This window comes from Streptomyces sp. BRA346 (assembly GCF_052851135.1).
In genome coordinates this window covers 1-56005 of record NZ_JAIWIH010000012.1, presented here as the reverse complement: position 1 = coordinate 56005, position 56005 = coordinate 1, and the positions used below count along the sequence as shown (strand labels likewise).

The window sequence follows — 56005 nt, the reverse complement described above, 5'->3', positions numbered from 1 at the left end:
CTCCCCGGCACCCGTCCTCGTACTGACCTCGGACCGCGACGACTGGTCGAAACTGTGTGGCGACGGAGTACAGATCAAGGATGTCTGACCTCGGCGTTCACTCAGCTTGAATCCACCTGCTGATTGTGACTGGATCACGACATCTGGACGACGACCCTGCCCTTGGCGTGACCCTCTTCCAAGGTAGGCAAAGGCGTTGGCGGTCTGCTCGAAGGGGAAGACGCGGTCAGCGACGGTCTTGAGGGTGCCCTTGTCGACGAGGCCGGCCAGTAGTCGGCCAGGTTGTCCGCCAGCCCGTCCGCGTCGGCCAGCAGGTTCGCGAACGAGTAGTTGGAGGTGTTGTAGAAGGTCCGTCCTGTGGCCTTCTTGACCTCGACCTTGAGCCGGTTCGGGTTCTCGAACTTCGATGCCAGCTCCCGTACCACCTCACGATCCGGCTCGAGCACGCAGTCGATCCGCCGCAGGATCGTGAACGGGAGGACCACCGTCCCGTACTGGTTGGGGCGATAGGGGCCCCGAAGCTGGTCAGCGATTGACCAAATGAAGCTCCCGAGCGTGCTCACAAGTTCCTCACGAGAATCGTCTAGGGGTGCCGACCACTTTGCCAGAGCCAGCAGCCACGGTCCCTGCGGTTCGGCCAGTCACCGGAGTGGAACCCAGCACCGGCAGCGAATCCACGTCCCAGCACAATCCCAGCACGGGACGGATGACCAGGGATGACGACAGGTGACGAGGGGTCAGCTATCCCAGCACCATCCCGGCACGGGAAAAACCAAGGGCCCGACCCCGAAGAGCCGGACCCTCTCTGACCTGCACGTTTGCCAGATAAGCGAACTGGTGCTAAGTCACCCGCTACACGTTGAAGCGGAACTCCACCACGTCGCCGTCGCGCATCACGTAGTCCTTGCCCTCCATGCGCGCCTTGCCCGCCGAGCGGGCGTCGGCGACGGAGCCCGTCTCGACCAGGTCGTCGAAGGAGATGACCTCGGCCTTGATGAAGCCCTTCTGGAAGTCGGTGTGGATGACACCGGCCGCCTCGGGGGCCGTGGCGCCCTTCTTGATGGTCCAGGCGCGGGACTCCTTGGGACCGGCCGTGAGGTAGGTCTGGAGGCCGAGGGTGTTGAAGCCGACGTGGGCGAGGGTGGCGAGGCCGGGTTCGGTCTGGCCGACGGACTGGAGGAGTTCGAGGGCCTCCTCGTCGTCCAGCTCGGCGAGGTCGGCCTCGAGCTTGGCGTTGAGGAAGATCGCCTCGGCCGGGGCGACGAGGGAGCGCTGCTCGGCCTTGAAGTCCTCGTCGGTCAGCTCGTCCTCGTCGACGTTGAAGACGTAGAGGAACGGCTTGGTGGTGAGCAGGTGCAGGTCGTGGAGGAGGGCGGCGCGCTCGCTGCCCTGGACGATGCCCGCGGAGAAGAGGGTGCGGCCCTCGTCGAGGATGGCCTTGGCCTCCTCGACGGCCTTGACCTGGGCCTGCTTGTCCTTCTGGATCCGGGACTCCTTGACCAGGCGGGGCAGCACCTTATCGATGGTCTGGAGGTCGGCCAGGATCAGCTCGGTGTTGATCGTCTCGATGTCGCTCTTGGGCGAGATCTTCCCGTCGACGTGGACGACGTTCTCGTCCTTGAAGGCGCGGATGACCTGGCAGATGGCGTCGGACTCGCGGATGTTCGCCAGGAACTTGTTGCCCAGGCCCTCGCCCTCCGAGGCGCCCTTGACGATCCCGGCGATGTCGACGAAGTCGACGGTGGCGGGGAGCTTGCGGGCCGAGCCGAACAACTCGACGAGCTTGTCGAGGCGGGGGTCGGGGACGCCGACGACACCGACGTTGGGCTCGATGGTGGCGAACGGGTAGTTGGCCGCCAGCACGTCGTTCTTGGTCAGGGCGTTGAACAGGGTCGACTTGCCGACATTCGGCAGACCGACGATTCCGATCGTGAGCGACACGTTGGCGACTTCCCGTAGCTTCCCGTAGCGGGATCGAATGCAAGGACAGGGACCGGCCCCCGCGGGGGCCGGTCCACCAGTCTACGGGGCCGCCTCCGGTCACCCGCCCGGGCGGACCGTCACCCTCCCGGGCTGACAATCAGTCGAACAGACTGCCAAGGTCCCGCGAAGGGCGTGTCCCAGTCCGGATTCCAGCCCTCCGCCCACCTACGTTGGTCTGGTGGAGCACTACAGGACACGTACGCCCCGTCGGGCCGCCGCCCCCTCGCCCCGGCCGGCGGCGGACGACACGTACCCGGGCAGGGGCCAAGGGGGGCGGCAGAGCCCGGGCGGCGCGGCGCGCGGCGCGCGGCCGACGCCACGGGGCGGCGGCCGGGGCGGACTGCTGGGCGCGGCCGCCACGCTGCGCGACCGGCCGGTCACCCTGCCCAGCGCCCGGCTCACCGCCTTAGGCGCGGGACTGCTGACCGCGCTGGCGATGCTGGCCTTCGGCTGCCTGGACGCGCTGCTGTTCTCCGGGTCGCCCACCGCGTACGGGGTGTTCTTCCTGCTGGCGTGCGCGGGCTGCGGGATGTGGGTACGGCAAGCCGACCTGTTCCCGGGGGCGATCGGGGTGCCGATCGCCTTCACGGCCGGGCTGCTGCCGATCAACGACGGCGGCGCGGGGTTCGCGGGCCAGGCGCTGGGCGTGTTCACCGCGCTCTCGCTGAACGCGGGCTGGCTCTACGCCGGGACGCTGCTGACCACGCTGATCGTCCTCGTCCGCAAGATCGCCCTCATGGGGCGGCAGCGACGGCGCCGTCAGCAGCGGCAGCCGCGGCCATCGCGGCGCCCACGATCCCCGCATTGTTCTGGAGCTGAGCCGGGACGATCTCGGCCCTGATGTCCTCGATCAGCGGCAGGAACTTGTGGGCCTTCCGGCTCACCCCGCCGCCGATCACGAACAGCTCGGGCGAGAACAGCATCTCCAGGTGCGCCAGGTACTTCTGCACCCGGTGCGCCCAGTGCGGCCAGCTCAGGTCGTGGTCCTCCCGGACCTTGGTGGAGGCGCGCTTCTCCGCCTCGTGGCCGTCCAGCTCCAGATGGCCCAGCTCGGTGTTGGGCACCAGCCGACCGCCGGTGAAGACCGCGCTGCCGATGCCGGTGCCCAGGGTGAGCACGATCACGGTGCCCCGGCGGCCGCGGCCCGCGCCGAAGGTCATCTCGGCGACCCCGGCCGCGTCCGCGTCGTTCAGCACGGTGACCGGGGCGCCCAGCCGCTCGCCGAGCAGACCGGCCAGGTCGGTGCCGATCCAGCTCTTGTCGACGTTCGCGGCGGTACGGGTCGTCCCGTCCGTCACCACGCCCGGGAAGGTCACCCCGACCGGGCGCCCGGACCAGCCGAAGTGCGCGGCGACCTCCACCACACCGTCCACGACCGCCTCGGGCGTGGACGGGTGCGGGGTGAGCACCTTGTGGCGCTCCTCGGCCAGGTCGCCGCGGTCCAGATCCACCGGCGCGCCCTTGATCCCGGACCCGCCGATGTCCACGCCGAACACCCGGGCGGCCCGGCCGCCGCCGTTCGCGTCGGTCACCGCTCCGCGCCGTCCGTGCCGGTGGCGGCCGCCCCGGCGGCCGCCGCAGCCTCGGCGCGCAGGTCCCGGCGCAGCTCCTTGGGCAGCGAGAAGGTCATGGTCTCCTGCATGGGCTGCACGACCTCCACGTCCCCGTAGCCGCGCTCGGCCAGCCAGTCCAGGACGCCCTCGACCAGCACGTCCGGCACCGAGGCGCCCGAGGTCACGCCGACCGTCGTCACGCCCTCCAGCCAGGCCTCGTCGATCTCGCTCGCGTAATCGACCAGGTGGCCGTCCTTGGCGCCGGCGCCGATGGCGACCTCGACCAGCCGCACCGAGTTGGAGGAGTTCTTGGAGCCGACGACGATGACCAGGTCCGATTCGGCGGCGACCTGCTTGATCGCGGTCTGGCGGTTCTGGGTGGCGTAGCAGATGTCGTCGCTGGGCGGGCTGATGAGCTGCGGGAAGCGCTCCTGGAGCGCGTCCACGGTCTCCATCGTCTCGTCGACCGAGAGGGTGGTCTGGGACAGCCAGACGACCTTGGACTCGTCGCGCACCTCGACGTTCTTCACATCGCCCGGGCCGTCGACCAGGGTGACGTGGTCCGGCGCCTCGCCGCTGGTGCCGATGACCTCTTCATGGCCCTCGTGACCGATCAGGAGGATGTCGTAGTCCTCCTTGGCGAACCGGACGGCCTCCTTGTGGACCTTGGTGACCAGCGGGCAGGTCGCGTCGATGGTGGCCAGCTTGCGCTGCGCGGCCTCCTCGTGGACGACCGGGGCGACGCCGTGCGCCGAGAAGATCACGATGGAGCCCTCGGGCACCTCCTCCGTCTCGTCGACGAAGATCGCGCCCTTTTTCTCCAGGGTCTGGACGACGTACTTGTTGTGGACGATCTCCTTGCGCACATAAATCGGCGCGCCGTACTGCTCCAGGGCCTTTTCGACGGCGATCACGGCACGGTCGACGCCCGCGCAGTAGCCACGCGGGGCAGCGAGCAGGACCCGGCGGGCGGAGGTTGCAGTCATGCCCCCATCGTAGGGGCGATGACGACGGGCTCTGTCGGTGGTGGCCGATACCCTCGCGGTCATGGCTGTCAACACGTCCGCGGAAGCGCCGATCCCGGTCGGCGAGGTGTCCCGGCTGATCGGAGGGTGGATCGACCGGCTCGGGGCGGTGTGGGTCGAGGGGCAGATCACCCAGCTGTCCCGGCGGCCGGGCGCCGGGGTGGTCTTCCTGACTCTGCGCGACCCCAGCTACGACATCTCGCTGACCGTCACCTGCTTCCGCGCCGTCTTCGACAAGATCGCGGACACGGTCTCGGAGGGCGCCCGCGTCGTCGTGCACGCCAAGCCGGAGTGGTACGCGCCACGCGGCCAGCTGTCCCTGCGGGCCGCCGAGATCCGGCCGGTGGGCGTCGGGGAACTGCTGGCGCGGCTGGAGCAGTTGAAGAAGGCGCTGGCGGCCGAGGGGCTGTTCGCCGCCGAGCGCAAGAAGCCGCTGCCGTTCCTGCCGCAGCTGATAGGGCTGGTCTGCGGCCGCGCCTCGGCCGCCGAGCGCGACGTCCTGGAGAACGCGCGGCTGCGCTGGCCCGCCGTCCGCTTCGAGGTGCGCAACGTCGCGGTGCAGGGAACGCACGCGGTGCCGCAGGTGATCGAGGCGGTCAAGGAGCTGGACGCGCTGCCCGCGGTGGACGTGATCGTGGTCGCGCGGGGCGGCGGCAGCGTGGAGGACCTGCTGCCGTTCTCGGACGAGCAGCTGGTACGGACGGTCGCCGCGTGCCGTACGCCGGTGGTGTCCGCGATCGGCCACGAACCGGATTCGCCCCTGCTGGATCTGGTCGCGGATCTGCGCGCCTCCACCCCGACGGACGCGGCGAAGAAGACCGTGCCGGACGTGGGCGAGGAGCTGGTGCGCATCCAGCACCTGCGCGAGCGCGCGCTGCGCAGCGTCAATGGGCTGCTTGACCGCGAGGAGCGGGGGCTGGAGTCCGCGCTCGCCCGGCCGTGCATGCGGCAGCCGCACCGGATGGTGGACGAGCGCGAGGAGCAGATCGCGTCGGTGCTCGACCGCGCCCGGCGCTGCTTGGGGCATCTGCTCGACCGGGCGGACTCGGAGCTGGCCCACACCCAGGCCCGGGTGGTAGCCCTCTCCCCCGCCGCGACGCTGCGGCGCGGCTATGCGGTGCTCCAGCACGCCGACGGGTCGGTGGTGCGGGCGGCGGACGAGGTGACGGCGGACGAGGAGCTGCGGGCGCGGGTCGCGGAGGGGGAGTTCACGGTGCGGGCCGTTGGCGGTTCCGCCGGAGTCGTCGAGCCTGCCGAGGCTGTCGGACCCACTGAATAGGCTGAGGGGCATGGCGAAGACGGACGAGAAGGCCGACGGGAAGAGCGGGTCGGCGGAGACGACGCTCGGGTACGAGCAGGCGCGGGACGAGCTGGTCGAGGTCGTGCGGCGGCTGGAGGCGGGCGGCACGAGCCTGGAGGAGTCGTTGGCCCTGTGGGAGCGGGGCGAGGAGCTGGCCACGGTGTGCCGCCGGTGGCTGGAGGGGGCGCGGGCGCGGTTGGATGCGGCGCTGGCGGAGTCCGGCGACGGGGGCGGGGACGGCGGCGCGGGCGGCGACGGCGAGGGCTGACGGGGCGGCTCCCGGCCGGGGGCGCCTGCGGCGGGCTCCTTCCCCACCCCGCCCCTTCCCGGCCCCTGTCGATCTGCGGCTCCGCCGCATGAGGGTCTCCGCCCTGGACCCCGCTCCTCAAGCGCCGGAGAGGCTGGGAGGGGTTGTGATTCGGGGCACCATGGTCCGGGTTTAGTTGAACATTAACCTAAGCCTCGTACAGTGGGGGCAGCGCATATCGCATAGCACCGCTGTGATCAGGAGGTTTTTTCCATGACGCTCGCACTCGACCCCGCCGCCCAGGACCTGCTCTTCCGCGAGGCCCACACCGCCAACGCCTTCACCGACGAGCCGGTCTCCGAGGAGCAGGTACAGGCGATCTACGACCTGGTGAAGTACGCCCCCACGGCCTTCAACCAGTCGCCGCTGCGCATCGTCCTGGTCCGCTCCGCGGAGGCGCGAGAGCGTCTGGTGCCGCACATGGCCGAGGGCAACCAGCCCAAGACGGCCTCCGCGCCGCTGGTCGCGATTCTTGCCGCGGACAACGAGTTCCACGAGGAGCTGCCCGCGCTCTTCCCGCATGCCCCGCAGATCAAGGACGTCTTCTTCAGCGAGCGCGGCACCCGTGAGCAGGCCGCCGGGTTCAATGCCTCGCTCCAGGCCGGTTACTTCATCGTGGGCATCCGCGCCGCCGGTCTGGCCGCCGGTCCGATGACCGGTTTCGACCCGGCCGGGGTCCAGAAGGAATTCCTGGACGACGACCACACCCCGCTGGTGATCATCAACATCGGCAAGCCGGGCGAGGACGCCTGGAAGCCGCGCAGCCCGCGCCTGGACTTCGACCAGGTCGTCACGACGGTGTGAGGGATCGGACAGCGGCGCGCCCCTTCGGCACAGGTGCCGAAGGGGCGCGTTGGCGTCCGAGGCGTCTGATCAGCCCTTCTCGGCCTTGAGCGCCGCGGCCATCTTCGCGAGCTGCCCGTACGAGGCGGTACCGGTGACGACCGTGGTCACGCCCGGTTCGCGGCGCACCAGGGCGTCGTACTTGTCGCCCTCGTAGCGGACCCACTCCTGGCCGCCGATCTTCTGCTTGACCTTGGTCTCCCGCGCCTGCTGGGTGACGTCCTCGATGAACGGGACCGGCCTGCCGTCGCTCTGCTCGATCGCGATGTACTCCTCGTTCTGGGCGAGGAAGCCCAGATGCCAGGCCGCGCCCTTGTCCGCGGTGGTCCTGGGCTGGTACGTCACCGAGGTCGCGCGCCAGCCCTTGGGGAGGCTGCCCTTCTCGGGGGCGGCGACCGGGTACGGCGCCGCGCGCCGGGCGGTGTCCACCTCCACCCGGTAGTCGACCGTCTGGACGCCCCTGCCCTTGTCGCTGTCGTCGTGCGGAATGCCGAAGACGTAGATGGCCGCCGCGACGACACCAATCACCGTCAGCGACAGGACCATGTCCCGCACCGTCTCTTTGCCACGCATACCTGCCACGCCCCTATCGTCCCTCATCGCCTCGCGACACCCGGCACCCAGGGCCGCAACAGAGGCGCGCTCATGCGTGGGGTCCACTGCTCACTTTCACAATGAGCGGATAAGGTCATGAGCACCCTCACTTTTTCCGGTTCGTCGCCGTACAGAAAGGTGCGCTCCGATGACCGAGCATCATCTGCCGTCCCAGCTCGAGGTCAGTCCCGCGGCTCCCGACCGCAACCTCGCCCTCGAACTGGTCAGGGTCACCGAGGCGGGCGCCATGGCCTCCGGCCGCTGGGTGGGCCGCGGCGACAAGAACGGCGCGGATGGCGCCGCCGTGAAAGCCATGCGTTCCCTCGTCCACACGGTGTCCATGAACGGTGTCGTGGTCATCGGCGAAGGCGAGAAGGACGAGGCGCCGATGCTCTTCAACGGAGAGCGCGTCGGTGACGGGACCGGCCCGGAGTGCGACGTGGCCGTGGACCCGGTGGACGGCACCACGCTGACCGCCAAGGGCATGGCGAACGCCGTCTCCGTCCTCGCCGTCGCCGAGCGGGGCACCATGTTCGACCCGTCGGCCGTCTTCTACATGGACAAGCTGGTCACGGGCCCCGAAGCCGCCGAGTTCGTGGACATCACCGCGCCGCCCGGGGTGAACATCCGGCGGATCGCGAAGGCCAAGAAGTCCAGCCCCGAGGACGTCACCGTGGTGGTGCTGGACCGCCCTCGCCACGAGGGGCTGGTCCAGGAGATCCGGGAGGCGGGCGCCCGGATCAAGTTCATCTCCGACGGCGACGTGGCCGGTGCGATCATGGCGGTGCGCGAGGGCACCGGCGCGGATCTGCTGCTGGGCGTCGGCGGCACCCCGGAGGGCATCATCGCGGCCTGCGCGATCAAGTGCCTCGGCGGCACGATCCAGACCAAGCTGTGGCCGAAGGACGACGAGGAGCGGCAGCGCGCCATCGACGCGGGCCACGACCTCGACCAGGTGCTCCAGACCGACGACCTGGTCAGCGGCGACAATGTGTTCTTCGTCGCCACCGGCATCACCGACGGTGATCTGCTGCGCGGGGTGCGGTACCGCGCGGAGACCGCCACCACCCAGTCGCTGGTGATGCGGTCCAAGTCCGGGACGATCCGGCAGATCGACTCCACCCACCGGCTGTCCAAGCTGCGCGCCTACGCCTCGGTCGACTTCGAGCGCCCGCGCTAGAGCCCACGCGTAGACGTACGACACGGGCCGGACTCCGCCACCCGGCGGGGCCCGGCCCGTGACGCGAAGAATTCACCCGGCGGCGGCGACGCGCACGGCGCGCTGGAGCTCCGCCTCGCGGCGCCGGCGGCGGGCCAGCACCACCCGGCGCTCGGCCGCGGTCAGCCCGCCCCACACCCCGTACGGCTCGGGCTGGAGCAGCGCGTGCTCCCGGCACTCGACCATGACCGGGCAGCGCGCACAGACGCGCTTGGCGGCCTCTTCCCGCGACAGCCTGGCAGCCGTGGGCTCCTTGGAGGGGGCGAAGAACAGCCCTGCCTCGTCCCGGCGGCACACCGCCTCCGAGTGCCAGGGTCCGGCCTGATCCCGAGCGGGGGTGCGCTGCGGGGGCACGGCGGCGTCCAGCAGGGGCTGATGCGGTTGCAGCACGGTCTACTCCTGACGACGGCTCCGGTGTTCACCCTTGCCCGCCTCCCGCCGTACGGCCCCCATGTGCACCCCCATCAGCCGTACGAGAGACGATGCACCAAGCCTTACCCGCTGTGCGCACGCTTATGCACACGGTTGTCCCGCCCGGAAATTCCGTATGCACAGCGGCTGTTCAGCCCTTATGACCTCAGGTTCTTCACACGTTTCCCGCGCTTCGGCTTGGCCTCGACCCCGCCGAAGAGCGCGAATCCGCTGACCCGGATCACCGGCGCGTCGGGGTCCGGGGCCTCGTGCTCCGCGACGTCCACGCCGCCGAACACGCCGGAGCCCGAACCGTGCAGCGTGACGTTCTCCGGGACCCGGATCTCCACCCCGCCGAACACCGCCCACGCCTGGATGACGATCTCCCGCTGCTCGAAGACCGCCTCGGTGAGGTCGATCTCGACGCCGCCGAAGACGGCGAAGGCGTGCGTACGGCGGCGGGGCCGCCAGCGGCCCTTGCGCACGGCGCCGCCGAAGACCGCGACCAGGTTCTCCGGATCACCGGCCGGGCCGGACGCCGCGTCGGACGGCAGGCCCGCCGCGGCGCGGGCCGGACCCGCGGGCACGTCCCGGACCAGGGGCTCCAGCTCGCCGCGGGTCTTGGCGCGGTAGACCGCGTCGATCCGCTCGGCGTGCTCCTCGGGGTCGAGCCGCCCCTCGGCGAGGGCCTCCCGCAGGATGTCCGCGATCCGGTCGCGATCCGCGTCGGACGCGCGGATCTCCGCCTCCGCGACGGGCGCCGCGACGGGCGCCGGTGCGGGCGCCGGAGCGGGGGCGGTCTTGGTCAGGGGGACCGGCTGCTGCGCCTGCTGCTCATCCACGCCCGACAGAGTACCCAGTCGCGATAGATCGCGACTAGTGGTGTGCGGCACGCGATATACGGCGGGCACCACTGAGCCCTACCTCACAGGCCCCGGCTCCCCCGCCCCGTTCTACGCTTGTGCACGCGCTGTCGACGAAGTCAGCCGTAGCCCCCGTCGAGTAAGGAATGGCCGCGATGCCCGCCGCTTCCCACCCAGCCCACCCGGCGTTTGCCTATTCGGACCTGCTGCCCCTGGGAGAAGACCGGACTCCGTACCGTCTGGTGACCTCCGAGGGCGTGAGCACCTTCGAGGCCGACGGGCGCACCTTCCTCAAGGTCGAGCCGGAGGCGCTGCGCACGCTCGCGGCCGAGGCGATGCACGACATTTCGCACTATCTGCGCCCCGACCACCTCGCCCAGCTGCGCCGCATCCTCGACGACCCCGAGGCCAGCGCGAACGACCGCTTCGTGGCGCTGGACCTGCTGAAGAACGCCAACATCGCGGCGGCCGGGGTGCTGCCGATGTGTCAGGACACCGGCACCGCCATCGTCATGGGCAAGCGCGGCCAGAACGTGCTGACGGAAGGCGGCGACGAGGAGGCCCTGTCGCGCGGCGTCTACGACGCGTACACCAAGCTCAACCTGCGCTACTCCCAGATGGCCCCGCTGACCATGTGGGACGAGAAGAACACCGGCTCCAACCTGCCCGCGCAGATCGAGCTGTACGCGACCGACGGCGGCGCCTACAAGTTCCTCTTCATGGCCAAGGGCGGCGGCTCGGCGAACAAGTCCTTCCTCTACCAGGAGACGAAGGCGGTGCTGAACGAGGCATCGATGATGAAGTTCCTGGAGGAGAAGATCCGCTCGCTGGGCACCTCCGCCTGCCCGCCGTACCACCTGGCGATCGTCGTCGGCGGCACCAGCGCCGAGTACGCGCTGAAGACCGCGAAGTACGCCTCCGCGCACTACCTGGACGAGCTGCCCGCCGAAGGCTCCCCGACCGGGCACGGCTTCCGGGACCAGGAGCTGGAGGAGAAGGTCTTCGAGCTGACGCAGAAGATCGGGATCGGCGCGCAGTTCGGCGGCAAGTACTTCTGCCACGACGTACGGGTCGTCCGGCTGCCGCGGCACGGCGCGTCCTGCCCGGTCGCGATCGCCGTCTCCTGCTCGGCCGACCGCCAGGCGCTCGCGAAGATCACGCCGGAGGGCGTCTTCCTGGAGCAGCTGGAGACCGACCCGGCGCGCTTCCTCCCGGACACCACCGAGGAGGAGCTGACCAAGGGCGCGGGCCCGGACCTGGACGCGGTCGCCGTCGACCTGAACCGGCCCATGGACGAGGTCCTGGCCGAGCTGACCAAGCACCCGGTCAAGACCCGGCTCTCGCTGACCGGCACGCTGGTCGTCGCCCGTGACATCGCGCACGCGAAGATCAAGGAGCGGCTGGACGCGGGCGAGGAGATGCCGGAGTACCTGAAGAACCACCCGGTGTACTACGCGGGCCCGGCCAAGACCCCCGAGGGGTACGCCTCCGGTTCGTTCGGCCCGACCACGGCGGGCCGGATGGACGCGTACGTCGAGCAGTTCCAGGCGGCCGGGGGCTCGAAGGTCATGCTGGCCAAGGGCAACCGCTCCCAGCAGGTGACGGACGCGTGTGCCGCGCACGGCGGCTTCTACCTGGGCTCGATCGGCGGCCCGGCGGCGCGGCTGGCGCAGGACTGCATCAAGAAGGTCGAGGTCCTGGAGTACGAGGAGCTCGGCATGGAGGCGGTCTGGAAGATCGAGGTCGAGGACTTCCCGGCGTTCATCGTGGTGGACGACAAGGGGAACGACTTCTTCACCGACCCCGGTCCGGCCCAGCCGTTCGTGAGCACCATCCCGGTCCGGCCCGGCGCCTGACGCACCAGCTCGGCCGGAGGCCGGGTGCGGCTCCCGGTCCGACGGACGGAGTCCGGCGCAGGCGCTCGAAGCTTGGGAGGCCCCCCGGGGCCGAGCCGTGCGAGGGCGGCCATCGAGGAGGTCCGACGGCCCCGGCCGCGCCCCGTTCACCACGGGGACGCGGCCGGGGCCGTCGGAGTGTCGGGCGGGCTCAGCCGGACAGGGCCGCCTCGAAGGCGCCGGGGCGCTGGGGGACGCCGCTGCACGAGGTGCTGGGGGCGGTGGCGGGGCGCTCGGGGGCCGCGTCGCCGGTGTCGTCGCTGGTGTCGTCGCCGGTGTCGCCGCCGTTCTCTGCGCCCGTGTCCTCGGGCGTGCACGGGCGGTCCCGTTCCGCGGACCACATCGACAGCCGCCCGATGCCCTTGGTGGCCGCGAAGCGGGCGAGTCCGGCCGCGTCCTCCAGCGTGAAGACCTCGCCGGTCACGTCGTTGACCCCGATCATCGGCGTGACGGCGAGGGTCTTCCACGCGGCGGCGTCGGTCAGCCCGAGCACCCGGCGGACCTTCGCGTGGGCCGCGGTGGCCGCCTGGATGGCGTAGCGGCCCATGTCGCCCGTGTGGTCGCCGCTGTAGTTCATGGCCATGACGTTGACCGACGAGACCGTGACGCCCTCCTGCCGGGCCGCGGCCAGCTGGGCGAGGGCGCCGGGGGTCAGCCCGTTCGGCATGGCGGGCAGGGTGAAGGAGACGTTGAGTCCCTCGTGGGCGCGCTGGACCAGGGCGATGGCCCGGGCCCGGCGGGCGGTGGCGTCGGCGTCGGCGAGCGCGTCGCCCTCGACGTCGAAGTCGGCCCGGATGATCCCGTAACGCTCGATCACCTCGGTGTACGCGGCGGCGAGCTGAGAGGCGTCGTCGCAGGCCGTGGCCAGCTCCGTGCCGTCGGCGCCGCCGAAGGAGATCCGTACGTCGCCACCGGCCCGCCGGGTGGCCTCGATACGGGCCGTCAGCGCCGGGTCGTCGAACGGGATGCCGCTGTCCCACGCCGGGGCGCAGCCGTCACCCGATACGACGAAGCCCAGGGTGAACTCCTTGACGCCGCGCGACGCCGCGGCGGCCATGTCGTAGCGCGAGCCGGCCCAGGCGCTGACGTACGGCACGAAGTCGGCGGGGGGCGGCGCCGGGCGGGGGGCGGCGTGCGAGGCCGCGTGGTGCGACTCGGACGACTTCTCGCTGCCCGCCCAGACGGCGATGGTGGCGCAGAGCACGGCTCCGGCCATGGCGATGCCGCTCATGCGGGGGCTGGCCCTGAATCGCACGCGCGCTTCCTTCCGCTCCGGAGTGAGGGGGTGAGGCCGCCAAGGGGCCGGGGCTGGTCCCCGGCCCGGCCTCTCCGCCAACCTCGCATATCGGATCAAAAGTGACGAACTATGACACACCGCATGTTTGACACATAGGTTGTATGTCGTATTTTCTGGACTAGCCTCTGACGCATGGATCCTCAGTCAGATGTGGCCGAGCGTGCGCCCTCGCGTCCCGTCCGCTCCGAGGTGGCCAGGAAGGGGCCCGTGTTCGTGGACCTCTCCGGGCGCCGCGGCCGGCTGGTACGGCACGCGGGCGCGCTCGCGGGGGCCGTCTGCTTCGGCTATTCGGCGGTCCTCGGAATGGGTTTCGCGGGCGGTACGGCCATCGCCCCCGAGACGCTGATCCCGGGACACCCCGTCACCACGGAGGCGCTCGGCCGCGAGCCCAGGAGCGCCCCGGAGGGGCATTACGGCCGGCGTCCCGCGACACATGAGCACCCGTCGGAAGACCGGTACGACCGCTACGCCCCGTACGGCCAGGACGGCCCGGACCGCCCCCGGCCGCACTCCCCCGCGGAGGCACGCCCCGCGGGCGCCCGGAAGCCCACCGCGCTCGCCCGCCCCGCGCCGCCCCGGTCGCACCGCGCGCCCGAGGCACGCGACGCGCGGCCGCGGCGCGGGGGGCACTCCGCTCGCCCCGGCCGCCGCCCGGCCGCGCACCACGCCCCGCGGCACCGGCGGTCCGCGGCCCACCGGCCGGACCAGGCGCCGCAGCACGCGCGGCCCCACAAGCCCGCCGCGTCGCCTGCGCGTCCGGCTCCCCACAAGCCGCCCCGGAAGCCGGTGGATCCGGCGCCCGATCCGGTGAAGAAGCCCCCGGCCGCCAAGCCCGGCACGCCCGGCAAGCCTGCCGAGCCGGGCCCGGACCGCCCCCAGAACCCCGGCAAGGGGCAGGACAAGCCCCCGGTGAACGAGCCCGGGCCCCCGGCGTGGGGGCCGGTCGACTCGAACTGGCAGTCGTTCATGCCGTTCCGCGGCAGGGCGACATGAGCGGCGGCAGACCGCTGAAGCTGCCGCGGCCACGCGGCCGCAGACTCGTGGCACTGGGCAAGACGCCCGGCAACGGGACGCCCGAGCCCCGCAAGCCCCGGACGTCCCGCCTCCGGGGGCGCGTTCGGCCGCGCACCCGCACCCGGATGGCCTTCGCGCTGGCCACGCTGCTCGCGCTCGTCTGCGCCCTGCTGCTGGACGGCTACCTGTACTCCGAGATCGGCAACGACGCCCGGGTACACGCCGCACACTCGTACCGCAGCGTCCCCGAGCGGCTGCGCAACGGCGGACCGGTCATCACCTTCGACCGGGAGGGGAAGGCGACCGAGCACTCCATCCCCGCCAAGACCATCGCGCTGACCTTCGACGACGGCCCGGACCCGCGCTGGACCCCGGAGATCCTGGCCGTCCTGCACAAGCACCGCGTGCCGGGAACGTTCTTCGTGCTGGGTCAGATGGTGATCCGCCACCCGGGGCTGGTGCGCCGCATGGTGGCGGCCGGACACGAGATCGGCGTGCACACCTTCTCCCATGTCGACCTGTCCTACCAGGACAAGCGGCGGATGAATCGCGAACTGGCCCAGTCGCAGCTGGCGCTGGCGGGCGCGGCGGGCGTCACCAGTTCGCTGTTCCGGGCGCCGTACGCCTCGGAGGTCTCCGCGCTCGACGACCGCACCTGGCCCGTCCAGCAGCACGTGGGCGCCAAGGGCTACGTCAGCGCGTTCTCGGACACCGACAGCGAGGACTGGCGGCGGCCCCCGGTCAAGGAGATCGTCCAGAACGCCACCCCGCGCGGCACGAAGGGCGCGTCCGTGCTCTTCCACGACGCGGGCGGCAACCGCGCGCGGACCGTGAAGGCCCTGGAGCGCTACATCCACCGGATGGCGGCGCGCGGCTACACGTTCACCACCATCACCGGCGCGCTCGACGCCCGGAGCGCCAACCACCCGGCCCCGGCCGTGCGGGTGTGGGAGGGCCGGACCCTGATCTGGGCCGCGCAGGCCACCCAGTACGCGCTGCCGGTGCTCATCGGGATGCTGGGGGTCGTCGGCGTCGCGGTGTTCGGGCGGCTGCTGCTGATGCTGGGTCTGGCCTGGTGGCACCACCGCTCCCGGGGCCGGCGCCGCTACACCCTGGTGCAGGAGGTGCACGACCCGGTGAGCGTCGTCGTGCCCGCGTACAACGAGAAGGAGTGCATCGCCCACACCCTGAACTCCCTGTCCGCCTCCACCCATCCCATCGAGATCCTGGTCGTGGACGACGGCTCGACCGACGGCACCGCGGACATCGTGGAGGCGATGGGCCTGCCGAACGTGCGGGTGCTGCGCCAGCCCAACGCGGGCAAGCCCGCCGCGCTCAACAACGGCATCGCGCACGCCCGCCATGAGCTGATCGTGATGATGGACGGCGACACCGTCTTCGAACCCACCACCATCCGCGAGCTGGTCCGCCCCTTCGCCGACCCCGGGGTCGGCGCGGTCGCGGGCAACGCCAAGGTCGGCAACCGGGGCCGGCTGATCGGCGCCTGGCAGCACATCGAGTACGTGATGGGCTTCAACCTCGACCGGCGGATGTACGACCTGCTGCGCTGCATGCCGACCATCCCCGGCGCCATCGGCGCCTTCCGCCGCCGCGCGCTGCTGGACGCCGGGGGCATGAGCGCCGACACCCTGGCCGAGGACACCGACGTCACCATCGCCCTGCACCGGGCGGGCTGGCGGGTGGTCTACCAGGAGCACGCCCGCGCCTGGACCGAAGCGCCGGGCACCCTGGGCCAGCTGTGGAAGCAGCGCTACCGCTGGAGCTACGGCACCATGCAGGCGCTGTGGAAGCACCGCCGCTCGCTGATCGACCGGGGGCCCTCGGGGCGGTTCGGCCGGGTGGGGATGCCGCTGGTGGTGCTCTTCCAGATCGTCACGCCGCTGTTCGCGCCGCTGATCGACCTGTTCACGCTGTACGGGGTGATCTTCGTGGACCCGGTGCGGTCGCTCGCCGCGTGGGGCGCGCTGCTGCTCGTACAGCTGCTGGGCGCGGCGTACGCCTTCCGGCTGGACCGCGAGCGGTACCGGGCGCTGGCCGTGCTGCCGCTCCAGCAGATCGTCTACCGCCAGCTGATGTACCTGGTGCTGCTGCATGCGTGCGTGACGGCGGCCACCGGCGCCCTGCTGCCCTGGCAGAAGCTCAAGCGCACCGGTGAGGTGGAGGCGCCGCGCACCCCGGAGGCCGTACGGTGACCCAGCTCACCGGTCCGCCCCGGACGGCACGGGAAGACGGCATAGCGGTGCGACGCTGTGCTGGTGAGTGGGCCGAAGGGGCGCGCCGGTGTCGAAAGGGAGAGCGCGCGCAGGGAGCGAGGTACGAGCGACCGAGCACGGTCGACCGTCGACACCGGCTGAGGGCGCCCCGGAGGCGAACGAGCCCAAAAGAGGTGGCGGAGGTGTCACGATGACCGAAGAGAACTACCGGACCGAACACGACTCCATGGGTGAGGTGCGGGTGCCCGCCCACGCCAAGTGGCGCGCCCAGACCCAGCGCGCCGTGGAGAACTTCCCCGTCAGCGGGCAGCGCCTGGAGCGGGCGCACATCGAGGCGCTGGCCCGGATCAAGGCCGCGGCGGCGCTGGTCAACGCCGAGCTGGGCGTGGTGGAGAAGGACATGGCGGCCGCGATCGCGGAGGCGGCCGCGGAGGTCGCCGAGGGCCGCTGGGACGACCACTTCCCGGTGGACGTGTTCCAGACCGGCTCCGGCACCTCGTCCAACATGAACACCAACGAGGTGCTGGCCACCCTCGCCACTGAGCGGCTGGGCCGCCCGGTGCACCCCAACGACCATGTGAACGCCAGCCAGTCGTCCAACGACGTCTTCCCGTCCTCCATCCACGTCGCCGCCACCGCGGCCGTCACCGCCGACCTCATCCCGGCGCTGGACCACCTGGCGGCGGCGCTGGAGCGCAAGGAGGCCGCGTTCGCCGAGGTGGTGAAGGCGGGGCGCACCCATCTGATGGACGCCACCCCGGTGACGCTGGGCCAGGAGTTCGGCGGCTACACGGCGCAGGTGCGGTACGGGGTGGAGCGGCTGCGCGCCGCGCTCCCCCGGCTGGCGGAGCTGCCGCTGGGCGGCACCGCGGTGGGCACCGGGATCAACACCCCGCCCGGCTTCCCGGCCGCCGTCATCGCCGAGCTGGCCCGGGCCACCGGGCTGCCGCTGACCGAGGCCCGGAACCACTTCGAGGCGCAGGGCGCGCGGGACGGGCTGGTGGAGACGTCCGGCCAGCTGCGGACCATCGCGGTCGGCCTCACCAAGATCGCCAACGATCTGCGCTGGATGGCGTCCGGTCCGCGCACCGGCCTGGCCGAGATCGCGCTGCCCGACCTCCAGCCCGGTTCGTCGATCATGCCGGGCAAGGTCAACCCGGTGATCCCCGAGGCCGTCCTGATGGTCGCGGCCCAGGTCACCGGCAACGACACGACCGTGGCCACGGCCGGGGCGGCCGGGAACTTCGAGCTGAACGTGATGCTCCCGGTGATCGCCAAGAATCTGCTGGAGTCGATCCGCCTGCTGACCAGCGCCTCCCGGCTGCTGGCGGACCGCACCATCGACGGGATCACCGCCAACGCCGAGCGCGCCCGGGAGTACGCGGAGTCCTCGCCGTCCGTCGTCACCCCGCTCAATCGTTACCTCGGGTACGAGGAGGCGGCGAAGGTCGCCAAGAAGTCCCTGGCCGAACGGAAGACCATCCGCGAGGTGGTGCTGGAGTCGGGCTACGTGGAGCGTGGCCTGCTGACCCGGGAGCAGCTGGACGAGGCGCTGGACGTGCTGCGCATGACACATCCGTAAGCCCCTGTTGTACTGTGCGTGCGGCATAGGTCACGGCACGGCGGCCCGGTCGCACCTAAGATCTGCTCATGACAGCGGACATCGTGGAGACGACGGGCAGGGCGGGCGGCGCCCGATGGGCGCCGGGGGACCACATCCTCTGGCGTTATCGCGCCAACGCCTCCGACGCCATCCACATCTGCCGTCCCGTGACCGTCGTCCGGGACACCCCGGAGGTGCTGGCCGTCTGGCTGGCACCCGGTACGGCGTGCGTCAAACCGCAGCTCGCCGACGGTACGCAGGTGCACCGCGAGCCGCTGTCCACGCGCTACACCAAGCCGCGCACCACCGCGCTGTCCCAGTGGTTCGGCACCGGGGTGCTCAAGCTGGCCCGGCCCGGCGAGCCCTGGTCGGTGTGGCTGTTCTGGGAGCGCGGCTGGCAGTTCAAGAACTGGTACGTGAACCTGGAGGAGCCGCTCGCCCGCTGGAGCGGCGGGGTGGACTCCGAGGACCACTTCCTCGACATCGCGGTCTACCCGGACCGCAGCTGGGAATGGAAGGACGAGGACGAGTTCGCACAGGCGCAGCGGGCCGGTCTGATGCCCGGTGAGCAGGCCGAGCGGGTACGGGCGGCGGGCCGGGCCGCCGTGCGGCTCATCGACTCCTGGGACGCGCCGTTCCGGGAGGGGTGGGAGGAGTGGCGTCCGGATCCGTCGTGGACGGTACCCGTTCTCCCGGCGGACTGGGACCGTATCGACAGGGGGCGTACGTCGGCGCACTCGAGGTCCTGAACCTCTTGCTGTGTCCCCGTGTTTCAAACGTAGGATCGTCGTCCGGAACACTGCACATGCGGGAAACAAGACAAAGGCGCAACTCACGGACGATGCGCGCGATCTGACGCAATGTCACAGGAGGGGCGGGAGTCGTGAGCGGTGAGGACGACTACGGCGACGGCTATGCGGGCTACGAGGACTTCGACCGCCTGGCGCTCGACCGCAGCGGTCAGGCGGAGGCGTTCGACGCGATAGGCGACCGCTACGACGACGCCTTCCCCCATAAGGAAGGCCAGGTCGCGGCCGGTCAATGGCTGGCCGACACCCTGCCGCCCGGATCCCACGTGCTCGACGTCGGCTGCGGTACGGGGCTCCCCACGGCCCGTCAGCTGACCGACGCCGGGCACCGGGTGACGGGCATCGACATCTCGCCCGGAATGCTGAAGCTGGCCCGGGACAACGTGCCGGGCGCCGAATTCCACCAGGTGGACATCGTCGACCTGAGAGTCGGCGGCCGGTACGGCCCGGGGGGCTCGAAGGAAATCGGCCCGTTCGACGGCATCGCCTGTTACTTCTCGCTGCTGCTGCTGCCCCGCCCGGAGATCCCGTACGCGCTGCGCGCCCTCCACGGCGTACTGAGACCCGGCGGGCTGCTGGGACTCGGCATGGTCGAGGCGGACGTCGACGACTTCGCCATTCCGTTCCTCGGCAACTCGGTCCGGGTATCCGGTTATCTGCGGGACGAACTTCGACAGGTCGTGACGGATGCGGGCTTCGAGATCGCCGGGGAGGACTCGCACGCGTACGCCCCGGCCAGCACGGACGTACCACCCGAGATCCAGCTCTATCTGAACTGCCGACGACGTGCCTGACACTCGGTGCGCGCCCGACGAGACGGGGGCGCACGGCCCCGGACGGATGGAAACCCACGCGTGACGGAGCACCCCACCTCCCACAACAGGCGACAGGCTGCCACCCCTGCCGCCGCCTCGGGCGCGCCCGAGGACGCCCACGGCGCGGTCCCGGACCCGCGGACCGCCGTGCGGCAGACGGCCGCTCCCGGCCAGGAGCCGGGCGGCGGCCGGCCGCGTCCCGCCTTCCCCGCGGACGGCCCGGCGGCCGCCCCGGACTCCGGCGACGCCCCGGCCCCGGAGCCGGACGGAACGTCGGCCGAGGGGGAAGCACGGCCACAGCGCCGCGGCCGTGCGGCGAAGGCCGCGCCGCGCGGTGGCGGAGGGACCAAGCGCGCCGCTGGAGGGACCCAAGCCCGGAACACGGCGCACAGCGAGCAGCCGGAGCACGGCACACCGGAGGGCGAGCCTGTGTGGGACGCGGACCGCAATGCCGCCAGAGGCGCGGCGCGCCGACCCGGGGCCCGGGACGACGCCCCCAGCACCGCGGCGGGCGAACACCCGGCCCCGGCGCGGCCGGACGCGGTGTCGGGTGACGTCGCGTCCGCCGGTGAGGTCGCGTACACCACCCCCGAGGGCGGAATGCCCGCCGTGCCGCCCTCGAACGCGCCCGGCGCCGACGGCTCCGCCGCCCTGCGGGACCGCAGCGGCGACCGGCTGCGGTTCGTCGGGGCGGCGACGCGGCGCATCGCGCGCGGCATCGACCTCGACGAGATCGTGCTCGGCCTGTGCCGGGCCACCGTGCCCACGTTCGCCGACGCGATCCTGGTCTATCTGCGCGATCCGCTGCCGGTCGGCGACGAGCGCCCGGTCGGCCCGGTGGTGCTGCGGCTGCGCCGCACCGACCGGATCCCGCTGGACCCGGACACCGAGAGCGGACGGCTGCCGCTGATGTCCTCGCAGCCCGATCTGGCGCCCGCCGTCGGCGGCGGCCCCGCGGCCGAGCTGTGCGAGGTGGTGGCGGGCGGCCCGCTGGCCGAGGTGCTGCGCGGGGTGCGTCCGGTGTTCGGCGACTCGCAGGCCGCCCGCGCCGCGCTGCCCGAACTCCTCGGCGACGGGCCGTCGGTGGCGACCGGTCAGCGCACCGTGCTGGCCCCGCTGCGCGGCCGCCGCCGGGTCATCGGCGCCGCCGTCTTCGTACGCCGCCCGGACCGGCCGCCGTTCGAGCCGGACGATCTGCTGGTCGCCGCCCAGCTGGCCACCCACACCGCGCTCGGCGTCGACAAGGCGGTGCTGTACGGGCGCGAGGTCTACATCGCGGACGAGCTCCAGCGCACCATGCTGCCCGACTCGCTGCCCCAGCCCACCGGCGTCCGGCTGGCCAGTCGCTATCTGCCCGCGGCCGAGACCGCGCGGGTCGGCGGCGACTGGTACGACGCGATCCCGCTGCCCGGCAACCGGGTGGCGCTGGTGGTCGGCGACGTCATGGGCCACTCCATGACCTCGGCCGCGATCATGGGCCAGCTGCGCACGACCGCGCAGACCCTGGCCGGGCTCGACCTGCCGCCGCAGGAGGTGCTGCACCACCTCGACGAGCAGGCCCAGCGGCTCGGCACCGACCGCATGGCCACCTGCCTGTACGCGGTCTACGACCCCGTCGCGCACCGCATCGTGGTCGCCAACGCGGGCCACCCGCCGCCGCTGCTGCTGCACCGCGGCGGCCGCGCCGAGGTGCTGCGGGTGCCGCCGGGGGCGCCGATCGGGGTCGGCGGCGTCGACTTCGAGGCGGTCGAGCTGGACGCGCCCGCCGGGGCCACCCTCATGCTCTACACCGACGGCCTGGTCGAATCGCGGATGCGCGACGTGTGGACCGGGATCGAGCAGCTGCGCGAGCGGCTGACCGCCACCGCGCGGCTCACCGGCCCCAACCCGCCGCCGCTGGAGCCGCTGTGCGACGAGGTGCTGGACATGCTCGGGCCCGGCGACCGCGACGACGACGTGGCGCTGCTCGCGGCCCGCTTCGAGGGCATCGCGCCCAGCGACGTCGCGTACTGGTTCCTGGACCCCAAGGCCCAGACCGCCGGGCAGGCCCGCCGACTGGCCCGCCGGGCGCTGGCCCGCTGGGACCTGGAGGACCTCACGGACGCGGTGGAGCTGCTGGTCAGCGAGGTGGTCACCAACGCCGTGCGCTACGCGGAGCGGCCCATCACCCTGCGGCTGCTCCGCACGGATGTGCTGCGCTGCGAGGTCGGCGACGACGTGCCGCAGCTGCCGCGGCTGCGCCAGGCCCGGCCCTCCGACGAGGGCGGGCGCGGGCTGTACCTGGTCAACCGGATGGCCCGGCGGTGGGGCGCGACCCGGCTGTCCACGGGCAAGGTCGTCTGGTTCGAACTGGCCATGCCGTCCTGAGCCGCCCGGCACCTTCCGTGCCGGGCCCCGTCTCATGAGACCGGCCGCCCGGCACGCAAGGTGCCGGGCGGCCGGTTCGGTTCTGTCAGGCCCGTCAGACCTGTCGGACCGGTCAGCCGCCGCCCTGTCCGTCGTCCCCGCCGCCGCCGTCGTTCTCCCCGCCCGGCAGGGTGGCCGGGGGGCTGAGGGTCGGGGCGGTCGGGGGCGTGGACGGCGGGGTCGACGGGGTCGCGGGCGTGGTCGGCGCCGTCGGCGAGTCGGTCGGCGTCGGGCTCTCGCTCGGCGTCGGGCTCTCGCTCTCCGTGGGAGGCGCGGACGTGGTCGGGGCCTCCTCGGACTCCGACGCCGACGGGGGCGGCTGCGGGGCGTTGTCCAGCTCGGTGTCCAGGTCGAACTTCGTGGTCGAGTCGTCGTCCAGGGTGCTGCCCATGTACGCGGACCAGATCCTGGCCGGGTAGTCACCGCCGTTGACCCGGCCGCCGCCGGCCAGGCCCTTGAGCGTGACCTGCTTGCCGCCCTTCGCCTCGCCGAACATGCCGACCGAGGTGACCAGGTCGGGGGTGTAACCGGTGAACCAGGCGGACTTGTTGTCGTCCGAGGTACCGGTCTTGCCCGCCATCTCCTGGCCCTTGGTGCGCACGGCCTGGCCGGTGCCGTCGTCGACCACACCGGTCAACACCTGGGTGACGGAGTCGGCCGCGCCACGGCTGATCGCCTGGCCGTTGGTCGGGTCCGGCAGTTCGGCCTTCTGGTCCTCGCCCTTCTGGGCCGACTTCACGATCGCCGGGGTGACCTTCTTGCCGTGGTTGTCGAGGGTCGCGTAGACCCCGGCCATCTCCTTGGGGCTGGCGCCCATCACGCCGAGCGACATCGCGGGGCGCACGTCGAAGCCGTTCTTCACGTCGCCGACCATGCCGAGGTCCATGGCGGTGCTCTTGACCTTGTCCAGGCCCACGTCCACCGCCATCTGTGCGAAGACGGAGTTGACGGACTTGTTCATCGCCTTCTGGACGTTGATCGGGCCGTAGGACTTGTCGTCCTCGTTCGGCGGGGCGAAGGCGGTGACGCTTCCCTTGACCGGCCGCTTGCTGGTGCCGTCGTAGAGCGTGCTCGCCGTGATCGGCGTGCCGTTCTGGGTCGTCGAGCCGTTCTCGTAGGCCGAGGCCAGGATGAGCGGCTTGAAGGTGGAGGCGGGCTGGTAGTCCGCGCGGGTGGCGTTGTTGGTGTAGTGCTGGGGATAGCCCTCACCGCCGTACATCGCCACGATGCCGCCGGTCTTGGGGTCCACCGAGACCGCGCCGACCTGAGCGTCCTTGTCGACCTGGCGCTTCTTGGGGTCAAGCTGGTCGGTCAGCTCGGTGCGGACGGCCTTCTCCAGTGCCTTCTGCTTCTTCTTGTCGATGTTGAGGGTGACCGTCCAACCGCCGGCCTCGAACTCCTTTTCGTCCACCCCCTCCTTGTACAGCTCCTTCTTGGCAGCGTCGATCGAGTAGGCGGCCTTGCCGGTGACCCCGGCGATGGGGCGGGGCGCGATGGGTTTCTGGAACTTCAACCCGTCACGTTCGCTCTGGGACAGCCAGTCCTTCTCGACCATGTTGTTGAGGATGTAGTTCCAGCGGGCCACGACCAGCTTCTTGCCATTGGGACCAGCCGTTGAATAGTCGTACTGACTGGGGGCCTGGAGCAGTGCCGCGAGATAGGCGCCCTGCGCGACCGTCAGCTTCTCGACGTCCTTGTTGTAGTACGCGCGGGCGGCGGCCTGGATGCCGTAGGCGCCTCGGCCGTAGTAGCTGGTGTTGATGTAGCCCTGGAGGATGTAGTCCTTGGACTTGTCTTGGTCGACCTTGAGGGAGATCACCAGTTCCTTCGCCTTGCGGCTGACGGTCTGCTCCTGGCTCAAGTAGTAGTTCTTGACGAACTGCTGGGTGATGGTCGAGCCACCCTGCTTGCCCCGGCCGAGGGCGGTGTTGATCAGACCGCGCGCGGTGCCGGAGAAGGACACGCCGGAGTCGGTGTAGAAGTCCTTGTTCTCGGCGGCGACGAAGGTGTGCTGCACCTTCTTGGGGACCTTGGACAGCGGCACCGACTCGCGGTTGACCGCGCCCTCCTTCGCCATGATCGAGCCGTCGCTGTACTTGTAGATGTTGGCTTCCGCCTTGGCCTCGGCGTTGGCGTCGGGGATCTCCACGGTGAAGTACAGGATGGCGAACCCCCCGACGGCCAGGGCGCCCAGCGCGACGAAGTAGCCCAACACCATCTTCCAGGTGAAGAACCGGCGTATACCCCCCTGCTTGGCGGCCTTCTTGGCCCTGCGTGCGCCCTTCTGCCGCGCCCGCCGATCGTCCGCTCTACCCATCTCTCCCGCCGCTCCAGTCCATCCGCCCCCCGCACCCAAGCCAGCTCATGAAGCTAGCACCGCAACTACCGGCAAATACTCATCGATCAAGCTTTTTCCGTACGTGACAAAGAGCACGTCTCTCACGGGAACTGACGGGCCAGTGCTGCCGAGGGTTGCACAGGAAGGCAAATGTGCTATCACTTTGCTAGACACTCTCGAAGAGAAACGGGGACCCCATGACCGACACCGCCACCCCCACCGCCGACATACCGGCCATCCCCGAGCCGCAGGTACGGGAGCGGCCCGCGAAGAACATCAGCGGTGGCCTCGCCCTGCTGCTGGGCCTGGTCGGGCTGGTCGCCGGGGTCGGGCTGATCCTCGCCGGGGCGGCCGTCGCCGTCGATCACAAGGGCGCCGGGTCCACCGCGCTGATCGTGGCCGGGATCGTGGTGATCCTCACCGCGATCATCACCATGTGCGGGCTGAACATGGTCGCGCCGGGCGAGGCCCGGGTCGTCCAGCTCTTCGGCCGCTACCGCGGCACCATCCGCACCGACGGGCTGCGCTGGGTGAACCCGCTGACCAGCCGGGAGAAGATCTCGACCCGGGTGCGCAACCACGAGACCGCGATACTCAAGGTCAACGACGCCTACGGCAACCCGATCGAGCTGGCCGCCGTGGTGGTCTGGAAGGTCGAGGACACCGCGCAGGCGATGTTCGAGGTGGACGACTTCCTGGAGTTCGTGGCCACCCAGACCGAGGCGGCCGTGCGCCACATCGCGATCGAGTACCCGTACGACGCCCATGACGAGGACGGCCTGTCGCTGCGCGGCAACGCCGAGGAGATCACCGAGAAGCTCGCGATCGAGCTGCACGCCCGGGTCGAGGCGGCCGGGGTCCGCATCATCGAGTCGCGCTTCACCCATCTCGCGTACGCCCCGGAGATCGCCTCCGCGATGCTCCAGCGGCAGCAGGCGGGCGCGGTGGTCGCGGCCCGGCGGCAGATCGTGGACGGCGCGGTGGGCATGGTCGAGGCGGCGCTGGCCCGCATCACCGAAGAGGACATCGTGGAGCTGGACGAGGAGCGCAAGGCGGCGATGGTCAGCAATCTGATGGTGGTGCTGTGCGGCGACCGCGCCCCGCAGCCCGTCCTCAACACCGGCACGCTCTACCAGTGACGGACCGGGACGAGGAAGGCGCTGCGGGCGCTGCGGGCGCGGCCGGTCGGCCGTCGCGGCGGCAGCGCAAGCAGATGCTGCTGCGGCTCGACCCNGCGGTCCACGACGCCCTCGCCCGGTGGGCGGGCGAGGAGCTGCGCAGCGCCAACGCGCAGATCGAGTTCCTGCTGCGCAAGGCGCTGGCGGACGCGGGCCGACTGCCCGGCACGGCCCGCCCGATCCCCCGCCGCGGCCGCCCGCCGCGCGGGGCGGCCGGGGATGGGGCCGAAGATGGCGAACCCGGGGGCAGGAACCCGTAATAGGCCGCTGACCAGCGCAGATACATCGCTCATCGTAGCTATACACACGAGGTATACGCATGGTGTAGAGTGCCGCGCATGTCAATCGGCCACACCCTGCTCGGACTTCTGGAGTCCGGTCCACGCCACGGGTACGACCTCAAGCGCGCCTTCGACGAGAAGTTCGGGCACGACCGCCCGCTGCACTACGGACAGGTCTACTCGACCATGTCCCGGCTCCTGAAGAACGGCCTCGTGGAGGTCGACGGCGTCGAGCACGCGGGCGGTCCCGAACGCAAGCGCTACGCGATCACCGACGCGGGCATCACCGATGTGGAGCAGTGGCTCGCACAGCCCGAGAAGCCCGAGCCCTACCTCCAGTCGGTCCTCTACACCAAGGTCGTCCTCGCCCTGCTCACCGGGCGCGACGCCGCCGATCTGCTCGACGTCCAGCGCGCCGAACACCTGCGGCTGATGCGCGAGCTGACCCAGCGCAAGCGCGGCGGCGACCTCAGCGACCAACTCATCTGCGACCACGCCCTCTTCCACCTCGAGGCCGACCTGCGCTGGCTTGAGCTCACCGCGGCCCGCCTCAGCCCACTCGCCAAGGCGGTGCGTTCATGACTCCGGCGGGATCCCTGCTGATAGCCGACGGCCTGCACAAGTCGTACGGCCCCACCCCCGCGCTCGACGGCGCGGACTTCTCCATCCACGCCGGCGAGGTCGTCGCCGTGATGGGCCCCTCCGGCTCCGGCAAGTCGACGCTGCTGCACTGCCTGGCCGGGATCGTCCGGCCGGACTCCGGCGCGGTCCACTACGGCGGGCGCGAGCTGTCCGCCCTGTCGGACGCCGAGCGCAGCAGCCTGCGCCGCGGCGAGTTCGGCTTCGTCTTCCAGTTCGGCCAGCTCGTCCCCGAGCTGACCTGCGTGGAGAACGTCGCGCTGCCGCTGCGGCTGAACGGGGTCAAGCGCAAGGAGGCCGAGGCCCGGGCGGTGTCCTGGATGGAGCGGCTGGAGGTCGCCGATGTGGCGGCCAAGCGGCCCGGCGAGGTCTCCGGCGGTCAGGGGCAGCGCGTCGCGGTCGCCCGTTCGCTGGTCACCGGGCCGCGGGTGCTGTTCGCCGACGAGCCGACCGGCGCGCTGGACTCCCTCAACGGCGAGCGGGTCATGGAGCTGCTGACCGAGGCGGCCCGGGAGACCCGTACGGCGGTCGTCCTGGTCACCCATGAGGCGCGGGTCGCCGCGTACTCCGACCGCGAGGTCGTCGTACGCGACGGCAAGGCGCGGGACATGGCGGGCATCCGATGAGCGGCCCGGAAGACGGCCCCACGAGCCCGGGCGACGGCACCACCGGCCGCGCGACCCTGACGGCCGTACGGCCCTCGCCCCCGCCCCCGGCCCCCGAGCCGCCGCGGCGCCCCGGCATCGCCCGCTGGGCCGCGGACCTCGCCATGGGCGCGCGGTTCGCGGTCACCGGCGGGCGGGAGAGCTGGGCCCGGACGATCATGACGGCGGTCGGCGTGGGCCTCGGTGTCACGCTGCTGCTGATCGCCGCCTCCGTCCCCACCATGGACTCCGCGCGCAACGAGCGGACCAACGCCATGGCCGCCTTCGGCTTCGGGGAGGAGCCGAAGCCGGGCGCCGGGACGACCCATCTCGCCATGGCGAACACCGACTTCCACGACAAGGACATCCAGGGCCTGGTGATGGCGCCCGACGGCGACCGTCCGCCCCATCCGCCCGGCATCGGCGGCGTTCCGGCAGCCGGGGAGATGTACGTCTCCCCCGCGCTGAAGGAGCTGCTCGCCTCCGACGAGGGCAAGCTGCTCCGGGACCGCTTCCCGTACCGCATCGCCGGGGTGATCGGCGACAGCGGACTGTCCGGCCCCGCCGAATACCGCTACTACGCGGGAATCACCCAGAAGCAGTTCGACCACGTCCCCTCCAGCTACCGCATCGACCGCTGGGGTGCCCAGGACACCAGCGGGGACGGGCTGGACCCCGCGCTGGTGCTGCTGGTCGTCGTGGGCTGTGTGGTGCTGCTGCTGCCGGTGCTCATCTTCATCGCCACCGCCGCCCGCTTCGGCGGCGAGCGGCGCGACAAGAGGCTGGCCGCGCTGCGGCTGGTCGGCGCCGACATCCCCATGACGCGGCGGATCGCCGCCGGTGAGTCGCTCTTCGGATCGGTCCTCGGGCTCGCGGTCGGCGCCGCGCTCTTCCTGATGGTGCGGGAGGCCATCGGCGGAGCCTCGATGATGGGCCTGAGCTTCTTCACCTCCGACATCACGCCCTCCCTCCCGCTCGCCCTGGCGATCCTGCTGACGGTGCCCGCCTCGGCCGTCGCCGTCACGCTGCTCGCCCTGCGCGCCATCGCCATCGAGCCGCTGGGCGTCGTACGGAACGCCACCCCCAGGCGGCGGCGGCTGTGGTGGCGGCTGCTGCTGCCCCTCCTCGGCATCGGGCTGCTGGCTCCGCTCGCGGGCGGCTTCGGGGCGGGCAGTTCGGGCGGCGACCTCCAGACGTACCAGGCCGCGGCCGGTGCCGTGCTGCTCCTCATCGGCACCACCGCCCTGCTGCCGTGGCTGGTCGAGGCCGTCGTGGAGCGCTTCGGCAAGGGTCCGGTGCCCTGGCAGCTCGCCACCCGGCGGCTCCAGCTCAGCAGCGGCACCGCGGCGCGCGCGGTCAGCGGCATCACGGTGGCGGTCGCCGGGGCCATCGCGCTCCAGATGCTCTTCGCGAGCGTGGAGGCCCAGAACACCGAGGAGACGAAGCAGGACCCGACCCGCGCCCAGCTGGTCATGAACATGAACGTGGACAACGGCGCCCAGGCCCGCGAGGCCTTCGCGCGGCTCGGCGCGGCCAAGGGCGTGCGCAGCGTGCTCGGGGTCACCGAGGACTCCTTCTCCGACCCGCGCAGCAAGGTGAAGAACCCGGCCGACATCCCGGTCGACTCCCTCACCGTCGCCGACTGCCCGGCGCTGCGCGAGCTGGCCCACATCACGAGCTGCCGGGACGGCGACACCTTCCTCGTCACCGCGGACCCGGAGTACACGGGCACCGACAACGCCTTCACGAAGCCCGGCGGTCAGATCAACCTGGCCTTCGACGACGAGGGCATCCCCACGCCCGGCAAGCCGAAGCTGTGGACGGTCCCCCGCTCGGCCAAGAAGGTGGAGTCCAGGCAGGACCCGATCGGCGCCCAGCGCTCCGGCATCCTCGCCACCCCCGGCGCCTTCGACGTCTCGGACCTGTCCGACCCGCAGGCGGTGGCGATGCTCAGGCTGGACCCGAAGGTGCCGGACGCCGAGGAGTACGTACGCAACGCCAGCGCGACGATCGCCCCGACGCTGGACGTCATGGAGCTCACCAGCTCGTCGCAGTCGTCCGAGTTCCAGACGATCCGCAACGTCCTGTTCATCGGCGCCACCGCGACGCTGCTGCTCATCGGGGCCAGCATGATCGTGACCACCCTGGAGCAACTGCGGGACCGCAAGCGGCTGCTCTCGGTCCTGGTCGCCTTCGGCACCCGGCGCACCACGCTGAGCTGGTCGATCCTGTGGCAGACCGCGGTCCCGGTGGTGCTGGGTCTCGCGCTGTCGATCGCGGGCGGGCTGGCGCTGGGCGCCCTGCTGCTGAAGATGGTCGGCGAGGGGATCGCCGTGGACTGGGCCGGACTCGCCGCGATGACCGGCATCGGCGCGGGCGTCATCCTGGTGGTGACCCTGGCCAGCCTGCCGCCGCTGTGGCGCATGATGCGCCCGGAGGGCCTGCGGACCGAGTAGACACGCGCCCCGCGCCCGGGACCGGGGGCCGCTTCCCACCTGCGGAAACGGCCCCCGGTCCCGAGTTTTCGTCGGTTATGCCACCCGTATGGGTGAACCCCGATGGACGGGACGTTTCCGCATCTCTCGCCCTACGATGATGGTCTCGACACCAGCCACCAGGAGGCGCCATGTCCGCCGCAGCAGTCGAGTACCCCTACCAGGGTCCTCCGCAGCCGAGTCTGCTCGACGAGGCCGACCGGATCGCCGACATGCTCCCCGGCCACCGCGTCGAGATCATCGGGGGACTTATCACCGTGACACCACCACCGGACCTTCCTCATGCGATGGTGCTGACCGAGCTCATGATCCCGTTTCTGGCGGCGGGCCTGCACGGCGAAGAATCGAAGGTGCTCCAAGGGGTGGGCCTGTGGCTCCCGACCGGCCCTGAGGACTATGCCATCCCCGATCTGGTGGTGGTCGACGCCGATATCCACGAGCATCTGATCGAGAACAACTGCTACGACCCCGTGTCCTTCCGTCTGGTCCTTGAGGTCACGTCGAACAATTTCAACAATGACCTGCGCAACAAGGCCGTCGCCTATGGCGAGGCCAAGGTTCCGGTGTATCTGATCGTCAACCGCAAGCACGGCCGGGTTCATGTGCTGACGGACCCCGTCTCGGGCGGCTACGACACCCACCGTGTGCACGCCCCCGGTGAGCAGATCACCCTCCCCGAGACGATCGGCGCGGAGGTCACGCTCGACGTGTCGGCGCTGCTGGACGCCGGTCGGCGCCCCAAGAAGGACTGACCAGCCGCGCATTCACCCCCACGCGACCCGCACCGGCAGCGGTCGCACCGCCTCGCGGAGCGTGGCGGTCAGGGCCTCGAACTCTTCCGTGGCAGACCGCGCCTCCGGTGAGCCATTTCCCACCTGCGGAAACGGCCTCCGGCCCCGGGTTTTCCGTGGTTATGCCACTCGTACGAGTGAAGCCCGATAGACGGGACGTTTCCGCATCTCTCGCCCTACGATGAGGGTCTCGACACCAGCACCAGGAGGCGCCATGTCTGCCGCAGCGGTCGAGTACCCCTGTGACGGTCCGGAGCGGAACCTGCTCGAAGAAGCCGAGCGGATCTCCGCCATGCTCCCCGGCTACCGCGTCGAGATCATCGGGGGAGAAATCACCGTGACGCCACCGCCCGACATGCCGCACGGGGATTCGCTGACCGACCTCACATTCGCCTTCGCCCCCGCCCATGGCAAGCTGACGCGGGTGATCCAGGGCTCGGGCGTGTGGCTCCCCGACGGTCCCTTCGACTACGCCGTGCCGGATCTCGCCGTGGTCGATGCCGACTACCGGGACCACTACATCGAGCACAACTGCTACGACCCCGCGATCTTCCGTCTGGCCCTGGAGGTCACCTCCAGCAACCTGGGCAACGACCTGAGGACGAAAGTCACCGCGTACGCAATCGCCAAGATCCCCGTCTACGTGATCGTCAACCGTTCGAAGCAGCGCATCCACGTACTCACCGATCCGGTTGCCAACGAATACGAGCACCACCGTGTCTACGCACCGGATGAGCACATCACGCTCCCCGACTCCATCGGCGCCGACATCACCCTGGATGCGACGGCCATCCTGACGGTCGGGCGTCCCTGACGCTCACCCCCACGCGACCCGCACCGGCAGCGGTCGCACCGCTTCGCGGAGCGTGGCGGCCAGGGCCTCGAACTCCTCCGCCCGCGCGGCCCCGGCGCGCATGGCCAGGGCTACGCGGCGGGCGGGGGCCGGGTCGGCGAAGTCGCCGGTGGCCAGGTCCTCGTTGCGGCCGGTCTCGACCCGTAGCGCGGTACGCGGCAGCAGCGTCACCCCGAGCCCGCCGCCGACGAGTTGCACCAGCGTGGAGAGCCCGGCGGCGGTCGTGGTCACCGGGGTGCCCTCGGTGCGGCCCGCCTCGCGGCAGATGTCGAGGGCCTGGTCGCGCAGGCAGTGGCCCTCGTCCAGCAGCAGCAGATCCAGCTCCTTGAGCGCCTCGCGGGGAATGTCCGTACGCCCGCCCAGCCAGTGGTCCCGGGGCGTGACCAGTACGAAGTCCTCGTCGAACAACGGCAGTTCCACCACCCCCGGGGCGCCGAGGGGGACCGCGAGCAGCAGCAGGTCGAGCCGCCCGTGGGCGAGCCCGTCCAGCAGCGAGGCGGTCTGCTCCTCGTGCACCTGGAGGTCGAGGCGCGGATACTGCTCGCGCACCAGCCGCAGCACGGTCGGCAGCAGATACGGGGCCACGGTCGGGATCACCCCGAGCCGCAGCACCCCGGTGAACGGCGCCCGCGCCGCCTCCGCCTCCTCCAGCAGCGCACCCACCTCCGCGAGCACGGAGCGTGCTCGCGCGGCCAGCCGCTCCCCCGCCGGGCTGAGGAGCACCTTGCGGGTCGTACGCTCGAGAAGCTGAACTCCGAGCGTGTCCTCCAGGGTGGCGACGGCGCCCGAAAGGGCGGGCTGGCTCATCCCGATGGCGGACGCCGCATCCCGGAAGTGCAGATGCTCGGCGACCGCGGCGAACGCCTTGAGCTGGGACAAGCTCGGCTGCCGCGGCTTTCCTGCCGGTATCGCTGTCGCGGCCACTGATAGCCACCTCCAATCAACCCGACCGAGTGTAGCTATTTCACTGATCAATGTGGCATGTGCCAGGGTGGAGATCGTCCAACCCCGGGAAACCCCCACAAAGGGTCCCTCCCACGCGAAAGCTGCAAGGAGAAACGTGCTCACTGTCGGTGACAAGTTCCCCGAGTTCGACCTGACCGCCTGCGTCTCGCTGGAGAAGGGGCAGGAGTTCGAGCAGATCAACCACAAGACCTACGAGGGCAAGTGGAAGATCGTTTTCGCATGGCCCAAGGACTTCACCTTCGTGTGCCCGACCGAGATCGCGGCCTTCGGCAAGCTGAACGAGGAGTTCGCCGACCGTGACGCCCAGATCCTGGGCTTCTCGGGCGACTCCGAGTTCGTCCACCACGCCTGGCGCAAGGACCACGACGACCTGCGTGACCTGCCCTTCCCGATGATGGCGGACTCCAAGCACGAGCTGATGCGCGACCTGGGCATCGAGGGCGAGGACGGCTTCGCCCAGCGCGCCGTCTTCATCGTGGACCAGAACAACGAGATCCAGTTCACCATGGTGACGGCCGGTTCCGTGGGCCGTAACCCCAAGGAGGTCCTGCGGGTGCTGGACGCCCTCCAGACCGACGAGCTGTGCCCGTGCAACTGGAGCAAGGGTGACGACACCCTCGACCCGGTCGCGCTCCTCTCCGGCGAGTGAGGTGAACTGACATGGCACTCGACACCCTCAAGTCCGCCCTGCCGGACTACGCCAAGGACCTGAAGCTGAACCTCGGTTCGGTGATCGGCAACTCCGAGCTTCCGCAGCAGCAGCTGTGGGGCACCGTGCTGGCCTGCGCGATCGCCTCGCGCTCGCCGCGCGTGCTCTCCGAGCTGGAGCCGGAGGCCAAGGCCAACCTGTCGGCCGAGGCGTACACCGCCGCCAAGTCGGCGGCCGCCATCATGGCGATGAACAACGTGTACTACCGGACCCGGCACCTGCTGTCCGACCCGGAGTACAACAACCTGCGCGCCGGTCTGCGGATGAACGTCATCGGCAACCCGGGCGTGGACAAGACCGACTTCGAGCTGTGGTCGCTCGCGGTCTCCGCGATCAACGGCTGCGGCATGTGCCTCGACTCGCACGAGCAGGTCCTCCGCAAGGCGGGCGTGGACCGCGAGACGGTCCAGGAGGCCTTCAAGATCGCCGCGGTGATCCAGGCGGTCGGCGCCACCCTGGACGCCGAGGGCGTCCTGGCCGGGAACGGCTGACGCTCTCGTCCTGCGCAGAGACGAAGGGGCGCCCCACCGGTCCGGTGGGGCGCCCCTTCGCGCGTTTCCTGCGGCCATACGCCGACGGCCCCCTACTGCGCACTGTGCGTCCACTCCGTCAACGCCGCATGGACCGGCGGCTTGAAGAGCTGCCGGGCGACGCGGCCTGTCGGCTCGGGCTGCGAGGACGGTGGCAGGGTCCAGGTCAGCCCGAGCGCACCTGCGGCCCGTCCGGCGCCCGCCCCCGGCCGCGCAGTACGTCGCGTGCCGGGTCGCGGTCGATGAACGCCTGCGCCCAGCCTTCCCGCTCTCCCTGGGACACCCACCCGCTGAAGTCGGCGACCAGGGTCCGAGCCACGGAAGGTCCGGCGAGCGCGACGGCCAGTGCCTTCAGCAGCGTGGTCTTCCCGGAACCGTTGCGGCTCGCCATGACGATCCAGCCGCCACCCTCGGGGAGGGTGAGATCCACCGAGCGGGGCCCGGTGAACCCCCTGATGTTCGACACGCCGATCTTGGTGACGTACACCTGTGACTCCTCGCCTCCCGGCCGCCGCCCGCCTTCCCTTGGCGCGCGGCTCACCCTCTCACGTAGGTCTGTCAGCGGCCGGTGCGAGGCGACTTGAGGTCGGCGATGAAGGCGGCCCAGGCGTGGGCTCCGAATATCAGCGCCGGGTGGTCGGGGTTCTTGCTGTCCCGGACGGGCACGAGGCCGGGGTGACCGTCGGCGACCTCGACGCAGTTACCGCCGTCCGGGTTGCTGTAACTGGACTTACGCCACCGCGCCGCACTCAGGTCCGGTCGAGCGTTTCGCATGTCGCGTCGTCCTCCATCAGTCGCTGGATGAACGCCACGGACTCCCGTGGCGACAGGGCAGAGTCCCGCAGCAGATCGTAGGACAGTCGGAGCCGTTCCACGCCGCTCGCGTCCTCCACCAGTTCGCCCGTGTGGGAGTTCTCCGTATAAGCCGCAGTACTCCCATCGGCCTGCCACAGCAGAGTCAGCGATGTGCCGATCAGAGGGTGCAGCCCAGACGAAAAAGGCAACACCTGAAGCGTGACGTGAGCCAGTTGCGCCATCGTCAGCAAATGAACCAACTGCGCCTGCCACTCTTCGGGATCACTCAGAGCACGCCGGAACACCGCCTCATCGAGCACAGCCCGGTAGTGGGGCGGAGATTCCCGGTGCAGCAGCCCCTGCCTGCCCAGCCTCGCGGCAACGAGTTCCGCAAGCTCTTGTTCATCTCCGGGCTGGGCCACACCCAGCACCTCGCTGGCGTACGCCTTGGTCTGTAACAGCCCGGGTACGGTCGCGGCCGCATACTCGTAGCGGACGGTGGCCGTCGCCTCCAGCTCCATGAAGCGCTTGTACTTGTCGGGGAACACATCCTCGCGGGCCAGCTCCCACAGCATCGACAGGCGTTCCCCCGTCGCGTACACCTTGTCGAGCGCCGCGATGACCTCCGGGGAGCCGATCCGCACCCCGGTCTCCAGCTTGTGCAGATACGTGCGGTCATAGGTGGTCTCCTGGGCCAACTGCCCGAGCGACCTGCCGGACTCTTCTCTCAGCCGTGCGACCTCCGCCGCCAGCAGCAACCGTGCGGACGGCTTACGACCGGAAGCGTTCTTGCGTGCGGGCACGACAACCCCCTGTGTTCCTTGCCTCCTTGGCTACGCTCAGCCACTGTCGACCCTAGCCATTTCCGGCCACTCTGGAGAGGCAAACAGCAACACTGAGTGAGGAAAGGCCGGATGACATGGCGTCTTACAACCCCGCGCGCGGCTGGCGGCTGGACCGCATCCCGGGCAAGCGCGTCACCCCGATCAGCGGCATCGGCCAAGGGGTCTCGCTGCCGCTGTGGGTGGTACGCGACGGCGAGCACAAGGGGGACGGCCAGCTCCGCCTGAGCGCCGGTGAGGCCGAGCAGTTGCACGCGGAGCTGTGCTACGTCCTCGGTGACTCCTGGACGCCCGGCGACGTACCGCCGTGCCGGGCGAGCAAGGGGGCGTTCCCAGAGGTCCGGCGGCCGTAAGCGGCGGTGGCGGGACAGGGAGTCACCGTCCGCACCGGCGTCTCCCTGTCCCCACCTCACACCCGCCCTGACTCAGGCCCACTCCTCGGCCCTGACCTCCGTCTGCTTCAGCACGCGCTCGATCGCCTCCGGCTGCCGGTCCGGCGGATAGCCGAAGCGCCGCAGCAGACGCTTGACCTTGGCCCGGCTGCTCCACGACCCGCTTCTGAATCTCCTTGAGCTGGGTCGGGGTACGGACGTAGTCGACGTCGCCTCACGGATCAGTTTGAGCGTTTCCTCGTCCACAGCACCCCTCCCCCGCGCCCCGGGAAGTGGTACTCTGCGCACGTGAGCCCCGGTTTCTGCCTCTGCTTGCATGCGGCCCGGGGCACAGCTATGCCACGACATAGCAACGCTCCGTGTCCACGTTGACACGTCTGCCACTGGTCGACCGAGAGCGGTGACCACAGGCGGGCACTGCTCCGCCCCAGCTTCGGCGAGTTCGCCGCAACCAATGATGGCACTAGAGCACACGGCTTTTATTGACAACTACCGCACTGAGAAGGCGGGTTCTCGGCATCCACATGCTCTAGCGAAACAACTGAGAAGAGCTGCCTTCTGAGTGGAACGCGACCGCTGCCCCCGCCAACGACCACAGGGCCGACCACCATCAGATGGCCGACCCTGTCGCACGCGGATTTTTCCGCCTCAGGCACCGCCCTCGCCCGGCGGTTCCGGCGGCGGGGTCGGCGCGGTGGCGATGACGGTCGCGCCGTGCGGGCGGGAGGTGGCGCGCAGGGCGCTCTCCCTGCTGTACGCGCGCAGATAGCCGACCGCCGTGTTGACGACCGCCACCAGCGGTACGGCCACCACCGCGCCGCCGATGCCGCCGATCAGCGAGCCGCCCGCGACGGAGAGCACCACGGCGAGCGGATGGACCCGCACCGCGCGGCCGAGGATGAACGGCTGGAGCACATGGCCCTCGATCTGCTGCACCGCCAGCACCACCACCAGCACCATCCCCGCCGTGAAGACGCCCTGGGTGACGAGCGCCACCATGACCGCGAGCGCGCCGGAGACCACCGCACCGACCAGCGGGATGAAGGCGAAGAGGAAGATGAAGACGGCGAGGGGCACGGCCATGGGCACGTCGAGGAAGAACAGCCCCACGCCGATGAAGATCGCGTCGATGAGGGCCACTATCACCGTGCCGCGCACATAGGCGGTCAGCGTGGCCCAGGCCCGCGGCCCCGCGCCCGCCACGCCCGGCCGGGCCGCCGCGGGGACGAGCCCCAGCGTCCAGCGCCAGATCCGCGGCCCGTCGTACAGCAGGAACAGCGTGCTGAACATGGTCAGCAGGATGCCGGTCAGCACCTCGACCACGACCGTGACGCCTTCGAGCCCGGCCGAGGTGATCTCCTCGGTGTTGGCGCCGACGGCCTCGCGCAGGCTCTTGGCGGTGTGGTTGATCTGCTTCTCCGTCACGTGGAACGGGCTGTGCAGCAGCCAGCGCCGCAGATCGTCGATGCCGTCCTGGAGCTTGTCGGACAGCTCGTCGACGTTCTCCATGACCTGCCACACCACGAACCACACGACCAGCCCCATGATGATGAAGCCGCCGATGAAGGTGATGGTCGTGGCGAGGCCGCGCGGGACGCCCCGGAGGCGCAGCCGGGTGACGGTGGGCTCCAGCAGGGCCGTGATGAGCAGGGCGACGGTGAAGGAGAACACCACCAGCTGGATGGAGCTGATGACCTGCATCAGCACATAGACCGTCCCGGCCAGCACCAGCAGCCGCCACCCGGCCTCGGCGGCGACACGCACGCCCCAGGGGACGGCGTCGACCGGCTCGGGCCGGGGCGCGACGGCGGGGGCGTAGGCGGGCGGGGCGGGCACGCTGGGCCCCTCGGCCTCCTCGCCCCCCTCGGGCGGCTCCTGCGGCCCTCGCGGCTCCTCCGGCCGGTGCGCCTCGTGCGGCTCCTCCGGCCGTCGCGGTGACGGCTCCGGGCCTCCGGCGGGCCCGGGCGGCCGACCGGCTCCTCCGCCGCCGCTCTCGTCACCGCGTGCCGCGGCCTCCTCGCGTTCGAGCCGCGCGGCGAGCCGGGTCAGACCGGCTCCCAATCTGCCGACCCAATCTGGCAATCTGGACATTCAGCTTTCCTACCCCCGGTTCCCCCGTGGTCGTCGGCATGACGTTACCGGCTGCGGACGCACGAAACCCCCGACCTGGCGGACGGGGGTTTCGCGAAGCTTACGTCACTGAGCGGCCGGAGGCCCGGTCCGATCAGTAGTAGTTGTTGGCCTGCCAGAACGACCAGGCCTCACACGGGCTGCCGTAGCGGTCGTTCATGTAGCCCAGGCCCCACTTGATCTGGGTGGCCGGGTTGGTCTTCCAGTCGGCACCGGCCGAGGCCATCTTGGACGCGGGCAGCGCCTGCACCAGACCGTACGAACCCGAGGACGGGTTGGTGGCCTGGTAGTTCCAGCCGCTCTCGTGGTCCACGATGTTGCTGAAGCACTGGAACTGGTCGCCCGGGACCATCTGCCGGGCCATGGCCTGGACCTCGGCGGTGGTGTACGAGGCCTTGATCGGGAAGGCGCTGGAGTCACGCGCGGCCGAACGGCTCGCGAGCTCCTGCTTCTTCTTGGCCTCGCGCTCCTTGGCCAGCTTCTCGGCAGCCGCCTTGTCCGCGGCGGCCTTCTTGGCCTTCGCGTCCTGGGCAGCCTGCTTGCGGGCCGCCTCCTCAGCGGACTTCTTCGCCTCCGCGTCGGCGGCGGTGGACTGAACGTCCGCCTGCTGCGTCAGGGATGCGGTCTGCGCCACGGCCTGCTGGCCGGCGGGTATGTCCGCTAGGAGCGTCGAGTCGGCGGCGGTCGCCTCGATCGGGTCGGACGAGCTCTGCTGCTCGCCACCCGCGGCGACACCGACGACAGCGCCCACAGTGGTGACCGCGGTGGCCGAGGCCACTGCGAATCCCCGGACCGAAATCCGGCTCACTCGGTTTTCCTTCCAGCGTCGCCCGCTTAGGTGACCTCGCGGGCGCAATCGTGCCCCTGACGCTGGCCTCCCCTTGTTCCGTCCCCGGTACTGCTCAGTGGGTGTGGCTGGTCACGGGAGGCACTGGCCCGGTGCGTCCTCCCGCAGGAGGATCGCGAGGTGCTCGGGCGGCATACGGCGAACGCTCTTCAGTTCTGGTACTGCTGTGGTTCTGTACCGCTGGCGGTACTGGTGTGCCGTATGCGGGGCCTGACAGAACCCACAGACTGCCGGACACGGATACCCGGAGGCAATTCCCGGGCAGGTGTGAAAGCTCACATGCCGTTTACGCCCTAGGGTTTCTGGAAATCCACGCGCGAGAACGCGCCGCACAGCTAGGCTCATTGGCCTTTCCGTGCGGCGCGTTGCCGACGTACCGGACGCTACCGGCTCAGATGCGCCCGTCCTCCAGCATTTCGGTCACCAGGGCCGCGATCGGCGACCGCTCCGAGCGGTTGAGGGTGATGTGCGCGAAGAGCGGATGCCCCTTCAGCTTCTCGACGACCGCCACCACCCCGTCGTACCGGCCGACGCGGAGGTTGTCGCGCTGCCCCACGTCGTGGGTGAGCACCACCCGGGAGTTGGCGCCGATCCGGGACAGAACGGTCAGCAGCACGTTCCGTTCGAGCGACTGCGCCTCGTCGACGATCACGAAGGCGTCGTGCAGCGACCGGCCGCGGATGTGGGTGAGCGGAAGCACCTCCAGCATCCCGCGCTCCACGACCTCCTCGATCACCTCGGAACTGGTCACCGCGGACAGCGTGTCGAAGACCGCCTGAGCCCAGGGGCTCATCTTCTCGGCCTCGCTGCCGGGCAGATAGCCCAACTCCTGGCCGCCCACCGCGTACAGCGGGCGGAAGATCATCACCTTGCGGTGCTGCCGCCGCTCCAGGACCGCCTCCAGGCCCGCGCACAGCGCGAGCGCCGACTTGCCCGTACCGGCCCGGCCGCCCATCGACAGGATCCCCACCTCGGGGTCCAGCAACAGGTCCAGCGCGATGCGCTGCTCCGCGCTGCGGCCGTGGATGCCGAACGCCTCGCGGTCGCCGCGCACCACCCGCACCTGGCCGTCCGGGGTGACCCGGCCCAGGGCCTTGCCGCGCTCGGACTGGAGGACCAGTCCGGTGTGCACGGGCAGTTCGGCCGCCTCGGGGATGTACGCGGTCTCGGCGGCGAACAGGTCGTCGACCTGCTCGGCCGGGACGGCCAGCTCGGCCATCCCGGTCCAGCCCGAGTCGGTGATCGCCAGCTCCGCGCGGTACTCCTCGGCGAGCAGCCCCACCGAGGACGCCTTGATGCGCAGCGGCAGATCCTTGGAGACGACCGTGACGTCGTACCCCTCGGCCTGGAGGTTCCGGGCGACCGCGAGGATCCGCGCGTCGTTGTCCCCCACGCGGCCCCCGTGGGTGAGGAAGGCCGCGGGCAGGATGCCCGGGTCGGAGTGGTTGAGCTCGACGCGCAGGGTGCCCCCCAGGTCGCCGATCGGGATCGGAGCGTCCAGACGGCCGTACCGGATGCGGTACTCGTCGAGCAGGCGCAGCGCCTGCCGGGCGAAATACCCCAGCTCGGGGTGGTGCCGCTTGGCCTCCAGCTCCGTGACCACCACGACCGGCAGCACGACTTCGTGCTCGTCGAAGCGGGACATGGCGCCTGGGTCGGCAAGCAGGACGCTGGTGTCGAGGACATAGGTGCGCCGGTCGTGCTCGCGGCGTTTCTTGCTGGTCACCACGGGTGGACGAACCCCCTCGGGAGAGGTTGGGGTGCGACGGCGTCGCGGGAGTGAGGTGTCCCCGCCGTAGACGGGGAGCGGACCGGGCTCAGACCCCACGGAACGGGCCGAGCGCCGGCCCTCCGCGTCATACGCACGATCCGCACAGTCGTCCGTGTGCAAAGGGCCTCCCGGGCGAACGGCCCGATGCCGTCCGCTGGCAGTTCGACACCCGACTGGACAGTGGAACAGGGCGTCGACCTGGAAGGGATATTCCCTCGAAGGTGCGGGGCCATGCAATGGCATATGACGGCCCGTACGTGAACGTTGAGGAACGGGCGTGCTACACGGCGGCCGGGACCGGACGCGGTGTCACGTCCGGCCCCGGCCGGTGAACTGCTTTGTGGGATAAGGCGATTAGTTGCCGTAGCGGCGGTGCCGCGCCGCGTAGTCACGCAGGGCGCGGAGGAAGTCGACCTTGCGGAAGGCGGGCCAGAAAACTTCGCAGAAGTAGTACTCCGAATGGGCACTCTGCCAGAGCATGAAGCCCGACAGCCGCTGCTCGCCGCTGGTGCGGATCACCAGGTCCGGATCGGGCTGGCCACGGGTGTACAGGTGTTCGGCGATGAGGTCGATGTCGACGACCTCGGCCAGCTCCTCGAAGGACGTGCCCTTGGTGGCGTGGTCGAGGAGCAGCGAGCGCACCGCGTCGGCGATCTCCTGGCGGCCGCCGTAGCCGACGGCGACGTTGACCAGTATTCCGTCGATGTGCTCCGTGTCCCGCTCGGCCTCCTTGAGGACGGCCTGGGTACCGGAGGGCAGCAGGTCCCGGTTCCCCACATGGTGCACCCGCCACCGGCCGTCGGCGGCCAGGTCGCGCACGGCGCCCTCGATGATGGCCAGGAGCGGCTTCAGCTCCTCCTCGGGGCGGTCCAGGTTGTCCGTGGAGAGCATCCACAGCGTGACGACCTCGACGTCCGTCTCACTGCACCAGCCCAGCATCTCCTGGATCTTGCTGGCGCCCGCCTTGTGACCCTGCTCGGTGGTGCCCCCGGAAGCGCGGGCCCAGCGGCGGTTGCCGTCGAGGATGACGCCGATGTGCTTGGGCACCTGGTCGTGGTCGAGGCGGCCCTCCACCCGGCGTGCGTAGAGCCCGTACACCAGGTCGCGCAGTTTCACGTCTTCCAGCCCCTCAGTGCTTTGCATGGCTCGCCATGGCTGTCCGCCCCAAGGGCAGCACCCTACTGCGGGGCGGCGGGGGTGGCTAACCGAGCCGGTCGGACGGGGTATCGAGACATCGCACGGACGTCCAGAGGCCATCCGGAACCCCCGTCACCGTTACGGTGCGTGACACTTCGTGCGGGCTGTGTGCCGCCGTTACGCCGCGAAGACCCCACAAAGACCCCATAAGAGAGCGGGCCGGTCCGTGGGGGGGGAGTACGGACCGGCCCGAGGGGGGGTTTCCACCATAACCCTTCGTGAGCGGTTGTCCATGCATCGGCGGGGGTGAGGATGTGCGCGGCGCTGACGGCGTGGGTCGTCAGCCGGTTCCGAGCGCCCCCAGTACCAGCCCCGCGCCCGCGCCGAGGATCATGAACGGGCCGAACGCCAGCGGCGTCCCGCGGCCCGCTCGCCGCGCCAGGACCAGGGCCATCGCGTACAGCGACCCCAGCAGCACCCCGGCGAACCCGCCCCAGAAGAGCACCGCCCAGCCGTACCAGCCGAGGGCCACGCCCAGCGTCAGCGCCAACTTCACGTCGCCCAGCCCCATCCCGCGCGGGCTGATCAGGAACAGCACCAGATACGCCCCGCCCAGCACCACCCCGCCCAGCAGCGCCCGCGGCCAGGACCCCGCGCTGTGCGGCAGCAGCGCGGCGGCGCCGAGCAGCGCCGCCGCGGCGCCCGCCATCGGCAGGGTCAGCACGTCCGGCAGCCGGTTCACCGCCCGGTCCACCCCGGCCAGCAGCACCGCGGGCGGGGCGAGCAGCAGCCACACCGCCAGCTCCGGGCGCGCCCCGGCAGCCGCGGCCAGGGCGGCGCACACCAGCGCGGTGAGCAGGGCGGGGAGCACCGGGCCGGGTCCGTACCGCGCTTCGGCCGCCCCCGCGTCGGTTTCGCAGCGCGGACAGCGGGCGCGGCCCAGCCAGCCGCGGGCCGGGCCCGTGAGCGCGTGCCCGCGCGGGCAGTCCGCGCGCCACGGCTCGCCGGACTCGACGGCCAGCCGGTACAGCGGGCGCGGCACCAGCAGCCCGGCGGCGGCGCCGTACGCGGCGGCGAGGGCGATCAGCAGCGGTTGCACGGCCCGAGCCTACGGAAGCGGCGGGCCGAGGGCGTCTTGTCGATGGAACACTCATCCCAAGGGTGGACGACGGGTGATGAAGGGGACGCGCATGGGCCGCTGGCGGGACGGCACCGGAACGCTCCGCGTCCCCGGCGGTGTGGACGTACCGCTGGAGATCGCCGCCTCCTACCGCGCCCGGTCCCGCGGGCTGCTCGGCCGGGACGGGCTGACCGGCGCGATCCTGCTGACCCCCGCGAGCGGGGTGCACACCTTCCGGATGCGCTTCGCCATCGACGTCGCCCATCTCGACCGGCGGATGACCGTCATCGCCGTCACCACCCTGCGCCCCGGTCGGCTCGGGCTGCCACGGGCGTTTTCACGCCACGTCCTGGAGGCCGAGGCGGGGGCGATGGAGCGCTGGGGCCTGCGGCCGGGCGTTCGGGTCGCGGTCGACCCCGGCCCTTCTTCGGCTCCACCGCCTTCTGTACGCTGAGCTCGGTGTTCGATGAGGTACATGAGGTAGAGGTACAGGGGTAGGGGTGGCACGTTGACGACGACGGGCAAGATTCTGCGGTTCGACGAGTTTCGCGGATACGGCTTCATCGCCCCGGACGACGGTGGCGAAGATGTGTTCATGCACGCGAACGACCTCCTGGACGAGAAGCACCTGTTCCAGCCCGGTTCGAAGGTGCGGTTCATCCCCGAGTACGGCGACAAGGGCCCCAAGGCGTCCGAGGTCCGCATCCTGGAGCGCGGCGCCGCCCCGGTCGTCCGGTCCTCCGCCGCGCCGGACTCCGGCGACGACACGATGTGCGACGTTCTCTCGGTGGCCGAATTCCGGCAGGAGCTGACCGAGACGCTGGTCGACATGGGCGGCAGCCTCACCGCCGACCAGATCAAGCAGGTGCGCCGACGCGTCATCGAGCTGGCCCAGGCGCACAACTGGATCGAGTCCTGACAGCTCGCTTACGCGGCTTACGGCGGCGGTGGCGGCAGCGACTCGATACCGGGCGCGGGCTCGGGCCACACCAGCAGCACGGCGCAGGGCGCATGGTCCACGACGAAGCGCGCGGCGGGCCCCAGGCTGTGCGGCCCCAGCCGGTTGCGGTCCCCGTCGCGGGCGCAGATGAGCAGATCCACGCCGTCCGCCGCGCGCACCACCTCGTGTTCCACCCGGCCGTGCCGCTGCCATCGGGTCACGGGCCGGTGCAGCCGCTCCGCGGCGGCGTCCAGCAGCTCGGACGCGGCGGTCGCCGCCAGCTCCTCCACCTGGTCGCCGGGGTCCCGTCCGGGGCGGCCCCGGCCCAGCAGCCCGGCGAAGGCGCCGTGCGCGGCGCCCGCCACCTGGTCGTCGGTGACGTGCAGCAGACGGACCTCGGCGTCGGCGTCCGCGGACAGATGGTCGCGGGCGGCGTCCACGGCGGACTGCCAGGTTCCCTCGGCGATCCAGATGAGCACGATCATGAGTTCCTCATAGCGTCGCCAGCATGGCCCATAGCGCCACCGTCGCCGCCACCAGCGTGGTCGGCACGGTGAGCAGCCCGAGGCGGGTGAACTCGCCCGGCCCGGAGTCGGCGTCCGCCCCGTGGTGGCGGACGATACGCCGCCACAGCAGCGTGGCCAAGGAGCCGACGTAGGTGAGGTTGGGGCCCAGGTTGACCCCGATCAGCACGGCCAGGACCGGGCCCGGGCCGCCCTCGGCGGCGATCGGCAGCAGCGCCAGCGTCGCGGGCAGGTTGTTGACGAGGTTCGCCAGCACCGCCGCGATGGCCGCGATCGCGAGCAGGGTGGGCAGGCCCGTCCCGACCGGCAGCACCCGGGACAGCGCCGCTTCCAGGCCGTTGTCCAGCACCGCCTGCACCACGACGCCCAGGGCGAGCACGAACAGGCAGAACAGCGGGCCCGCCGCGCCCACCACGCCCCGTACGGTCGTCGTCCGCCGCGCCACCGCCCGCACCGCGAGCACCAGCGCCCCCGCGCCCGCCGCCCACGCGGGCTCCAGGCCGAGGAACGACGTCACCACGAACCCGGCCAGGGTCAGCCCCAGCACGGACAGCGCGAACACCGGCACCCGCGGCCACTCGGCGGGCGGCGGCTTCGTCGTCCCGGCGGCCAGGTCCGCGGCGAAGAAGCGGCGGAAGACCAGGAATTCGATCCCGATGGACACCAGCCAGGCCGGGGCCATGACCAGGGCGAACCGGGTGAACGACAGTCCGCTCGCCTCCAGCGCGAGGAGGTTGGTGAGGTTGGAGACCGGCAGCAGCAGCGACGCCGAGTTCGCCAGATGGGTGCAGGCGTAGACATGCGGGCGGGAGCGGGCGCCGAGCCGGGTCGCGGTCGCGAACACCACGGGGGTCAGCAGGACGACCGTCGCGTCCAGGCTCAGTACGGCGGTGACCGCCGCCGCCACCGCGAACACCCCGCCCAGCAGCCGGTCCGTACGCCCCCGGCAGGCCCGGGCCACGGCCTGCCCGGCGGCCTCGAACACCCCCTCGTCCGCGCACATCTGCGCCAGCAGCAGCACGGCCGCCAGAAACCCGACGACCGGCAGCAGGCTCCGCGTCTCCTCCCACGCCGCCGCCGGTGTCACGGCCCCGGCCCCCACCACGACCGCGGCCGCGGGCACCGCCGCGACCGCCTCGGGCCAGCCGCGGGGTCGGGCGACGGCGAACGCCAGCACGGCGAGGAGGAGGGTGACGGCGAGGATCTCGGCGACGGTGGTATTCAGGGGGACTCCCGCGCGGGGTGGAACGACGCCCCCATGATGCGGCATGGGGACACCGCGGGAGTCTTCCCCCACCCCGCCCCGTCCCGAACCGGGGCTCCGCCCCGGACCCCGCTCCTCAAACGCCGGAGGGGCTGGGTTGTGCGCCCGGAGGGACTGGGCTGTGCGTACCCGGAACGGGGCGGGCTGCGCGGTTGGTCCGGTGGGTGGTGCCGGGGCGGGGCCTCCGGGGCGAGGCCCTGGACCGTCTATTTACGGCGCCGCTGCCGTAGAACGTGGGGTGAGCCGGAAGTCCACGGCGCCACACATACACGTGGCGTCCAGGACCCCACCCCTGCGACCCCGCCCCTCCGCCGCATGGCGGCTCCCCGCCGACGGCACCACGGTTGGGAGATATACCAGCCCCTCCGGCGTGGTTTGAGGGGCGGGCTCCAGGGGCGGTGGCCCCATCCCAGCCCCCAGCGGACACCTCCCAGCGGTAGCTGGGGGAGAGCGAGGAGCAGGGCCCAGGGGCGGTGATGCCCCAACCCCAGCCCCTCCGGCGATTGAGGAGCAGGGCCCAGGGACGGACGTGCCCCAACCCCAGCCCCTCCGGCGATTGAGGAGCNGGGNCCAGGGACGGACGTGCCCCAACCCCAGCCCCTCCGGCGTTTGAGGAGCGGAGGCCAGGGTCGGAGCCGCGGCGGGGGTTTGGGGGCGGAGTCCCCAACCGGGGGCCCGGGGGCTTGCCCCCGGTTCGGGAAGGGGCGGGGTTGGGAAAGGGCCGCCTAGCCGCCGCGGGGGAAGCTGACCTCGACTCGGCGGTTCTTCTTGCGGCCCTCCTCCGTCGCGTTGTCCGCGATCGGGTACTGCTCGCCGTAGCCGCGGATCTGATACGCGACCGAGGAGTCCAGGCTGGAAGCCAGCCGCTGCTGCACCGCGTCCGCGCGCTTGCGGGACAGTTCGAGGCCGTGCGCGGCCGAGCCCAGGTTGTCGGTGAAGCCGAAGACGCGGACGCTCTTGGCGTCCTGCCGCTCCGCCTCGTCCGCGATCTGCTGGATACGGGCGTTCGCCTCGGAGCCCAGCTTCGAGCTGTCCTTGCCGAACAGCACCTCGGCCTGGAGGGCGAAGCTCACCTTGGTGTTGGTGTCCTCGCGCCGCTCGTCGCCGTCGTCCGTCTCGACGACCGACTTGATGTCCAGGACCCGCCCGGCCGCCAGCTTGGCGCCCTCGGGCATCCGCAGATCGGGGTCATCGGCGTCGATCTTGAGGGGCGGCCTGGTGTCGGCGGGTGCGCCGGGGCCGCTGTCGGCGCGGGCCGGGGGGTTGAGGGCCGGGGTGGAGAGGATGAGGGCGAGGGAGGCCAGGGCCGTCACGCTGCGGCGGGCCGTCGTCCGTGTCGTCATGGCGGGGCTCACCCGGAGAGCTTGATGCTGACGGACGGCATGGTCGGGAGCTGGAAGTCGACCTCCGTGACGCTCTTGGGCGGGGCCGGGAACTGCGCGAAGAACGGCCGGCTCTCGTTCTCCTTGATCCCGGAGAGCCCCGTGGTGCACAGGCACTGGCCATCGGTGTCCCGGAGCACGAGATACCGCTTCTTGCCCTTCATGTCGACCAGGGTCGCGCCCGACACGGACGAACGGGACTTGGCCAGCTCCACCTCCGGGGAGCGCCAGTCGATCGGGTTGAACAGCGTGCTGCCGCGGTTCGTCACCGTCCCGTTGACGGTGACGAAGCCGCCGCTGTCGCGCTCCGCGGAGTGGAGGGTGACGACGATGTTCTTCGGCCCCTTCATCTCGCCGATGACCTTCTTGGAGTCCGCGGCGGGCTCGGTCTCCCCCTGCGCGTCGTCGGTCTTGGCCTCGGTGGACTTCTGCGGGGAGCCGTCCTCCTTGCCGCCGTCGCCGCTGCCGCACCCGGCCACGGCGAGGGCCAGCGCCGCTGCGAGCGCCGCCGCGGCAGCCCCCCTCCGGGCCTTCGTCGTGTGCCGAATGCTCATCGCTCGCTGTCCTTTGCTCGTCTACTCGTCGGTCGCTCAGTCGGCAAGGTGCACGGAGAACAGGTCCTTGACGTCCGGGAGCAGTTCCGGGTGCGCCGGGTCGATGGTCACTGTCCTTCCGTCGCACAGCAGGGCGACGGAAGGCTTCTCGCCCTCGTCGCCGCCGTCGTCTCCGTCCTCGTCGCCCGTCGGAGTCGGCGTCGGGGTGGGCGACGGCTCGTCGGACGGCTGGAGCGTACAGCGCGGACCTATGACCGCCTTGGCCTTCGCCTCGCCGTACTGGTTCTCCGTACCGGGGATGACGGTCTTGCCCACGGGCTTCTGCGTCTTGACGGTGACGGTGAAGGACGTGGGCAGGTAGCCCGGGACGCAGCCGTCGCCGGTGACGTCCGCGCCGTTCTGCTGGGCGAACCCCTCGGCCTGCTCGCACGCGTCACCCACGCCGATCCCCCGCCCGTTCAGCAGGTCCTCCAGCGCGCTGCCGTCCGCCACGGCCTCCAGCAGCGCCGTGCCCAGCTGGTCGCGGTAGTCCTGGGCGGCGGCGAGGGCGGCCGCGTCGGCGGCGGTCTGTCCGCCGTTGCGGGTGGCCCCGGCCTGGCCCACCGCGAAGAAGGCGAGGGCGAGGAAGAGCAGGGCCGCGACCGCGGTGAGGTAGATCGGAAAGGCCTGCCCGGCGTCGCCGTTGCGGTATCCGCGAGCCTTCACGCGGTCACTCACGCGCTCGGTCAGATGCCGACGACCTGAGCGATCTTGTCGGAGATCGCGTTTGCGATCATGCTTCCGAAGTCCGTCGTCGCCAGTACCAGGACGATGGCGACCACCACGGCAATGATCCCCAGGTACTCGATCGAGGTCTGCCCCCGGTCGTTCCCCATAACGCGCTTCCCCATCGTGTTCCCCTCCATGGGTGGCCGTCCCACTCTGGTCCGGCGACTCAACCCCCGTGGTGTCGCTCGCGACACGAGCAAAGTACGCCGAAACAGTTGCCTCGGAACAGTGTCCCAGGGGGCATTGCCTTCCCGATACACGGTGTTCGAACCCTGCGCGCGGGGGTCCGCTGCCGCGACCCATCCGTCTCACCCCCTCCCGCCGCCGAGGAGTCCCGTCGACGACTGTCCCACACCTGATTGCGATCGCGAAGCATATTCGCCCAAATGTCCTTCACTCTCCCGTGACCGAGCCGAAGTCCGTGCCGGAGCCGATGAAGAACCCGGCCACGAGCAGCACCATCGTCCCCGGCACCATGAAGGTGGTGATGACCATGGTCGCCTTGGGGACGGCGCGGGCGGCGCGGCGGCGGGCGTTCTGGGCGTCCGTACGGCGCATGTCGTTCGCGATGGCGATCAGTGTCTCGACGATCGGAGCGCCGAGTTCCTCGCCCTGCTGAAGCGCGGTCACGAACTGGGCGACCTGTTCGGAGTCGTTCCGCTTCCGCAGTTCTTCGAACGCCTGGCGCCTGCTGACCCCCATGTCCATTTGCCGAAGTGTGATGCGAAGTTCATCCGCCCAGGGGCCCTCGTACTTCTCGGACACCCGGTCCAGCGCCTGCCGGAAGCCCAGTCCGGCGCTCACCACGACCGCCAGCACGTCCAGGAAGTCGGGCAGGGTCCGGTCGATCGCGTCCTTGCGCTCCCGCACCGCCGCCCAGATCCCGACCTCGATCCAGAACAGGCCGAAGACGACCAGCAGCACGGCCAGCAGCAGCTGGCCCCGCGTCAGCATGACCAGCGCGCCGCCGAAGCCGAGCACCCCGTAGACCGCCCGGCGGGCCGCGTACCGGTCGACCGTCAGCCCGCCCGGGTGGCCCGCCAGATCGATACGGCGGCGCACCCGGGCCACCCGCTTCTCGCCCATCAGCCGCAGCACCAGCGGGGCGTAGCGGATGCCGAGCCGGTCGACGGCCGAGCCGACCGCGTTCGTACGGGTCGCCCCGACCTCCAGCGCGACCGCGAGGTCGCTCGGCAGCTTGGCCTCGCTGCGGTACAGCGCGATGCCGTACGCGATGCCCGCCACCGACAGCCCCGCGGCCAGCGCCAGCAGCAGTCCGAAACCCATGCGAGGTACCCCTAGACGTCGATCTTCGACATGCGGCGGATGAGGAAGAAGCCGATCCCGTACAGGGCGAAGGCCCCGATCACCGCGGCCTGCCCCCAGATGGACGAGGTCATGCGGTCCAGCGAGCCCGGCGAGATCCGGTTCATCAGCAGCAGCGTCCCGATGCCCATCAGCGGCACCACATACGCGGTGACGGTCACCTGGGACAGCTGGGTGCGGACCTCGCGCCGGGTCTCCTTCCGCTCCTCCAGCGTGTGGGTGAGGTTGCGCAGCGAGCTGACCACGGTCCCGCCCGCGCGGTTCGACAGCACCAGCGTGGTGACCAGCACCACCAGTTCCCGGGACGGCAGCCGCTCGGCCAGCTCGCCCAGGGCGTCGTCGACCGAGTGGCCCACCGCCAGCTTGGCGGAGACCTTGGACAGCTCCTCGCCCGCCGGGGCCTCCATCTCGTCCGCGGCCATGCTCAGCGCGGTACGCAGCGCCAGCCCGGCCTGGGTGGCGTTGGCCAGGATGCGGGACAGCTCGGGCAGCTGGTTGATGAAGCGTTCGATGCGCTTCTGCCGCTGCCAGCCCAGGAACCCGAACGCCGACCAGACGGCGATGACGGCCGCGATCGGGCCGAAGAACGACGCCAGCAGCGACGCCGCCAGCAGCCACAGCCCGGCCGCCGCCGCGGCCGTGTAGACGAAGAACTCGCCGGGCGTGACGTCCAGGCCCGTCGCCGCCAGCCGCAGCTCCAGACGGCGCCCCAGGGAGGTGGTGCGCAACCGCCGGTCCACGCGGGCGAAGCGGCGCGACCGCCCGGCCGGTGCCGCGGCGCCCGACTCCGACAGCCGGTCGATCAGCGCGCGCTGACGGTCCGTGCCCCGGGCGTAGGCGTGCACCCCGGCGACGCCCAGCGCGCCGCACACCAGCGTCGCGCCGAGCGTCAGCATGGCGAGCCGGTCCATGCGGCTACCTCCCGTCCCGCGCGCCGTACGCGCCCGTGTCGTACGCGGCGCCCCGCGTGGTCAGCTGCGCCGGGAAGGCGGCCACCCCGAAGGCGGGCGGCACCGCCTCACCGGCCATCCGCAGCCGCTCCGCGACCCGCTCCGGGAGCGGGAAGTACGAGAACCGTCCGTGCACGATCCGGTCCGCGCCCATGGGCTGGGCGTCGAAGCGGCAGACGGTGGCGATGCGGTACTCCTCGTGGCCGTGGCTGTCGAGGAGCGCGATCTCGCTGATCCGGCGGGAGCCGTCGGCGTGCCGGACGAGCTGGACGATGCAGTCCACGGCGCTGTTGATCTGGTCGCGCAGCGCCTCGTACGGGATCGCCACGTCGGACATCGAGGCGAGCGTCTGGAGGCGCATCAGCGCGTCCTCGGCGCTGTTGGCGTGGACGGTGGCGAGCGAGCCGTCGTGGCCGGTGGACATGGCCTGGAGCATGTCGAGGGTCTCGCCGCCGCGCACCTCGCCGACGATGATGCGGTCGGGGCGCATGCGCAGCGAGTTGCGGACCAGGTCGCGGATGGTGATCCGGCCCTTGCCCTCGACGTTGGGCGGCCGGGACTCCAGCCGGATGACATGGGTCTGCTGGAGCTGGAGTTCGGCCGCGTCCTCGACGGTGATGATCCGCTCGCCGTCCGGGATCAGCCCGGAGAGGGCGTTGAGCAGGGTGGTCTTTCCGGAGCCGGTGGGTCCGGAGACGACGACGTTGAACTTGCCCCGCACCAGCGCCGCCAGCAGCATCAGCATCTGCTCGTCCAGCGTGCCCATGCCGATCAGTTCGCTGAGGGTGTAGGCGCGCGGGAAGCGGCGGATGGTGAGGGTGGCGCCGGTCAGCGCCAGCGGCGGGATGATCACGTTGACGCGCTCACCGGACGGGAGGCGGGCGTCGACCATCGGATTCGACTCGTCCACCCGCCGGTTGACGGTCGAGACGATGCGCTCGATGGTCTGCATCAGCTGCTCCTCGGACGCGAACCGGACGGGCACCAGCTCCACCCGGCCCGCCCGCTCCACGAAGATCTGGTCCGGTCCGTTGACCATGATCTCGGTGATCGAGGTGTCCTCCAGCAGCGGTTCGAGCACGCCGAGGCCCAGCGCCTCGTCCACCACCCGGCGGATGAGCTGGGAGCGTTCGCCGGTGGACAGCACCGGGCCCTCGCGGCTGATGATGTGGCCGAGGACGCGCTCCAGCCGGGTCCGGCGCTCGGCGGCGGCCAGCGAGGACATCTCGGCGAGGTCGATCTCCTCCAGCAGCTTGGCGCGGTAGACGGCGACGAGATGCCCGTCCTGGCGGCCCTCCGCGGGCCCCTCGGGCGCGTTGATCCGGGCCCGCAGGCTCATGGTTGACCTCCCGCCTGGAGCTGTCCGTCGTCGCACGGCATGGTGGCACTCCTCTGCGCGCTGCCGAAGTCGAAGCCGGGGATGACCGAGGGGATGTCCACGGTCGCGGTCGCGCTCGCCTCTTCCCCGTTGCAGTCGCCGTCGCTGATGGTCGTCCCGTCGGCCAGCCAGCCGCTGATGGCCGCCGTCCCGGCGGCGCCCGGGGAGGTGCCCGGCTCGTCCTGGGAGCCCGTACGCGCCGCCGCGCGGGCCGCCGTACCCGCCTGCTGGACGGTGTACGCGGCGATCCCCAGCTGCACGGCGGCCAGCGCGACGAGGATCAGGATCGGCAAGAAGCCGAGGAACTCGATCGACGCCTGCCCCCGGTCCCGCCCGGTGCCAGGCCCTGTCCGGCAGATCTTCGCGGGGCCGCGACGCCGCTGTGACATCAGCCGCTGCCGCGGCGGGCCGCACCTCGCCGCGTTGTCGGAGTCGTCCGAGTACGCCCGGTACGAGGACGCTCCTCCGCCGTGCGATGCTCCCCCGGCTACCGCTGGGAGGTGCCCCCTGCACCAGACGCCGCGGCCTGATCCACGAAGATCCACCGGACAGGGCCTCATCCGTCGGGTCATCGCTGTACGCCCCCTCACTGCCCCGCGCCCGCCGCGGTTTCCGTCTCGTCCGATGCGCCCGCCGAACCGGTCACCGTCCACGGGAAGTCGGCGGCGCCCGGGAACAGGATCGGAACGTTCAGCGTCACCGTCGACCGGTACACCGCGCCGTCGCCCGCGCCCGGGCAGTCGATGTCGGCGCTCCACGAGCCGGGGATGTCGTCCTGCGCCGCGGACTGGCAGGCGGCGGCTCCCCCGGCCGCGCCCGCCCGGGCGCCCTTGTCGGCCGCGTTGCCCGCGAGCGAGTACGTGTAGCCGACGAGCACGAGCTGCCAGATCACCGCGAGCACGATGAGCGCCAGCGGCAGGACGCCGATGAACTCGACCGTGACCTGGCCGCGGTCGTTGCCCCGCTTGCGCAGGAAACGGCCGGTGCCGGACGGGGGGATCTCGTTCAGGGCGTCCGTCCCGGGGCCCGCGTCGCCGTCACCGTCGTCGGGCTGCCCCGCTCCTATGGCACGGCGCCGCCGCAGCCCGGGCAGCGAGCGGTCGCCGCCCTGGGCCTGATGCCCCCGGTGGGGGGCGCGGCGCCCCGGCGGGGGCGCGCCCTGCGCCCCGTCCACCAGGCCCAGTTCCCCGGCGAGCCCCCACAGCGCCTGCTTGACGGTCGACTTGGCGTCCAGGTCCTGCATGCGGCCCGAATCGACGGCGGGCTGGAGCTCCTTGAACCCGGCCGGGATCGCCGTGCGCGCCACCGCCGTGCCCGTGGCGCGCGCGACCAGCTGCGGCTGGATCTCGGCGCTGCGGGTGTGCCGGTTGACGACGGTCACGGTCTCCTCGGCCTTGCGGATCTGGAGCCGGTCCCACAGCCGCACCATCCGCTTGGCGGCCCGCACCGCGACCACGTCCGGGGTGGTCACCAGCAGCGCGGTGTCGGCCTGTTCGACGATGGCCGCGCCCGCCGAGGTCATCTGCGTACCGCAGTCGACGACCACCAGCTCGAACCGGGTCCGCAGCGCGCCGACGACCTGCCGGGCCGCCCGGTCGGTGACCTCCTCGCCGCGTTCGCCCTCCCCCGGCGCGAGCAGCAGCCCGAGCCCGGTGTGGTGGGTGAAGACCGCGTCCTGGAGCACCCGCGGCGAGATGTCGGTGATCTGCGCCAGGTCGGCGATGGAGCGCCGGAACTGGACGTCGAGGTAGGAGGCCACGTCGCCGGATTGGAGGTCCAGGTCGACCAGGGCGACCGTGCGGCCCGCCGCCCGCGCGGCCAGCGCGAGCTGGACGGCGGTCACGGTCGTCCCGACCCCGCCCTTGGCGCCCGCGACGGCGACCAGGGTGCCGCCAGGCCCGGTGGCGGCCACGTCGCCGCCGCCCCCGAGGTGGCGCCGTACGCCGGTGGCCCACTGGGCGGCGGCCTGGACGCGGGCCGCCAGCTCGTCGTACGCCAGCGGTATTCCGGCGATGCCGCGCGCGCCCGCGTCCATGGCGGCCGAGTACAGGGCCGGCCCCGCGTCGCCGGTGACCAGGACCACGCCCACCGCCGGGAAGCGCAGCGCGACCTCGCGGATCAGCTCCAGGGCGGGGGACGGGCCGATCCGCTCATGGACGAGGACGACCTCGGGCAGGTCCTCCAGCGAGGCGGCGGCCAGCGCGGCGAGGGTGTCCAGCAGCCGGGTCGAGTCGCCCACCGGCGCCGCCGGTTCGACACCGGGCAGCTGGCCGAGCAGCCCGCCGATAGCGCGGGCCGCGTCGGGGTCGCCGACGGCCGGGAGGATTCTGATCGTCACCGCGGCACCTCCTCACTCACTCAGGTTCACGGGGGTCATTTGTCGCCGTCGAGGGTGTAGGTGCGGTCGCGCGGCGAGACGGGGGCGTCCGCGCCGGGGCCGATCAGGGCCAGCCGTACGTGGGAGGCGAAGGACTCGGCGTACGCGACGCGCTGCGCGTCCTTGGTGTCGAGCGCGAAGGTGATCGGCACGGCCTGGTCGACGCGGCGTTCGTCGTCCTCGTCCGGCTTCAGCGCGGACAGCTTGCCGACGTCGATGACCTCGGCGTCGTCGACGATCAGCTTGGAGACCGACGCCTCGCCCTGCGCCTTGCCCTCGAAGGTGGCGTAGATGTTGACCTTCGCACCGGGAGTGATCTTGCCCGCGACGCCCGTCGCGGCATCGATCATGATGGCGATCTCCTGCTGACCGGCCTTCAGCGCGGGCCGGTTGGCCACCATGTCCGTCTGGAGCAGCGCCCCCTGGCTGAGCTTGGTCGCGGCTATCCGGCCGCGCACCTCGGAGAGATCGGTGACGGCGGTGGAGGGCACCCAGCGCTCGGGCATCGACACCTTCTCGAAGTCCCCCGCGTCCAGGGCCTCGTACGCGTCGATGTTCCCCTTCAGCTTGTACGCGGTCGTCTCGGGGCCGACCTTGGACTCCACGTCGTTGACGACGGAGAGCACTCCGGCGAACGCGCCACCGGCGCACAGGACCGACAGGACCAGCAGGATGACTCCGCGGCGCTGGCGAGAATTCATGGACGGACAACCTCGTGAGTGGGACGTTTACCGGCTGGTCAGGGCGGGACGCTCGGCGGACTGGGTCAGGGCGGGAATCTCATCGCCGCGCGGCACCGGGCAGGAGCAGAAGGCGCAGCGGTCCCCGATGAGTTCGAAGCCGCACCAGTGGCACTCCTCTCTCCGTACGGACGCCACGAGCTGGTAGAGCACGGAGAGGTCCGGGATGGCGGCCGCGAACTCGATCAGCTTCGGGGTGCCCCACCAGTGCGCCGACGCGGCGGGCAGCGGCACCTCCTGGACGTCGCCGACGCCCCAGGAGGGCGCCAGCGCCCCGGTGACCCAGTCGTCGCGCGGGGCCGTCCCATGGCCGTGGCTGGTGAGCCGGCCGCGTGCGACGGTCATGTGGGTGGCGTACGCGGGCCCGGGCAGCGCACCGCCCCCGCCCACCTTGACCAGCTGCGGGTCGGGGTGCGCGAGCACCGCGAACTGGGCGCCCGGCATCCAGGACTTGACGTGCGAGGTGAGGCTCACCGGCACCCGGTCCAGCCGGGCGACGCTGCCGAGCAGCGCGCCCGCGTGCACGTAGTGCGCCAGCAGCCGGGCGGAACAGGCCAGTACGCCCGGGCTGAAGTCGGACATGGACAGCTGGCGCAGCTGACGGGCGATCACGGCGACGGCCAGCGGCGGCAGTTCGAGCGGGCACAGCGCCATCCGGTCGCTCTCCAGGACCGAACGCACGGTGTGCAGCCTGCGGATGAAGGGCGGCGGGGTGGCGGCGGGATAGAGCGCCACCAGATAGCCCTGGTACTCCAGGAGCGCCCCGACCTCGGCGAGCGCGTCGTCCAGCGACTGCTCCTCCGGCGGGCGGAGCACTACGGCCGACGGGGTCTGCCCGTCGGGCGGTGGAAGCACCAGCTCACGGCTGGTGACTGCTATCGCGGTGGGCACGTCGGCTACCGTTCCTAGGGACTGAGCTGGAGTGAGTCCTGTTTCCAGGACGACCGTCGCGCAGCCGCGTGCTCCGAACGGTGTTGGGCACGCTGGTCGCCCGCGTTCGCTCCGCTGCCGGGCGGCACGGATCCTGTCCGTGGTCCGGGATGGCGGGGGCGGGGTCCCTCACGCCGTCGGATGTCCGGTCGGGCCTGGGCGGTCCGATGCCCCGCACGATCGCTCTGGTCGTGTGGGGGCGGTGTCGTCCGTCGCCGGATCGGGTGTCCGAGGGCGCGTCGC

The 56005-nt window shown here is 71.3% G+C and carries 56 protein-coding genes and 3 pseudogenes (1 of these 59 cut by a window edge); 25 read left to right on the top strand and 34 right to left on the bottom strand.

What is annotated here, in order from left to right; translation table 11 throughout:
* Positions 1–88 carry the final stretch of a PIN domain-containing protein gene (locus LCH29_RS16605; protein WP_446462510.1) on the top strand. Its footprint begins 320 nt before the window's first position, so 88 of the gene's 408 nt are visible here — the last part of the coding sequence; its start codon lies off the left edge, out of view; it ends in the stop codon at positions 86–88.
* Between the two features lie 128 nt (positions 89–216).
* Here the strand turns inward: LCH29_RS16605 and LCH29_RS16600 are convergent.
* The 3 genes and pseudogenes from LCH29_RS16600 to ychF all read right to left on the bottom strand — a co-directional run.
* Positions 217–270, bottom strand: a pseudogene (locus LCH29_RS16600) (hypothetical protein); the annotation flags it as partial.
* Positions 264–563, bottom strand: a pseudogene (locus LCH29_RS16595) (type I restriction-modification system subunit M N-terminal domain-containing protein); the annotation flags it as partial. The pseudogenes LCH29_RS16600 and LCH29_RS16595, both read right to left, overlap by 7 nt.
* 289 nt (positions 564–852) lie before the next feature.
* Complete coding sequence (ychF, locus tag LCH29_RS16590) at positions 853–1941, bottom strand: redox-regulated ATPase YchF (protein ID WP_446462509.1); 1089 nt, start codon at positions 1939–1941, stop codon at positions 853–855.
* A gap of 220 nt (positions 1942–2161) precedes the next feature.
* On the opposite strand from ychF, the gene LCH29_RS16585 reads away from it, so the two are divergent.
* Positions 2162–2824: a DUF6542 domain-containing protein gene (locus tag LCH29_RS16585; RefSeq protein ID WP_446462508.1), complete on the top strand. Its 663-nt coding sequence runs from the start codon at positions 2162–2164 to the stop codon at positions 2822–2824.
* On the opposite strand, the gene ppgK is transcribed toward LCH29_RS16585, so the two are convergent.
* Positions 2718–3515, bottom strand: coding sequence for a polyphosphate--glucose phosphotransferase (gene ppgK / locus LCH29_RS16580; RefSeq protein WP_446462507.1), 798 nt, complete (start codon positions 3513–3515; stop codon positions 2718–2720). The genes LCH29_RS16585 and ppgK overlap by 107 nt on opposite strands.
* Positions 3512–4522 carry a 4-hydroxy-3-methylbut-2-enyl diphosphate reductase gene (locus tag LCH29_RS16575; protein WP_446462506.1) on the bottom strand — a complete coding sequence of 337 codons (1011 nt, stop codon included), beginning with the start codon at positions 4520–4522 and terminating at the stop codon, positions 3512–3514. The genes ppgK and LCH29_RS16575 overlap by 4 nt, the downstream gene beginning before the upstream one ends.
* A 61-nt stretch (positions 4523–4583) precedes the next feature.
* Between LCH29_RS16575 and xseA the strand changes: the two genes are divergently transcribed.
* The 3 genes from xseA to LCH29_RS16560 all read left to right on the top strand — a co-directional run bounded on the left by xseA (position 4584) and on the right by LCH29_RS16560 (position 6972).
* The gene (gene xseA / locus LCH29_RS16570) at positions 4584–5840 is read left to right on the top strand and encodes an exodeoxyribonuclease VII large subunit (RefSeq protein WP_446462505.1); all 1257 of its coding nucleotides are present in this window, start codon (positions 4584–4586) and stop codon (positions 5838–5840) included.
* A gap of 10 nt (positions 5841–5850) precedes the next feature.
* A complete protein-coding gene (locus tag LCH29_RS16565) occupies positions 5851–6129 on the top strand; it encodes an exodeoxyribonuclease VII small subunit (RefSeq protein ID WP_446462504.1) in 279 nt (92 codons plus the stop codon).
* A gap of 252 nt (positions 6130–6381) precedes the next feature.
* Complete coding sequence (locus tag LCH29_RS16560) at positions 6382–6972, top strand: malonic semialdehyde reductase (RefSeq protein WP_446462503.1); 591 nt, start codon at positions 6382–6384, stop codon at positions 6970–6972.
* 69 nt (positions 6973–7041) lie between these two features.
* On the opposite strand, the gene LCH29_RS16555 is transcribed toward LCH29_RS16560, so the two are convergent.
* Positions 7042–7584, bottom strand: coding sequence for a DUF4245 domain-containing protein (locus LCH29_RS16555; protein ID WP_446462736.1), 543 nt, complete (start codon positions 7582–7584; stop codon positions 7042–7044).
* 169 nt (positions 7585–7753) lie between these two features.
* On the opposite strand from LCH29_RS16555, the gene glpX reads away from it, so the two are divergent.
* The gene (gene glpX / locus LCH29_RS16550; RefSeq protein WP_446462502.1) at positions 7754–8785 is read left to right on the top strand and encodes a class II fructose-bisphosphatase; all 1032 of its coding nucleotides are present in this window, start codon (positions 7754–7756) and stop codon (positions 8783–8785) included.
* Between the two features lie 72 nt (positions 8786–8857).
* Here glpX and LCH29_RS16545 read toward each other — a convergent pair whose 3' ends face one another.
* Positions 8858–9214 (bottom strand): WhiB family transcriptional regulator, encoded by a 357-nt coding sequence (locus tag LCH29_RS16545; protein ID WP_009715345.1) that lies wholly within the window; start codon positions 9212–9214, stop codon positions 8858–8860.
* Between the two features lie 179 nt (positions 9215–9393).
* Entirely contained in the window at positions 9394–10086 is a 693-nt protein-coding gene (locus LCH29_RS16540) for a DUF1707 SHOCT-like domain-containing protein (RefSeq protein WP_446462735.1), read from the bottom strand.
* A 167-nt stretch (positions 10087–10253) separates the two neighbouring features.
* Between LCH29_RS16540 and LCH29_RS16535 the strand changes: the two genes are divergently transcribed.
* On the top strand, positions 10254–11954 hold the full coding sequence (locus LCH29_RS16535; RefSeq protein WP_446462501.1) for a fumarate hydratase: 1701 nt from the start codon (positions 10254–10256) through the stop codon (positions 11952–11954).
* Positions 11955–12144: 190 nt separating this feature from the next.
* Here LCH29_RS16535 and LCH29_RS16530 read toward each other — a convergent pair whose 3' ends face one another.
* The gene (locus LCH29_RS16530) at positions 12145–13248 is read right to left on the bottom strand and encodes a chitinase (RefSeq protein WP_446462500.1); all 1104 of its coding nucleotides are present in this window, start codon (positions 13246–13248) and stop codon (positions 12145–12147) included.
* A gap of 174 nt (positions 13249–13422) precedes the next feature.
* Between LCH29_RS16530 and LCH29_RS16525 the strand changes: the two genes are divergently transcribed.
* The 6 genes from LCH29_RS16525 (at position 13423) to LCH29_RS16500 (ending at position 22132) form a co-directional block, all read left to right on the top strand.
* Positions 13423–14283, top strand: coding sequence for a hypothetical protein (locus LCH29_RS16525; RefSeq protein WP_446462499.1), 861 nt, complete (start codon positions 13423–13425; stop codon positions 14281–14283).
* Positions 14280–16517, top strand: coding sequence for a bifunctional polysaccharide deacetylase/glycosyltransferase family 2 protein (locus LCH29_RS16520; RefSeq protein WP_446462498.1), 2238 nt, complete (start codon positions 14280–14282; stop codon positions 16515–16517). The genes LCH29_RS16525 and LCH29_RS16520 overlap by 4 nt, the downstream gene beginning before the upstream one ends.
* A 211-nt stretch (positions 16518–16728) precedes the next feature.
* Positions 16729–18120 (top strand): class II fumarate hydratase, encoded by a 1392-nt coding sequence (locus tag LCH29_RS16515; protein ID WP_446462497.1) that lies wholly within the window; start codon positions 16729–16731, stop codon positions 18118–18120.
* 68 nt (positions 18121–18188) lie between these two features.
* On the top strand, positions 18189–18890 hold the full coding sequence (gene fomD, locus LCH29_RS16510; protein WP_446462496.1) for a cytidylyl-2-hydroxypropylphosphonate hydrolase: 702 nt from the start codon (positions 18189–18191) through the stop codon (positions 18888–18890).
* Between the two features lie 134 nt (positions 18891–19024).
* Positions 19025–19744, top strand: a complete 720-nt coding sequence (locus tag LCH29_RS16505; RefSeq protein WP_446462495.1) for a class I SAM-dependent methyltransferase — start codon at positions 19025–19027, stop codon at positions 19742–19744.
* 60 nt (positions 19745–19804) lie between these two features.
* Positions 19805–22132 (top strand): SpoIIE family protein phosphatase, encoded by a 2328-nt coding sequence (locus LCH29_RS16500; RefSeq protein WP_446462494.1) that lies wholly within the window; start codon positions 19805–19807, stop codon positions 22130–22132.
* A 112-nt stretch (positions 22133–22244) separates the two neighbouring features.
* Here the strand turns inward: LCH29_RS16500 and LCH29_RS16495 are convergent, their stop codons facing one another.
* Positions 22245–24488, bottom strand: a complete 2244-nt coding sequence (locus tag LCH29_RS16495; protein ID WP_446462493.1) for a transglycosylase domain-containing protein — start codon at positions 24486–24488, stop codon at positions 22245–22247.
* 218 nt (positions 24489–24706) lie between these two features.
* Here LCH29_RS16495 and LCH29_RS16490 point away from each other — a divergent pair, with 218 nt between their 5' ends.
* The 7 genes from LCH29_RS16490 (at position 24707) to LCH29_RS16460 (ending at position 31351) form a co-directional block, all read left to right on the top strand.
* The gene (locus LCH29_RS16490; RefSeq protein WP_446462492.1) at positions 24707–25648 is read left to right on the top strand and encodes an SPFH domain-containing protein; all 942 of its coding nucleotides are present in this window, start codon (positions 24707–24709) and stop codon (positions 25646–25648) included.
* Complete coding sequence (locus tag LCH29_RS16485; protein ID WP_446462491.1) at positions 25645–25947, top strand: hypothetical protein; 303 nt, start codon at positions 25645–25647, stop codon at positions 25945–25947. The genes LCH29_RS16490 and LCH29_RS16485 overlap by 4 nt, the downstream gene beginning before the upstream one ends.
* Before the next feature lie 78 nt (positions 25948–26025).
* Entirely contained in the window at positions 26026–26550 is a 525-nt protein-coding gene (locus tag LCH29_RS16480) for a PadR family transcriptional regulator (protein ID WP_039937797.1), read from the top strand.
* A complete protein-coding gene (locus tag LCH29_RS16475; RefSeq protein WP_446462490.1) occupies positions 26547–27233 on the top strand; it encodes an ABC transporter ATP-binding protein in 687 nt (228 codons plus the stop codon). Before LCH29_RS16480 ends, LCH29_RS16475 begins: the two co-directional genes overlap by 4 nt.
* Positions 27230–29707 (top strand): FtsX-like permease family protein, encoded by a 2478-nt coding sequence (locus LCH29_RS16470; protein ID WP_446462489.1) that lies wholly within the window; start codon positions 27230–27232, stop codon positions 29705–29707. The genes LCH29_RS16475 and LCH29_RS16470 overlap by 4 nt, the downstream gene beginning before the upstream one ends.
* A gap of 170 nt (positions 29708–29877) precedes the next feature.
* Positions 29878–30498: a Uma2 family endonuclease gene (locus tag LCH29_RS16465; RefSeq protein ID WP_446462488.1), complete on the top strand. Its 621-nt coding sequence runs from the start codon at positions 29878–29880 to the stop codon at positions 30496–30498.
* 253 nt (positions 30499–30751) lie between these two features.
* Positions 30752–31351, top strand: coding sequence for a Uma2 family endonuclease (locus LCH29_RS16460; RefSeq protein WP_446462487.1), 600 nt, complete (start codon positions 30752–30754; stop codon positions 31349–31351).
* 3 nt (positions 31352–31354) lie between these two features.
* Here LCH29_RS16460 and LCH29_RS16455 read toward each other — a convergent pair whose 3' ends face one another.
* Positions 31355–32314, bottom strand: a complete 960-nt coding sequence (locus LCH29_RS16455) for a hydrogen peroxide-inducible genes activator (RefSeq protein WP_446462486.1) — start codon at positions 32312–32314, stop codon at positions 31355–31357.
* Between the two features lie 136 nt (positions 32315–32450).
* Here LCH29_RS16455 and LCH29_RS16450 point away from each other — a divergent pair, with 136 nt between their 5' ends.
* Together LCH29_RS16450 and LCH29_RS16445 are read left to right on the top strand one after the other, a co-directional pair.
* Positions 32451–33005, top strand: coding sequence for a peroxiredoxin (locus LCH29_RS16450; RefSeq protein ID WP_446462485.1), 555 nt, complete (start codon positions 32451–32453; stop codon positions 33003–33005).
* An 11-nt stretch (positions 33006–33016) separates the two neighbouring features.
* On the top strand, positions 33017–33556 hold the full coding sequence (locus LCH29_RS16445; RefSeq protein ID WP_446462484.1) for an alkyl hydroperoxide reductase: 540 nt from the start codon (positions 33017–33019) through the stop codon (positions 33554–33556).
* A gap of 205 nt (positions 33557–33761) precedes the next feature.
* Here LCH29_RS16445 and LCH29_RS16440 read toward each other — a convergent pair whose 3' ends face one another.
* From LCH29_RS16440 to LCH29_RS16430, 3 genes are all read right to left on the bottom strand, one after another.
* Entirely contained in the window at positions 33762–34082 is a 321-nt protein-coding gene (locus tag LCH29_RS16440) for an AAA family ATPase (protein WP_446462483.1), read from the bottom strand.
* 71 nt (positions 34083–34153) lie between these two features.
* Positions 34154–34369: a DUF397 domain-containing protein gene (locus LCH29_RS16435; RefSeq protein WP_446462482.1), complete on the bottom strand. Its 216-nt coding sequence runs from the start codon at positions 34367–34369 to the stop codon at positions 34154–34156.
* A complete protein-coding gene (locus LCH29_RS16430) occupies positions 34345–35193 on the bottom strand; it encodes a helix-turn-helix domain-containing protein (protein ID WP_446462481.1) in 849 nt (282 codons plus the stop codon). Before LCH29_RS16430 ends, LCH29_RS16435 begins: the two co-directional genes overlap by 25 nt.
* Positions 35194–35309: 116 nt before the next feature.
* On the opposite strand from LCH29_RS16430, the gene LCH29_RS16425 reads away from it, so the two are divergent.
* Positions 35310–35585 (top strand): hypothetical protein, encoded by a 276-nt coding sequence (locus LCH29_RS16425; RefSeq protein WP_446462480.1) that lies wholly within the window; start codon positions 35310–35312, stop codon positions 35583–35585.
* Between the two features lie 72 nt (positions 35586–35657).
* On the opposite strand, the gene LCH29_RS16420 is transcribed toward LCH29_RS16425, so the two are convergent.
* The 6 genes from LCH29_RS16420 to LCH29_RS16395 all read right to left on the bottom strand — a co-directional run bounded on the left by LCH29_RS16420 (position 35658) and on the right by LCH29_RS16395 (position 42608).
* The gene (locus LCH29_RS16420; protein ID WP_446462479.1) at positions 35658–35870 is read right to left on the bottom strand and encodes a type I restriction enzyme endonuclease domain-containing protein; all 213 of its coding nucleotides are present in this window, start codon (positions 35868–35870) and stop codon (positions 35658–35660) included.
* A gap of 402 nt (positions 35871–36272) precedes the next feature.
* Entirely contained in the window at positions 36273–37715 is a 1443-nt protein-coding gene (locus LCH29_RS16415; RefSeq protein ID WP_446462478.1) for an AI-2E family transporter, read from the bottom strand.
* A gap of 133 nt (positions 37716–37848) precedes the next feature.
* Positions 37849–38562, bottom strand: coding sequence for an aggregation-promoting factor C-terminal-like domain-containing protein (locus LCH29_RS16410; protein WP_446462477.1), 714 nt, complete (start codon positions 38560–38562; stop codon positions 37849–37851).
* 430 nt (positions 38563–38992) lie between these two features.
* On the bottom strand, positions 38993–40330 hold the full coding sequence (locus LCH29_RS16405) for a PhoH family protein (RefSeq protein ID WP_446462476.1): 1338 nt from the start codon (positions 40328–40330) through the stop codon (positions 38993–38995).
* A 396-nt stretch (positions 40331–40726) separates the two neighbouring features.
* Positions 40727–41488 (bottom strand): isoprenyl transferase, encoded by a 762-nt coding sequence (locus tag LCH29_RS16400; RefSeq protein ID WP_446462734.1) that lies wholly within the window; start codon positions 41486–41488, stop codon positions 40727–40729.
* Between the two features lie 361 nt (positions 41489–41849).
* The gene (locus LCH29_RS16395) at positions 41850–42608 is read right to left on the bottom strand and encodes a prepilin peptidase (RefSeq protein WP_446462475.1); all 759 of its coding nucleotides are present in this window, start codon (positions 42606–42608) and stop codon (positions 41850–41852) included.
* A 91-nt stretch (positions 42609–42699) separates the two neighbouring features.
* Between LCH29_RS16395 and LCH29_RS16390 the strand changes: the two genes are divergently transcribed.
* Together LCH29_RS16390 and LCH29_RS16385 are read left to right on the top strand one after the other, a co-directional pair.
* Positions 42700–43083: a DUF192 domain-containing protein gene (locus tag LCH29_RS16390; RefSeq protein ID WP_446462474.1), complete on the top strand. Its 384-nt coding sequence runs from the start codon at positions 42700–42702 to the stop codon at positions 43081–43083.
* 54 nt (positions 43084–43137) lie between these two features.
* Entirely contained in the window at positions 43138–43548 is a 411-nt protein-coding gene (locus LCH29_RS16385; protein ID WP_446462473.1) for a cold shock domain-containing protein, read from the top strand.
* Positions 43549–43565: 17 nt separating this feature from the next.
* Here the strand turns inward: LCH29_RS16385 and LCH29_RS16380 are convergent, their stop codons facing one another.
* The 14 genes and pseudogenes from LCH29_RS16380 to LCH29_RS16315 all read right to left on the bottom strand — a co-directional run.
* The gene (locus tag LCH29_RS16380; RefSeq protein ID WP_446462472.1) at positions 43566–44054 is read right to left on the bottom strand and encodes a universal stress protein; all 489 of its coding nucleotides are present in this window, start codon (positions 44052–44054) and stop codon (positions 43566–43568) included.
* 7 nt (positions 44055–44061) lie between these two features.
* Complete coding sequence (locus tag LCH29_RS16375; RefSeq protein ID WP_446462471.1) at positions 44062–45363, bottom strand: ArsB/NhaD family transporter; 1302 nt, start codon at positions 45361–45363, stop codon at positions 44062–44064.
* A 719-nt stretch (positions 45364–46082) separates the two neighbouring features.
* Positions 46083–46700 (bottom strand): OmpA family protein, encoded by a 618-nt coding sequence (locus tag LCH29_RS16370; RefSeq protein ID WP_446462470.1) that lies wholly within the window; start codon positions 46698–46700, stop codon positions 46083–46085.
* A gap of 8 nt (positions 46701–46708) precedes the next feature.
* Positions 46709–47293 carry a hypothetical protein gene (locus tag LCH29_RS16365; RefSeq protein WP_446462469.1) on the bottom strand — a complete coding sequence of 195 codons (585 nt, stop codon included), beginning with the start codon at positions 47291–47293 and terminating at the stop codon, positions 46709–46711.
* 36 nt (positions 47294–47329) lie between these two features.
* On the bottom strand, positions 47330–48010 hold the full coding sequence (locus tag LCH29_RS16360) for a pilus assembly protein TadG-related protein (RefSeq protein WP_446462468.1): 681 nt from the start codon (positions 48008–48010) through the stop codon (positions 47330–47332).
* A gap of 8 nt (positions 48011–48018) precedes the next feature.
* Complete coding sequence (locus LCH29_RS16355; protein ID WP_179936527.1) at positions 48019–48183, bottom strand: hypothetical protein; 165 nt, start codon at positions 48181–48183, stop codon at positions 48019–48021.
* Between the two features lie 271 nt (positions 48184–48454).
* On the bottom strand, positions 48455–49348 hold the full coding sequence (locus tag LCH29_RS16350) for a DUF5936 domain-containing protein (protein ID WP_446462467.1): 894 nt from the start codon (positions 49346–49348) through the stop codon (positions 48455–48457).
* Between the two features lie 11 nt (positions 49349–49359).
* Positions 49360–50298, bottom strand: a complete 939-nt coding sequence (locus tag LCH29_RS16345; RefSeq protein ID WP_446462466.1) for a type II secretion system F family protein — start codon at positions 50296–50298, stop codon at positions 49360–49362.
* Between the two features lie 4 nt (positions 50299–50302).
* Positions 50303–51676: a CpaF family protein gene (locus LCH29_RS16340; protein WP_446462465.1), complete on the bottom strand. Its 1374-nt coding sequence runs from the start codon at positions 51674–51676 to the stop codon at positions 50303–50305.
* Entirely contained in the window at positions 51673–52104 is a 432-nt protein-coding gene (locus LCH29_RS16335; protein WP_446462464.1) for a TadE/TadG family type IV pilus assembly protein, read from the bottom strand. The genes LCH29_RS16340 and LCH29_RS16335 overlap by 4 nt, the downstream gene beginning before the upstream one ends.
* 197 nt (positions 52105–52301) lie before the next feature.
* Complete coding sequence (locus LCH29_RS16330; RefSeq protein WP_446462463.1) at positions 52302–54053, bottom strand: AAA family ATPase; 1752 nt, start codon at positions 54051–54053, stop codon at positions 52302–52304.
* Between the two features lie 35 nt (positions 54054–54088).
* The gene (gene cpaB / locus LCH29_RS16325; RefSeq protein WP_446462462.1) at positions 54089–54793 is read right to left on the bottom strand and encodes a Flp pilus assembly protein CpaB; all 705 of its coding nucleotides are present in this window, start codon (positions 54791–54793) and stop codon (positions 54089–54091) included.
* Between the two features lie 27 nt (positions 54794–54820).
* A complete protein-coding gene (locus LCH29_RS16320) occupies positions 54821–55723 on the bottom strand; it encodes a hypothetical protein (protein WP_446462461.1) in 903 nt (300 codons plus the stop codon).
* Positions 55724–55737: 14 nt separating this feature from the next.
* A pseudogene (locus LCH29_RS16315) lies at positions 55738–56005 on the bottom strand (IS200/IS605 family accessory protein TnpB-related protein); the annotation flags it as partial.

Bases quoted from the DNA above. Each gene is read 5' to 3' on its own strand.
- LCH29_RS16515 (WP_446462497.1), top strand. From the start codon at position 16,729: ATGACCGAAGAGAACTACCGGACCGAACACGACTCCATGGGTGAGGTG.
- LCH29_RS16445 (WP_446462484.1), top strand. From the start codon at position 33,017: ATGGCACTCGACACCCTCAAGTCCGCCCTGCCGGACTACGCCAAGGAC.
- LCH29_RS16475 (WP_446462490.1), top strand. From the start codon at position 26,547: ATGACTCCGGCGGGATCCCTGCTGATAGCCGACGGCCTGCACAAGTCG.
- LCH29_RS16495 (WP_446462493.1), bottom strand. From the start codon at position 24,488: ATGGGTAGAGCGGACGATCGGCGGGCGCGGCAGAAGGGCGCACGCAGG.
- LCH29_RS16425 (WP_446462480.1), top strand. From the start codon at position 35,310: ATGGCGTCTTACAACCCCGCGCGCGGCTGGCGGCTGGACCGCATCCCG.
- LCH29_RS16490 (WP_446462492.1), top strand. From the start codon at position 24,707: ATGACCGACACCGCCACCCCCACCGCCGACATACCGGCCATCCCCGAG.
- LCH29_RS16575 (WP_446462506.1), bottom strand. From the start codon at position 4,522: ATGACTGCAACCTCCGCCCGCCGGGTCCTGCTCGCTGCCCCGCGTGGC.
- xseA (WP_446462505.1), top strand. From the start codon at position 4,584: ATGGCTGTCAACACGTCCGCGGAAGCGCCGATCCCGGTCGGCGAGGTG.
- LCH29_RS16535 (WP_446462501.1), top strand. From the start codon at position 10,254: ATGCCCGCCGCTTCCCACCCAGCCCACCCGGCGTTTGCCTATTCGGAC.
- LCH29_RS16340 (WP_446462465.1), bottom strand. From the start codon at position 51,676: ATGAGCCTGCGGGCCCGGATCAACGCGCCCGAGGGGCCCGCGGAGGGC.
- fomD (WP_446462496.1), top strand. From the start codon at position 18,189: ATGACAGCGGACATCGTGGAGACGACGGGCAGGGCGGGCGGCGCCCGA.
- LCH29_RS16470 (WP_446462489.1), top strand. From the start codon at position 27,230: ATGAGCGGCCCGGAAGACGGCCCCACGAGCCCGGGCGACGGCACCACC.
- LCH29_RS16525 (WP_446462499.1), top strand. From the start codon at position 13,423: ATGGATCCTCAGTCAGATGTGGCCGAGCGTGCGCCCTCGCGTCCCGTC.
- LCH29_RS16520 (WP_446462498.1), top strand. From the start codon at position 14,280: ATGAGCGGCGGCAGACCGCTGAAGCTGCCGCGGCCACGCGGCCGCAGA.
- glpX (WP_446462502.1), top strand. From the start codon at position 7,754: ATGACCGAGCATCATCTGCCGTCCCAGCTCGAGGTCAGTCCCGCGGCT.
- LCH29_RS16390 (WP_446462474.1), top strand. From the start codon at position 42,700: ATGGGCCGCTGGCGGGACGGCACCGGAACGCTCCGCGTCCCCGGCGGT.
- LCH29_RS16415 (WP_446462478.1), bottom strand. From the start codon at position 37,715: ATGTCCAGATTGCCAGATTGGGTCGGCAGATTGGGAGCCGGTCTGACC.
- LCH29_RS16560 (WP_446462503.1), top strand. From the start codon at position 6,382: ATGACGCTCGCACTCGACCCCGCCGCCCAGGACCTGCTCTTCCGCGAG.
- LCH29_RS16355 (WP_179936527.1), bottom strand. From the start codon at position 48,183: ATGGGGAAGCGCGTTATGGGGAACGACCGGGGGCAGACCTCGATCGAG.
- LCH29_RS16435 (WP_446462482.1), bottom strand. From the start codon at position 34,369: ATGCGAAACGCTCGACCGGACCTGAGTGCGGCGCGGTGGCGTAAGTCC.
- LCH29_RS16465 (WP_446462488.1), top strand. From the start codon at position 29,878: ATGTCCGCCGCAGCAGTCGAGTACCCCTACCAGGGTCCTCCGCAGCCG.
- LCH29_RS16480 (WP_039937797.1), top strand. From the start codon at position 26,026: ATGTCAATCGGCCACACCCTGCTCGGACTTCTGGAGTCCGGTCCACGC.
- LCH29_RS16350 (WP_446462467.1), bottom strand. From the start codon at position 49,348: ATGGGTTTCGGACTGCTGCTGGCGCTGGCCGCGGGGCTGTCGGTGGCG.
- LCH29_RS16555 (WP_446462736.1), bottom strand. From the start codon at position 7,584: ATGCGTGGCAAAGAGACGGTGCGGGACATGGTCCTGTCGCTGACGGTG.
- LCH29_RS16380 (WP_446462472.1), bottom strand. From the start codon at position 44,054: ATGATCGTGCTCATCTGGATCGCCGAGGGAACCTGGCAGTCCGCCGTG.
- LCH29_RS16460 (WP_446462487.1), top strand. From the start codon at position 30,752: ATGTCTGCCGCAGCGGTCGAGTACCCCTGTGACGGTCCGGAGCGGAAC.
- LCH29_RS16375 (WP_446462471.1), bottom strand. From the start codon at position 45,363: ATGCCGCATCATGGGGGCGTCGTTCCACCCCGCGCGGGAGTCCCCCTG.
- LCH29_RS16370 (WP_446462470.1), bottom strand. From the start codon at position 46,700: ATGACGACACGGACGACGGCCCGCCGCAGCGTGACGGCCCTGGCCTCC.
- LCH29_RS16365 (WP_446462469.1), bottom strand. From the start codon at position 47,293: ATGAGCATTCGGCACACGACGAAGGCCCGGAGGGGGGCTGCCGCGGCG.
- LCH29_RS16335 (WP_446462464.1), bottom strand. From the start codon at position 52,104: ATGTCACAGCGGCGTCGCGGCCCCGCGAAGATCTGCCGGACAGGGCCT.
- cpaB (WP_446462462.1), bottom strand. From the start codon at position 54,793: ATGAATTCTCGCCAGCGCCGCGGAGTCATCCTGCTGGTCCTGTCGGTC.
- LCH29_RS16345 (WP_446462466.1), bottom strand. From the start codon at position 50,298: ATGGACCGGCTCGCCATGCTGACGCTCGGCGCGACGCTGGTGTGCGGC.
- LCH29_RS16565 (WP_446462504.1), top strand. From the start codon at position 5,851: ATGGCGAAGACGGACGAGAAGGCCGACGGGAAGAGCGGGTCGGCGGAG.